The following is a 56,892-nucleotide window of genomic DNA, read 5'->3' on the forward strand; positions in this document are numbered from 1 at the left end:
AGTATGACCGCCGCCAGTGCCAGCATAACGCCGAACAGCGCCAGCCAGAGCCGGGCCTGATTGTCGGCCGCCCAGTCGTCGCTGGCCGAACGCGCCTGGCGAATGTTCTGCCGCGCCTCGCGCCACAGCGGCCAGGCCAGCGCCAGCAGTAAACCGGCCAGCGTAATGCCCCAGGCCAGCAGAATACGCGCCCAGCCCAGTTGAATATCGGCGCCGACCACAGCGCCATAGAGGCTTTGCAGGCTGGCGGCGACCGGCGGCAACAGCAGCGTTGCCAAAGCCCGACCGACCAGCAATCCACCCAGCGTGCCAATCACACTCCAGACCAACGCTTCGAGCAGTACCGCCACACTGAGCAGCCGACTGGAAGCGCCCAATTCGCGCAGTGTATGCAGCGTCGGCCGGCGCAGATGCAGCGCAAAGCGCACGGCGTTAAAGACGATAAACAGACCGACGGCGAAGGCCAGCAGGCTCATGGCTGTTAGATGCGAATGCAGGCTGGCGGTGAGCTGAGTCAGGTCGAGCCGCTGGCGGTTATCGACCAGTTGCAGTTCGTTGGGCAGGGCAGCGCTAAGACGTTCGGCCTCGACACCGCTGAGTTCGCCCACGCCCAGATAGCTGAAGTGGTCGCGCTGCAATACGGTGAGCGCGGCCCCTATGTCCATAAAGATGCGCCGGCCCTGTTGCGGCTGTTGTTGCAGCGCCGCCGGTGGCAGTTGGCGGCCATCGTCGAGTTGCAAACGGTCTGCGCTGCTTAGGTCGAAATCCGCCGCCAAATCGGGCGGGTACCAGGCCTGAAACGGCGGTTGAATCAGGCTCGGCCAGTCGTCACCGCTGGCGCCGAGTGGCGATTCGGAACGCGGCAGCGCCAGCAAATCAGTGGCGATCAGCCACAGTGGTTCGTCGTTCACTGCAAGCCGGGTTTCCAGCACCGGGTAAAGCTGGGTGAACCCGGCGCGGCGCAAGGCTATATAAGCGGCTGGGTCGATACCGGCGCCATCGCGGGCGCGCACCCAGTGGCTGGCCTGAGCGCCGAGCAATTGGTCGGCCTCGCTGTAGCTGGCGCGGGCGTGGTCGTTGATGATCTGCACCGCCGACCAGAGACCGACGCCGGTGACCAGACCGACCGCCAAAAACAGCGTTTGTGCCGGATGGCGGCGGTAATGGCTGAGCAGCGTCAGCAGCACACGCAGCAGTCGGTTCATGCCAGCGTCTCGAGCCGGCCGTTGCGCAAGTGCCAGCGTTCATCCAGATAGTCGGCCATGGTGGGGCTGTGGGTGACCATCAACAGGCTGGCACCGGCATCGCGCACCAGTTCGGTCAGCAAACTCATCACCGCTGCGCTGCTATGTTCATCGAGGTTGCCGGTCGGTTCGTCGGCCAATACCAGCGCCGGTCGATGCAGCAGGGCGCGGCCGATGGCGACGCGCTGTTGTTGGCCGCCGGAAAGCTGATGCGGCAGGCGTTGTTGCAGGCCGGTTAAACCCAGTCGCTCGACCAGTTGGTCGCGAAAGCCGGCATCGAAGCGCCCGGCCAGTCGCGCCTGCAGGGCCAGGTTGTCGGCCACCGTCAGCGTCGGTACCAGATGGTAGTTCTGGAAGATCAGGCTGAGTTTGTCGCGCCGCCAGGCGGCCCAGTCAGCGTCGGTGAAGGCGGAGGTGTCGGTGCCATCGAGCACTATGCGGCCGCTGTCGTAGTGGTCGAGCCCGGCGATTAGATGCAGCAGCGTGCTCTTACCGCTGCCGCTTTCGCCCAGCAGCGCCGCCGAGCGGCCGCGTTGTAGATGGGCGCTTAAGCCATCGAGCACGCGCACCGCGCCGTCGGCCTGTTGGAAATTTTTTTGCAGATCGGTGAGTTCGAGCATAGCGGTGCCGGGCAGAACATCAGCGGCCGATTCTAAAGGCTGGCTGTCGGTCAGGGCCAGTCGTTGTAATAAAGTGGCCGCTGTGGCGACTAACTCAGTCATCGCCGTTGTATTGGGGACCTTGGGTGAGCGAATTTGAACAATTGATCGACGCTAATACGGGTCGCTTGCACCGGCTGTGTCGCGCTTACAGCGACAGTCCGGAGTCGGCCGCCGATCTGCAACAGGAAATTCTGTTGCAGCTGTGGCGTGCCTGGCCGGGCTTCGCCGGTCGCTCCAGCGCGGCCACCTGGCTGTATCGTGTGGCTTTGAATACCGCGATCAGCCAGTTGCGCCGCCGCCCTCCAGCGACAATCGATGACTCCCCGGACGAGCAACCCAGCCAGGAACCCGGCCCTCAAGCTGTGAACGAACAACAGCAGGCATTTGCAGCTTTGGCGCGGGCGTTACAGGCCTTCAATGAAGTCGACCGCGCGCTGATGCTGCTCTATCTGGAGCAGTATTCCTATCAGGAAATCGCCGATGTGCTGGGCCTCAGTGCCAATGCGGTCGGCGTTAAGGTCAACCGTTTGAAGAAACGGCTGGCGCTGGCTTTGCAGGAGGAAACCGCATGAACCAGCACGATTTTGCCCGCCATTGGCAGTTACCCGCCGACGCCGATCTGAGCGCTTCTTTGGCACAGGTGGAGCGCGATGCACAACAGCGCCAGCGCCACCTTTACCGGCGCGATCTGCGGGAAATTGGCAGCAGTGCCTTAGTGGCGCTGGTTTTTGTCTGGGTCTTGATCGACACCAGCATCCCAGCGGTGCGCCTGGGCGCGGCGCTGACGTTGCTTGGCGCGGTCCTGATTGTCGTTAAGCTGCTCATTGCCCGGCGCCAGGGTCGCAGCCGGGTGGACAACAGTGTGCGGACGGTTTTACTGGCCGAACTGGCGGGTTTGGATGAGCAGATTTTGCTGCTGCGCAAGGTGCTTTGGTGGTATCTGCTGTTGCCGCTGACCGGTGCTTTTCTGGTGTTCAGCGGCCACAGCGGGCCGGGTTGGCTGACGGCGATCTATGGCCTGATCGTCCTGGGCTTAGGCGCCTGGATCTGGCGCCTGAACCAGCGTGCCTGGCGTGAATCGCTGTGGCCCGAACGTCAGCGCCTGGCTGAATTGATCGAACGACTCGAAGCGACCGATTAAAGCCAGATCGCCGCCGCACTGGCGGCCAGCGTCATGCACAGCAAGAACCATTTCAACGCCGTCTGGCTGACGTTCAGCGCCAGACGCACGCCAAGCTGGGCTCCGACCATGGTGCCGACACCGAGAATTAAACCCGGCACCCAGGCGACCAGACCGTGGCTGATAAAAATCACCAGCGCGACGGCGGTGAAGGCGGCCGCGCACAGCAGTTTTAAGGCGTTGGCGCGCACCAGGTCATAGCGCAGGCCGCCGGCCAGAGCAGCAATCAGCAGAAAGCCCACGCCAGCCTGAACAAAGCCGCCGTAGACACCCGTGAAGAACAAACCCAGCGCCGCCCAGGGGCGGTCGCGAATGCGTTGTGGTTGTTCATCCGGGCCGGGGAAGATGGTCTTGGGTTTAACGATCATCACCACCGACAGCGTAATCATCGTGCCCAGCAGCAACGGCTTGAGCAGCGTATTGGGCAGGAAGGAGGCGATGCCAGCACCGACCGCGCCGCCGACCAGCGTCGGTATCAGAATGGGCACCATGTCTGAGCGTTCCAGTCGGTCGCTGTTATTAAAACCGCGCAACCCGACCAGGCTTTGCAGCATCACGCCGACGCGGTTAGTGGCGTTGGCCATATCGGCCGGCAGGCCCATCACCATCAGCGCTGGAATGGTCAGGTTGGAACCACCACCGGCCAGTACATTGATGATGCCGGCCGCCAGGCCAGTGGTGAGCAATAAAGCGATAAAGAAAGGTGTCAGTTCGAACATGGCGGACCCTTTTGGTCAAAAAAGGCAGCCAGACTACTGCAAATAACGACGGATGGAAGTGGCGACTTGAATGATGGCGTTCTGGTCAGTCGTTACTGCGCTGGCGCAAGGCGTCGGCCAGCGGTTGCGCCAGGTCGCGATGCTGTTGATTCAGGAACAGATAGTACTGCGCCGTCAACAACGACTGCTCATCGCAGCGCACCAGTTGCACGCCGAAGGCCGGCACCAGACCTTGCGCCTGAACCGGGTTGGCGAAGGTGATGTCGAGCCGTCCCGACTGCAGCATCTGAATCAGGGTGCGGATACTGGGCGCATAAAACAATGACAACTGATACCGCTCAGCGATTTGCTGGAAGAAGGTGACGCCCTGAATGCCGCCCAGTTGCAGCGCTTCGTTGTCGCGGTAGCGTTGGCAGGTGGCTTCATCGATGGCATAGGCGTAGTGCTCTTCGCTGACCAGCGGAACATCCACCTTCACGGCAAAGGGTGCGTCTGCCAGATAGACCGGAAGAATGACAAACAAGCCATCGACGGCGCCGCTTTCCAACAAGCGAATTCGGCGTGCAAAGGGCGCCGATACCCAGTTGATTTGATAGCCCAACTGCGCCGCCGCGGCGATGACGTTTTGCTGTTGATCCGGGTAAATGGCGGTCACTTCAGCGTTAATGGCAATGTTCAGAACGCGCTCTTCAGCCCGGCTGATCAATACTATGCCCAGCAACAGTATCGCCACCCAAAGACGATGCATGGCCGGCCCCTCCGTGGGAAGTTGCCGACAGTATAGTGAGCCTTTTATAGACTGCCGGATGGCAGCGGACAGCATCGACACCGATCAATAAATGACCATCAGTTAAATTTTGCCTGCATGACATTTTCAAGCTGATTAGACTGGCGCGCTGATTTAATGAGGCTGCTATGACTGTTATTGCTAACGCGACCACTGAGACGCCCGGCTTTCATCTGCACAGCGTGGTCTTGGAACGCACCGGACAGCGGGTGCTGAACGAGGTGACGCTGAGCGTCAGCGAAGCCCGGGTTGGCCTGATCGGCAATAACGGCTCGGGTAAGTCGTCGTTGGTGCGCCTGCTCAACGGCCTGCTCAAACCCAGCGCCGGAGAGGTTCGAGTCAACGGCCTGAACCCGGCCGACAATCCGCAACGTATGGCGGCCCAGGTCGGCTTTATTTTTCAGAACCCGGATCACCAGATTATTTTCCCCACGGTGCTTGAAGAAGTTGCTTTTGGTTTGCGCAACCTCGGCCGCAGCCGCAAAGCCGCTCAGCAAGAAGCCTTGGATTTTCTCGATCAACATGGCCGCGCCGACTGGGCGCAGCGGCCGGTGCATTCGCTCTCCGAAGGGCAGAAGCAGCTGGTGTGTATATTTGCGGTCCTGGTAATGCAGCCGAAACTCATCGTGCTCGACGAACCCTTTTCCGCGCTCGACTACCCAACCCGTTTGCACCTGCTCGACTGGTTGCACCAATTGCCACAGCAACTGCTGATGATCAGTCACGAGCTGGACAGCCTCGACGGCTTTGATCGACTGATCTGGCTCGAAGACGGCCGGGTGCGCGACGACGGCGAACCGGCGCGCGTTCTGGATGCCTACCGTCAGGCCAGCCTGGCCGGGGTGGCGTTGTGATCAGCCTCTATATGGCCGGGCGCAGCCCGCTGCATCGGCTGCCGGCGGGGGTGAAGCTGGCCGGCTTGATGGTGATCAGCATGGCGCTCTATCCAGTGGATCAGCCGTTGTGGCTGCTGCCGGTGCTGCTGCTTTGCGTCGCCGGTTACGCCAGTTTGGGGCCGGGCGGCTTGCAGCGGCTGACGCTGGTAAAGCCGGTACTGCCTTTTCTGCTGCTGATTCTGGCGTTTCAGACCTGGACGCAGGGCTGGGCAGATGGCCTGGTGATGCTGCAACGCATTCTGATCATGGTACTGCTGGCCAACCTGGTCACGCTCACGACCCCGATGGACGCCATGATGGCGGCGGTGATGCCGCTGCTGCGGCCGCTGCGCTGGATCGGCGTGGCGCCGCATCGCATCGCCTTTGCCGTGGCGCTGCTGGTGCGCTTTGTGCCGGTATTGATGGCGCTGACCGCCAGCCTGCTCGAAGCCTGGCGCGCCCGTGGCGGCGGCCGTCGCCAATGGCGCTTGGCGGTGCCGCTGCTGATCAACGCTATTCGCCTGTCCGATCACGTCGCCGAAGCGCTGGCCGCGCGCGGCGGTATTCCACCCGATGCCAAACAATAAACGGAGCACAACCATGAAAGAGCACTCTTTAAAGGAACAGGGCCTGGTACAGATTGCCCTCTACGCCGCCTTAATTGCCGCCCTGGGTTTGATCCCGCCGGTGCCGTTTTTGTCCGGCATTCCCATTACCGCCCAGTCGCTTGGTGTGATGCTCGCCGGCGTCATGCTCGGCCCGGTGCGCGGTTTTCTGGCGGTGGTGTTGCTGTTGTTTGTGGTCGCACTCGGTGCGCCTTTATTAGCCGGTGGTCGCGGTGGTTTGGCGGTGTTTGTCGGCCCGACGGCGGGTTTTGCCATTGGCTGGGCCTTTGCGGCGCTGGCAACCGGCTGGGTGACGCAGCAGTTGCAACGTCTGAACCTGGCGGTGGCGGCTGCTATTGGCGCCTTTGTCGGCGGCATTCTGGTGCTCTACGTCTTCGGTATTATGGGCTTTATGCTGATCACCGATAACGGCCTGCTGCGCTCGACGCAGATTATGATGGTTTATATACCGGGTGATCTGGTGAAGGTGGTGATTACTGGCTTGGTGGCACAAGCGGTTTATAAGGGCTTGCCGGGGGCGGTGGCGACTCGGGCAGTCTGAGCGTTGAGGTTAATGGTCCGTACCTGACAGCGGAGCCTTTTTAGGCGACACGCTGTAAATCCTTCCCTGGACGCTCGGCGATGGCCCGATGTGTCGGACCATTCCTGGCCATCGACGGTCGCCTAAAAAGGCTCCACTGTCAGGTACTCTGGCAGTGGCGTTATTGTTTACTGATACGCCTCAATTGGCGGGCAGGAGCACATCAGATTGCGATCGCCATGGACATTGTCGACCCGGTTCACCGCCGGCCAGAACTTGGCGGCTTTGACCGCCTCGCTTGGGAATACACCCAGTTCGCGCGGGTAGGGGCGGGTCCATTCGCCGACCAAATCCGCTTGTGAATGTGGCGCATGACGCAGCGGGCTGTCGTCCGCCGCCCATTCGCCGCTTTCGACCTTGGCGATCTCCGCACGAATGCCGCGCATGGCGTCGATAAAGCGATCCAACTCGGCTTTGGATTCCGATTCGGTTGGCTCAACCATTAGCGTGCCCGGCACCGGGAACGACATGGTCGGGGCGTGGAAGCCGTAGTCCATTAAGCGCTTGGCGACGTCTTCTTCGCTGATGCCGGTTTCGGCTTTCAGCGGCCGCAAATCCAGAATGCACTCGTGGGCGACGCGGCCGTTGCTGCCGCGATAGAGCACATCAAAATCGTCTTTCAGCGCTTCGGCCAGATAGTTGGCACCCAAAATAGCGACTTCGGTGCTGGCCTGCAGGCCGTCGCGGCCGAGCATGCGGTTGTACATCCAGGTGATCGGCAGAATGCCGGCTGAACCAAAGGCCGCCGCTGAGACCGCGCCTTCAGACTCTTCTCCATGACCCGGCAAATAGGGCGCCAGATGCGCTTTAACGCCAATCGGCCCCATGCCCGGGCCACCGCCGCCGTGCGGAATGGCGAAGGTTTTGTGCAGGTTCAGGTGCGACACATCGGCGCCAACCTTGCCCGGTTGCATCAAACCGACCTGGGCGTTGAGGTTGGCACCATCGAGATACACCTGACCGCCGAAGCGGTGAATGGTGTCGCACAGTTGTTTCAGGCCTTCTTCGAACACACCGTGCGTCGACGGGTAGGTGATCATGCAGGCGGCGAGTTTATCGCCGGCTGCTTCTGCTTTAGCCGCCAGATCGTCGAGATCGACGTTGCCGTTGTCGTCGCAGTTGACGATGACCACATCCAATCCCATCAGCGCGGCCGATGCCGGGTTGGTGCCGTGCGCCGAGGCGGGAATCAGACAGAGCGTGCGTTGATCATCGCCATTGGCTTGGTGGTAACGACGAATCGCCAACAGGCCGGCGTACTCGCCCTGGGCACCCGAGTTTGGTTGCATCGACAGCGCATCGTAGCCGGTGATGGCCAGCAATTGAGTTTCCAGATCGCTGACCAGTTTTTGGTAGCCGCGCGCCTGATCGGCCGGGGCGAACGGATGCAGGTTGGCGAACTGCGGCCAACTGACCGGCTGCATTTCGGCAGCGGCGTTCAGCTTCATGGTGCAGGAGCCAAGCGGAATCATGCCGTGCACCAAGGAATAGTCGCGGTTTTCCAGTCGTTTGATATAGCGCAGCAACTCGGTTTCGCTGTGGTAGCGGTTGAACACCGGGTGGCTCAGCACGTCGTCGCTGCGCCGCAGGTCGGCAGGCAGCGCAGGTTTGTCGCTGGCTAATACAGCGGCGTCCAGTTCAGCCAGATCCAGACCGTGGTTGTCGCCCAGCAATACGTTAAACAGACGCTCAACATCGGCCGCTGTGGTGGTTTCGTCGAGGCTGACACCGACGCGGCCATCGCTAAAGCGGCGCAGGTTGCAACCGGCTTTGACGGCGCGCTCGTGCACCTGGGCGTCGAAATTGAACGTCAGCGTATCGAAGAAATGTTCGGCCAGTTCCACGCCGTTGCGGCGCAGACCTTCGGCCAGAATGGCGGTGAAACGATGCACTCGTTCAGCCATGGTGCGCAGGCCATTCGGGCCGTGATAAACCGCATAAAACGACGCCAGATTCGCCAGCAGTGCCTGGGCGGTACAGATGTTCGAGGTCGCCTTTTCGCGGCGGATATGTTGCTCGCGGGTTTGCATCGCCATGCGCAATGCCTGACCGCCTTTGGCATCGACAGAGACACCGATGATGCGACCCGGTACCTGGCGTTTGTGCGCATCGCGCACGGCAAAAAAGGCCGCGTGCGGGCCACCGTAACCAAGCGGCACACCAAAACGCTGGGCACTGCCGAAGGCGATGTCGGCACCCAGTTCGCCGGGTGAGCGCAGCAGCATCAGCGCCAGCAGGTCAGTGGCAACCGCCGTGACGGCGCCGGCGTTTTTCGCCGCTTCGAGTTGGGCTTGCAGATTGCCGATTGCACCGCTGGAACCGGGGTAGCTGAACAGGGCGCCGAAAACATCGTGCTCGCCGATGCTGGCGGCGGGCGCTATGACCAGTTCGATGCCCAGGTATTTGGCTCGGGTTTGCAACACCGCCAGCGTCTGCGGGTGGGTGTCGGCATCGACAAAAAATTGTGTGCTTTTGCTTTTGCGATTGACGCGTTGGCACAGTGTCATGGCTTCTGCCGCCGCCGTGGCTTCATCGAGCAGGGAGGCGTTGGCCAGATCCAGGCCGGTTAAGTCCATCACCACTTGTTGGAAGTTCAGCAGCGCTTCCAAGCGCCCCTGGCTGATTTCCGGCTGGTAGGGCGTGTAGGCGGTGTACCAGGCCGGGTTTTCCAGCACATTGCGGGCGATGGCCGCGGGAATATGAGTGCCGTAATAACCCTGGCCGATGTGGCTGGTGAGCACTTTGTTCTGGCTGGCAATCTGCGCCAGTTCGGCCAGGGCCTCGGTTTCGCTGCGGCCGCTGTCGAGCGCCAGGGCGCCATCCATGCGCAGGCTTGCAGGCACGGTCTGACCGATCAGGTCGGCGCGACTGTTCAGGCCCAGCGTGGCCAGCATGGCGCTCTGATCATCGGCGTTCGGGCCCAGGTGACGCGGGGCGAAACCGGCGTCCGCCAGGGCGGTGAGCGGTTTTTGGTGCAGCGAAGTGGTCATGGCGAGTCTCCGGCGGGAATCAGGTTGAATCAGAGCTGGGCGTTGTATTGGTCGGCGCTGAGCAGGTCGTTGATAACGCTCGGGTCGTCCAGACGCAGTTGGAACAGCCAGCCGGCGTCGTATGGGTCTTCATTCAGCCGCTCTGGCGCGTCGGTCAGGCCTTCGTTGCAGGCGAGCACAGTGCCGGCCAGTGGGCTGTAGATGTCGGATGCGGCTTTAACCGATTCCACCACAGCCACGGCTTCGCCCGCGGCAACCTGACGGCCAAGTTCAGGCAGTTCGATAAACACCACGTCGCCCAGTTGGGTTTGTGCGTGGTCGCTGATGCCGACGGCAACGACGCCATCGCCGAGGTCGCGCACCCATTCGTGGCTGGCGGTATAACGCAAGGATTCGGGTGAAGTAGACATGAATATCTCCACAAAGCAGGGTAGGCAGGAATGGCGCGGAGCCTAGCAATGCTTTTTTCCCAAAACAACAAAAATTTCCTATAGGAAACAAGCGGACCCAATGGTCAACTTTTGCCAATCCGGCGTTTCCCGCTGCCGGTGGCTATGCAATACTCGTCCCGCCTGGCGCAGACAGCCCGGGTGTTGTCGTTGAGTCTCTGATAGGAAACAGGCCGCCATGGACCCGCACTTCCTGCACGATCAAGCCAAGCCATCGCCGGAAATCAGCCGCAAAGACGGCCATGAAGCCACGTTGGAACCTTTAGAACTGGGTCAGCGCGTGCGCGCCATTCGCTTAAGCCAGAACCTGACACTCGAAGAAGCCAGCCAACGCACCGGCCTGGCCCGTTCGACCTTGTCGAAAATCGAGAACGAACAGATATCGCCGACCTTCACCGCCGTGAATAAGCTGGTGCATGGGCTCGGCATCGATATTCCGCAACTTTTTGCTCAGCCGAGCACCGACAGCCGCGCCAGCGGCCGCCGCGATATTACCCGCGCAGGCGAGGGAAGACCCCACCCGACGCCGACTTACGAACACGAATTGCTGGCCACCGAACTGACGCAAAAGAAGATGGTGCCGTTTCGCACCCGGGTGCATTCACGCAGCTTCGATGATTTTCCCGACTGGGTGCGCCACGACGGCGAAGAATTTTTATACGTGCTCAGCGGCTCAATTCTGTTCTACACCGAATTCTACGAACCGGTGGAACTGTTCGAAGGCGACAGCGCTTATTACGACTGCACCATGGGACATGCGCTGGTCAGTACCAGTGAGGATGATGCCGTCTGTTTGTGGGTGACGGCCTAGGTGCGTTTAGCGCGCTGGAAGACGCTGGGGTGCTTCGCACCTGGGAGACGGAAGACGCTTAGTTACAAAAAAGGGAGTCACCTTGCGGTGGCTCCCTTTTTTAGTGCTTCGGGGGTGAGTGTCGGGTTTTCGCTAATCAGCGTCTCCCGTCCGGGCGGCGCTCCGCTCCCGTTCAGCGTCTAGCAATTATTTTGCGAAATTTTCGTTCGCAAATTCCCAGTTCACCAACTTCCAGAACGCCGCCAGATAATCCGGACGAGAGTTGCGGTAGTCGATGTAGTAGGCGTGTTCCCAAACGTCGACGGTCAGCAGCGGAGTCTGGCCGCTGGTGATCGGGGTACCGGCGTCGTCGGTGTTGACGATTTCGACGGAGCCGTCAGCGTTTTTCACCAGCCAGGTCCAGCCTGAACCAAAGTTGCCGGCCGCTTTTTCGTCGAATTCTTTCTGGAAGGCTTCGAACGAACCCCATTTGCCGTTGATGGCGTCAGCAACCGCGCCAGTCGGAGCGCCACCGCCGTTCGGGCTCAGGCAGTGCCAGTAAAAAGTGTGGTTCCAGATTTGTGCGGCGTTGTTGAACATGCCGCCAGAGGCTGACTTGATGATGTCTTCGAGGCTTTTGCCTTCGAATTCGGTGCCCGGCACCATGCCGTTGAGCTTGGTGACGTAGGTGTTGTGGTGTTTGCCGTGGTGGTATTCCAGGGTTTCCTGGGAAATGTGCGGTTCCAGGGCGTTCTTGGCGTACGGCAATGCTGGCAGTTCAAAAGCCATGGTTGCTCTCCCTCTGTCTGTTTACTAATGAATGGTCGGGAGTGCCACGGAGCCTCCCTTGTTTGACTCAGTAAAGCATAATCAGGCCGCTTCGCTGGGGTTTCAAGGGGCAGTGATGTAGATGGCGAGGTGGCAAGGCGACAGGGTTCACAACTGCCGTCACAACTCTTGTTACAGCGCTGGTTGCAGCTCTTGTTACAACAAGGGCGCTCCCTATAATGGCGGAACGCATTCCCATTCGAACAGGTAGTGAAAACAATGGCCGATTCCAAGCCGGGACAGGATTTTCCACCCATGATGCCGGACCGAGATGACATTCGTAATCGTCGTCCTGCCGAGCCGACACCGGCTAAGAAAGCCGCTCCTAAATCGAACCCCAGCCCGAAACCGAAAGCGACACCACCGGGTGAGAACGGCGGTGGCCCCGGCGCTTTAGTGTGGGGCCTGCTGATCGCCTCTCTGGTGCTTGTGCTGGCGTTGCTGCTGTTGGTGCTCAGCCAGCGCCAGACGCTGGCGCAATACGATGAGCGTTTGCAACTGGCCGATGACCGCCTGGTGACCTTGGAACAGGCTCTGACTCAGACTGACGAATCGGTGGCCATGAACGAGACCGCCATCAATGCACGCTTTAACAATCTTTCGGAAGCTGACGAACTGCAGATGTCGGAAATCCGTAAGTTGTGGGCGGTATCGAACGAGCGTAACCGTGAATGGATTGAGGCCAACCAGGCGGCAGTGGCCGATATGGACAGTCGTTTGGGCAATGTTACCTCGCGCCTCGATAACCAGAGCCAAACGCTCAGCACTGTGGATACTCAACTGGACGAACTGGCGGCGCTGGCAGCCGACCTGGACCGGGCGGTGACCGCGGTGGAAGGTCAGTTGAATGGCTTTGATGCCCAGGCCATTGATGAGCGTCTGGTGTCGCTGACGCTGGCGCAGGAAAACCAGATGATGGACATTGGTGAGTTGGCCGATCAGGTCGATAGCCTGGACCGCAGTCTAGATTCCATCGACAACGGCCGACTGGAAACCAACCGCCGTCTGGTGGCGTTAAGTGAACAGCTGAAGGCTCTCGATGCGCGGGTGACCGCCTTGGGTGGCGGCCAATAAAGATGGCCGCCCGGGCGATTGATAAGTCGTTTAACCCGCGTCAGGCGGCGATCGTGCAGCGCATCGAACAGGGTGGTCACGCCACCATCGATGATCTGGTCACCGCCTTTGATGTGACGCCGCAAACCATTCGCCGCGATTTGACTCTGCTCGCCGATGCCGGTTTGATTGCCCGCTTTCATGGCGGCGCCAGCCCGGTGAATTCGACTGAAAACCTGTCCTATCAGGATCGGCAAATTCTCAATCACGGCGCTAAAGAAAGCATTGCGCAGTTGGTTGCCGAGCAGATTCCCGATCACGCCAGTCTGTTTATCAACATTGGCACGACCACCGAAACCATAGCGCGGGCGCTGTTGCAGCATCGCGGTTTGCAGGTGATCACCAACAACCTCCATGTTGCGGCCATTCTCAGCCCGAAAGAAGACTTCAGAGTGATTGTCGCCAGCGGTGAAGTGCGGGCGCGCGATGGCGGCATTGTCGGCGAAGCGACGCTCGATTTTATCCGTCAGTTCAAACTCGACTACGGCATTATCGGCATCAGCGGCATTGAAGAGGACGGCGCGCTGCTCGACTACGATTACCGCGAAGTGCGCGTCGCCCAGACCATTATGGAGCAAAGCCGTCAAGTCTTACTCGCTGCTGACCATTCCAAATTTGGCCGCCGCGCCATGGTGCGGCTTGGGCATATTACCCAGGCCGATGTGTTTGTGACCGATGTGGCGCCGCCGTTGGCAATTGCGGAGCAACTGGAAACCGCTGAAGTGCGGCTTTTGGTTGCGGGAGACGCATAGGCGCGCATAAGCGCGCTGGGAGACGGGAGACGCTAAACGGGAGACGCTTAATAGCGGCGACGGTTTGGTTTTTTGTAACAGGCGTCTCCCGTCTCCCGTTAAGCGTCTTGCAGGCGCGCAACGCGCGCCTAGTTCTTATGCAACTCGCTGTTCAACTCAACCTGCGATTTATTGGTCAAACATTCTACGCGACCGGTTTCAGCGTTGCGCCAGAACAGCAAATCAGACTTGCCGGCCAGTTCGCGTGCTTTAACGGTTTCGACGGCTTGCTTGTTGCTGTCGAGCAGGGTGACCTTGGTGCCGGCGGTGATGTACAGGCCGGCTTCGACGGTGCAGCGGTCGCCCAACGGAATGCCAACACCGGAGTTGGCGCCGAGCAGGGAGTTCTGACCCATGGAGACGACCACTTTGCCGCCGCCGGAGAGCGTACCCATGATGGACGCGCCACCACCAACGTCGGAGCCTTCGCCGACCACCACGCCCGCCGAAATACGACCTTCAACCATAGAAGCACCAACGGTACCGGCGTTGAAGTTAACGAAACCTTCGTGCATGACGGTGGTGCCTTCGCCCAGGTGAGCGCCGAGGCGAACACGAGCGGTGTCGGCGATGCGTACGCCGGACGGCACGACGTAGTCGGCCAGCTTGGGAAACTTATCGACGCAGTTTACTTCCAGCACCCGACCGGCCAGACGCGCTTCCATCTGACGTTCGGTGAGTTCGGGCAGGTCGATTGGGCCTTCGCTGGTCCAGGCGATGTTATGCAGCAGAGCAAACATACCTTCCAGAGAACAGCCATGCGGTTGCACCAGCCGGTGCGAAATCAACTGCAGTTTCAGGAAAACCTCAGCCACCGAACTGGGCGCTGAGTCGCTTTCAAGTGCGACCAGAATCATCGTCTGATGGCTGCTTTCACCGGCTCGGCAGAATTGCGCATTGACGCTTTGGCTGGCGTCGCTGAAGCGGCTGGCCAGTTCGTTCATCTGGGCGCTTTCGAGTACAAAGACTTCGTTGCCGCCGTTCAGTTTCACCACCTCGGTCAGCGCGGAAACCAGAGCGTCGGTCGGGTTTAGGACCGGTTCTGGGTACCAGGCCTCGATGATTTTGCCATCCTTGTTGCGGGTGGCCGTGCCGACGGCCAGAGCGAAATAACTCATCCGGTTTTCCTCAATATGTTCAATCAGTCAGGTTCGGGGGCATCGCTGCATCAGTCCAGCGACAGCAAATCTTTGAAGGCCTGTTCGTTGTATCCCACCGCGGCGAGACCACGTTGTTCCACCACAGGTCTCTTGATGACCGATGGATTTTCGATCATCAGTTCGATGGCTTTTTCCGGCGTCAATTCGGTTTTGCGCGAGGCGTCGATATTACGCCAGGTGGTGCCACGTTTGTTGATCAGATTTTCCCAGCCGACGTGCGGAAACCAGGCGCGCAGCAGCTCTTCCGTTGGCGGTGTTTTCTTGTAGTCGATAAATTCGTAATCCGCGCCCTGGTCGTTAAACCAGGCGAGGGTTTTTTTGATGGTGTCGCAGTTGCGTATTCCGTAGATCCGGATCATGGCGTCCGCCCCATAAGGCTGTTGTCGGGTTGGCAGTCGTCGTTAGTCAATTGAATTCAGAGCAGAGGTCGCAGCCGTTCGGCCGCTTCGATACAGGCATCCAACTCGGCGACCAGCGCAATACGTATATGGCCATAACCGGGGTTGATGCCGTCGACCTGGCGCGACAGATATTGGCCGGGCAACACATGGATGTTGGCTTTTTCCAGCCACAAACGCGCGATCTGCTCGTCGTCGGTTTCCAGGTTGGGCCAAAGGTAAAAGCTGGCGTCGGGGATGTCCACCGGCATTTTGTCACCGAGAATCTGCTGCACGGCCTGATACTTCTGGTTGTACAGCAACCGGTTTTCAACAACGTGGCTTTCATCGTTCCAGGCGGCAATGGAAACGTGCTGAGTCGGTAACGGCATGGCGCAGCCGTGGTAGGTGCGATAACGCAAAAAGGTCGCTAATAAGTCGGCATCACCGGCGACAAAACCCGAACGTAAACCGGGCAGATTGGAGCGTTTGCTCAGGCTGTGAAACACCAGACAGTTTTTGAAACCACCTTCCAGGCTGGCCGCTTGCAACAGCCCCGGCGGCGGATTGTTTTCATCGCGATAGAGTTCCGAATAACACTCATCGCTGACCAGAATAACGTCGTGCGCGCGGGCTTTTTTGACCAGGGCGCGCAGTTGATCGAGTTCGATCAAACGGCCGGACGGGTTGCCCGGGTTGCAGATAAACAGCAGTTGGCAGTTATCCCAGTCGGCATCGCTGAGCGCGTCGAAATCGGGTTGGTAACCCGTGTCTGCCGTGCAGGGTAAATAGCGCGGCTCGCCGCCGGCGAGGAAAGCCGCACCTTCATAGATCTGGTAGAAGGGATTCGGCATCCAGACTTGGTTTTTTGATGAGTCGGCATCGAATAAAGCCTGCACCACCGAGAACAGTGCTTCGCGGGTGCCGGTAACCGGAAGAACATTTTTGTCGGCGCTTAATTCAGTGTCTTGTAATGCATAACGACGCTGACACCAATCGGCAATGGCCTGACGCAGTTGCGGCAAACCGGCGGTGGCCGGATAGACCGAAAATCCAGCCAGGTTGGCGTGCAGTTGTTCGGCTAAAAAGGCGGGCGCGGCGTGCTTGGGTTCGCCAATGCCCCAAAGCACGGCGGGCAGATCGGCCGGTTGAATATCGGCCGTCAGTGTTTTGAGTTTCTCAAAGGGGTAGGGATGCAGACGCGCCATCCGGCTGTTCATTCGCTTTGTCCTTCCACGATGATGGCTTCTAGGGTGCGTTGCAGGTTCTCGACCAAACGCGATTCGTGCAGCGGTTCGTCGTCGCGATCGACGACGAAGAAAACGTCTTCGACGCGCTCACCGAGCGTCGAAATGCGTGCGCTTTGCATGCGCAGATCGAGCCGTTTAAAGGCGCGACCGATATCGGCCAACAAACCCGGGCGGTCGGAGGTGATGATTTCCACCACGGTGCGCTGATTGGCCGGGTCGTTGCTGACGGTGATCTGCGGTGGCATGGCGAAATGCTTAAGCCGGCGCGACAGCCGCCGATTCGGCGTGGCGGTTTCTTCCGGATCCTGAATGGCAAGCAACAGACGGCGTTGAATGTCGCGCAGCCGTTCCGGGTTATTGCCGATGCTGTGGCCGTCTTCATCGAGCACGATAAAAGTATCGAGACTGAAATCGGAGGACGAGGACGTCATGATGCGCGCGTCCTGAATGTCGAGTTCCAATTGATCAAGGCAGGCGGCGATGTCGGCAAAAAGGTGCGGCCGGTCCGGTGCGTAGATAAAAATCTGGGTGGCGCCGGCGTAGCCTTCGGCGTCGGTTTCGCGAATCAATACCAGCGGTACATTGAGGCCGTGGTTGGCAATGGCGCGCGTGTGCCAGGCGATATTTTCGGCCGATTCGCGCAAGAAATAATCGTCGCCCGGATTGTCCCAGAGTTCGAGAATTTCGCGTTCTGAATAGCCATCGTCGCGCAATAAAGCCAGGGCGCCGTTTTTCACTTCCTCGATACGCTCTTCTTTATTGACCGGGTTTTCCAAACCGCGACGCAAAGCGCGCAGCGTTTCGTTGTAGAGTTTTTTCAACAAGGAAGCGCGCCACGAATTCCACAGGTTGGGATTGGTGGCGTAGATGTCGGCGACGGTCAGCACGTAGAGATAATTCAAGCGGTGCAGATCGCTGACCTGCTGGGCGAAGTGGTTGATCACTTCGGGATCAGAAATGTCCTCGCGCTGAGCCGTCATCGACATCAATAAATGGTTGCGCACCAGCCAGACGACCAACTCGGATTCCCAGCCGGTGAGGCGATGACGGCGCGCAAAACGCTGCACTTCGTCGGCACCTTCGATGGAGTGATCGCTGCCGCGGCCTTTGCCGATGTCGTGATAGAGCGCCGCCACATAGGCCAGTTCCACCTTGGGCAACTGGTGAATGATCTTGGTGGCGATGGGAAACTGGACGGTGTTGTTGGCGTGGCGGAAACGGCGCAGGTTGCGGATGGTAAGCAGCGAGTGGGCATCGACGGTGTAGACGTGAAACAGATCGTACTGCATCTGCCCGACGATGCGGCCGAACTCCGGCAAATAGAGACCGAGCACGCCGTACTGGTTCATGCGCATCAGGTTGGTCGATACGCCGGCCGGGCTGCGCATCAGTTCCATAAAGAAGGTGATGTTGCGCAAATCCTGGCGGAACTTGCCGTCGATGCGGTGACGGTTGGCGAAAATCTGCCTAAGCGTCGCCGCCCGAATGCCTTTGATTTCCGGGCGCTGGGCGCACAGTACGAAGACTTCCATCAGCGCTGACGGTGTGCGGATAAACACCGTTTCATCGTGGGTTTCGATATAACCGCCGCGCACCTGAAAACGGCTGTTGATGGGAATGACCTGGTCGTCGTCCTCGGCGCCGAGAATGGTTTCGTCGAAATGCTGCAACAGCATGATGTTCAGTGCGCGCAGCCGGAATACCTGGCGGAAGTAATCCTGCATCAGATGTTCGACCGCCAACTGACCATCGCGGTCGCGGTAACCGAATTGTTCGGCGACCTTTTCTTGCAAGTCGAACAACAGGCGGTCTTCTTCGCGGCCGCTGAAACGGTGTAACGCATAACGGATGCGCCACAGATAATCCTGACCTTCGAGTAAACCCTGGTATTCAGCGTCGGTGAGAAAACCGCGCTCAACCAGTTCGCTTAAATCGGTATCGCCAAAATAGCGTTTGGCGACCCAGGCGACCGTCTGGATATCACGCAGACCTCCGGGGCCGGCTTTTACGTTGGGCTCAAGGTTGTATTCGGTTTCGTGATATTTCTGGTGGCGGTTGGTTTGCTCGTTGATCTTGGCTTTATAGAAAGCTTCGCTCGGCCAGATGTGCGCCGGGCTGATCAGCGCGCTGACCTTTAACCGCAAGCCGGTGTTGCCCGCCAGGGTGCGGGTTTCCATTAAATTGGTGGTGACGGTGACATCGCCTTCGGCTTCGTCGCGGCAGGCGTCGATGGTGCGCACCGAGTGGCCGATGTCGAGTTTGAGATCCCACATCAGGGTGAGGAAGGACTGAATCGATTCGACGTTGGCGTCGATGCAGGCTTCATCACTGAACAACAGCAATAAATCGATGTCAGACTTGGGCAGCAGTTCGCCACGGCCATAGCCACCGACGGCGATCAGTGCCAGATCATCCGGGCGTTGCCAGTCGAACTGTTGCCAGGCGGTGTGCAGAATCTGATCCAGCGCCCAGGCGCGGCCGAACACCAGGCTGCGAATGGGTTCACCATGATCGAAGCGTTTATCGAGGCGTTGTTGCAGGTCGTCCAGCGCCTGGCGCAAAACCGGAATGGGCGGCTGCTCGGCCAGCGCCTGGCGCAAGCCGTCGATATCGACCAGATCGGTGTCAGCGTATTCGCTCAGCGTCATCATTCGTCCCACAGGAAAACCGGCCCTGGCCGGCAGACGTGGCCCGGCCGGACGGCCGGAGCCTGATCTCAGAAGGTTTCTTCAGTGCGCTTGGTGAGTACCTCAACACCGGTGGCGGTGACCAGCAGGGTATGCTCCCACTGCGCCGAGGCTTTGCGGTCTTTGGTGACCACGGTCCATTGATCACCGAGCACCTTGGACTGCGGTTTGCCGGCGTTGATCATCGGTTCGATGGTGAAGGTCATGCCTTCTTTCAGTTCCAGGCCGGTGCCGGGCTTGCCGTAATGCAGTACCTGCGGATCTTCATGGAACACCGCGCCAATGCCATGGCCGCAGTATTCGCGCACCACTGAGTAATAATTGCTTTCGGCGTGCTGCTGGATGACGTGACCGATGTCGCCCAGACGCGTACCGGGCTTGACCAACTCGATACCTTTATACAGGCATTCCTGAGTCACCCGCACCAGACGCTCCAGGTGCGCCGGGGCTTCACCGACGAAATACATTTTGCTGGTATCGCCGTGATAGCCATCTTTAATGACGGTGACGTCGATATTAACAATGTCGCCTTTCTTGAGGATCTTGTCGTCGCTGGGAATACCGTGACAGATAACGTGGTTGACCGAAGTACAGACTGATTTGGGAAAGGGCGGATTACCGTAGTTCAGCGGCGCTGGAATCGCCTTTTGTACATCGACAATATAGTTGTGGCAGAGGCGGTCGAGCTCACCGGTGCTGACACCGGGTTTGACGTGCTCGCCGATCATCTCCAGCACCTCGGCGGCCAGGCGGCCGGCGACGCGCATCTTTTCAATTTCCTCAGCGGTCTTGATGGTTACAGCCATGGGGGTCTCAAGCAGATGGTGATTCGTAGCGCGCTAGTTTACCGATTTTGAGTGCAGGTTGCAGCCTTGTGACATAAAGCCGAACGGTTGCCAGATGCGCCTGGCGCCGCTCAGCGTTGAGTTCACCGGCTCGCTGTGGTATAAAGCGCGCCGCTCTGGGCTGCCTGATGGACAGTCCGGGTTTACTGCCAGTGGACAACCGCTGGTGAATCCTAACTCTCACATGCGCCGGCACATGATTCCGGGTGCCTTTGTCTGAACGGACGGAGGTTGGATCATGGGGCGTGTGGAGGCCTAACCCGAACAGTGAGGACAATATGGCTACTGTTTCTATGCGTGACCTGCTCAAAGCAGGCGTACACTTCGGTCACCAGACCCGTTACTGGAACCCGAAGATGGGCAAATACATCTTTGGTGCCCGCAACAAGATCCACATCATCAACCTGGAGCACACTGTTCCGGCGTTGAACTCCGCTCTGGCCCGTATCGGCCAAATGGCTGGTGGCAAGAACAAGATTCTGTTCGTTGGCACCAAGCGTTCTGCCAGCAACATCGTGCGTGAACAAGCGTCCCGTGCCGGTATGCCTTATGTGGTACACCGTTGGCTCGGCGGTATGCTGACCAACTACAAAACCATCCGTGTTTCCATCAAGCGTTTGCGTGAACTGGAAACTCAGCGTGGTGACGGCACTTTTGAACAGCTGACCAAGAAAGAACGTCTGATGCGTGAGCGTGAGATCGAGAAGCTGGAAAAAACCATCGGCGGTATCAAGGACATGGGCGGCCTGCCGGATGCTCTGTTCGTTATTGACGTCGATCACGAGCGCATCGCTATTCAGGAAGCCAACAAGCTGGGTATTCCGGTTATCGGTGTGGTCGATACCAACTCCAACCCGGACGGTGTCGACATCGTCATCCCGGGTAACGACGACGCCATCCGCGCCATCGAGATCTACGCCAGCTCTGTTGCTGATGCCATTCTCGAAGCGCGTGCTGCCAACGCGACCGAAGCGGATGAGTTTGTTGAAGTTGCTGAAGAAGCCACTGACGAACCCGCTGCCGAGTAAGCAGCACAGGCAGCGGCCGCACGACAAAGGGGCCACGGCCCCTTTTTGTTAGCCCGGTCACCGGGTGGTCATCGGCCGCTGTCACTATCGAATTGAACCGAACCTCGAGGAAATGAACATGGCTACTATTACTGCGGCCCAGGTAAAGGAACTGCGTGAGCGCACTGGCCTGGGCATGATGGAATGTAAGAAGGCCCTGGTTGAAGCCGATGGCAACATCGAAGCGGCGATCGACAACCTGCGCAAGGCCTCTGGTCTGAAAGCGGCCAAAAAAGCCGGCCGTACTGCGGCTGAAGGCGTGATCATCACCCGTCAATCTGCCGACAACAGCCAAGCGCTGCTGCTGGAAGTGAACTGCGAAACTGACTTCGTGGCTCGCGATGACAACTTCCTGAACTTCGCCAACAAGGTCGCTGACCAGGCGATGGCTGACAAGCAGACCGACATCGCTGTGCTGATGGCGTCTGGCCTGGAAGCTGAGCGTGAAGCGCTGGTGCAGAAAATCGGTGAGAAGATCGACGTGCGTCGTGCTTTCCTGATTGGTGGCGCCGGCAAAACCGTTGCCACCTACGTTCACGGCGGCCGTATCGGCGTTGCTGTTGAAATGGAAGGCGGTAACGAAGAACTGGGCCGTGATGTGGCAATGCATATTGCTGCCATCAATCCTCAGTATGTTTCTGCTGACGACGTTCCTCAGGAAGTGCTCGAGCGCGAAAAAGAAGTGGTTGCTGCCCAGGCTGAGAATTCTGGCAAGCCGGCTGAAATCATCGAGAAGATGGTTGGCGGTCGTCTGAAGAAATTCGTTGCTGAAATCTCCTTGCTGGAACAGCCGTTCGTGAAAGACCCGGATACCAAGGTCGGTAACCTGGTTAAGAACGCTGGCGCCACCTTGACCGCTTTCACTCGTCTGGAAGTGGGCGAGGGCATCGAGAAAGAGGAAGTCGACTTCGCCGCTGAAGTCGCCGCCGCTGCCAAGGGCAGCTAAGTAAAAAAGGGCAGCTTGACTGCCCTTTTTTTTGTCCGGTGCAGACATCGACGAGGTCACTGCCTTTACGCAACCCGATCGCTATACTGCACTGGCTGAATTTGGGCTGCTCAATGCGAGCTCATTCATTTTCCCAAAGGACGAGTTGCCATGCCGACCAAAGATTCCCACCCTCGTTATAAACGCATCCTGCTCAAACTCAGTGGTGAAGCCCTGTCCGGTGAGCAGGGTTTTGGTATCGACCCGAAAGTGCTCGACCGCATGGCGCTGGAAATCGGTCAGCTGGTGGGTATCGGCGTCCAGGTGGGTCTGGTGATCGGCGGCGGTAATCTGTTCCGTGGCAAGGCGTTGCATGAAGCCGGCCTGGACCGGGTAACCGGCGATCATATGGGTATGCTGGCCACGGTGATGAACGCCCTGGCGATGCGCGATGCGCTGGAACGCTCCAATATCCGCAGCCGGGTGATGTCGGCCATTCCCATGTCGGGCATTGTCGAGCACTATGACCGGCGCAGCGCTATCCGCTATCTGACGCAGGGTGACGTGGTTATCTTCTCCGCCGGCACCGGCAACCCCTTCTTTACCACCGACTCAGCCGCCTGCTTGCGCGGCATTGAAGTCGAGGCCGATCTGGTGCTGAAAGCCACCAATGTGGATGGTGTATACAGTGCCGATCCCCGAACCGTTCCGGATGCGGTAAAATACGATCGCCTGAGCTACGACGAAGCGCTGGAAAAACAGCTGGGTGTGATGGATTTGACGGCTGTCTGCCTGGTGCGGGATCATAATATGCCGGTTCGGGTATTCAACATGAACAAGCCAGGAGCCTTGGTGTCGCTGATGGTCGGCGGCAATGAGGGTACGCTCATGGCAGAGGACATTACTGCATGATCGAAGACATTAAGAAGGAAACGGAAGCGCATAACAAAAGAGCCCTGGTCGCTTTGGACGAAGGCTTCAACCGCATCCGTACCGGCCGGGCCAACCCGTCCATCTTCGACGCCTTGAGCGTCAGCTATTATGGTGTCGATACACCGCTGCAACAGGTTGCCAATATCACCGTCGAAGACGGTCGTACCCTGGCCATCGTGCCGTGGGAAAAAAACATGGTGCCGGAAATCGAAAAGGCCATCATGAAGGCAGACCTGGGTTTGAACCCGGCCACCTCCGGTGACAAGATTCGTGTCGTTATGCCAGCGCTGACCGAAGAGACGCGCAAAGACATGATCAAGGTGGCGCGTGCAGAGGCCGAAAAAGCCCGGGTGTCTATTCGCAATGGACGCCGCGACGCCAATGCCACCATCAAAGATCTGGTGAAGGAAAAAGAACTGTCGGAAGACGAAGGTCGCAATGCTGAAGACGACGTTCAGAAGTTGACCGACAAAGCCATCGCCATGGTCGAAAAGCATTTAGAAGAAAAAGAGCAAGAGTTGATTACGGTCTAAAACCGTTCTCAAGCAAGAGAGGGGAGGCAGCATGGCAAAGCCATGTTGCCTTTAGTTTTTTCAGTCCCTGAGTGACGCTGGTTGTTTGACCAGTATGCCAAAATCGTCAGGAGTCCGTTGCGTCGGGAAGGCGCCGGACACGAACCGAACTATGGATCGCCTATGACCACTGCCCAAGATCAGGGAGAGCAGAGCATTCCCCGCCACCTGGCCATTATCATGGATGGCAATAATCGTTGGGCAAAAAAGCGACTGCTGGGTGGAATATCGGGTCATAAGGCGGGCGTGAAATCCGTTCGTACCGTGGTGGAAGCCTCGGCGCGGGCGGGCGTGGAAGTACTCACTCTGTACGCTTTCAGTTCGGAAAACTGGCGACGGCCGACGGAAGAAGTCAACGCCCTGATGGATCTGTTCCTGATGGCGCTGAACCGGGAAGTGAAGAAGCTGCACAAGAATAATCTGCGTTTGCGTATTATCGGCGACACCAGCCGATTCAGCGCGGCCATCCAGAAAGCGATTGTTGCTGCTGAGCAACTGACCGCCGACAACACCGGTATGACGCTGGCGGTCGCGGCGAACTATGGCGGCCACTGGGATATTACCCAGGCCGCACGAAGTCTGGCTGAGGATGTCGCTGAAGGTCGGTTAACACCGGCAGACGTGACCGAAGCAAGCCTGCAGGCGCGAGTTGCTCTGGGTGATTTGCCGCCGCCGGATCTGTGCATTCGTACCGCCGGCGAGCAACGCATTTCCAATTTCTTGTTGTGGCAGTTTGCCTATACGGAATTCTATTTCACGCCCGAGTTTTGGCCGGATTTCAACCAAGAATCACTGCAGCGGGCTTTTGCCAGCTATGCCGGTCGGGTACGACGTTACGGTCGCACCGACGAGCAACTGGAGCAGACGCTGAGTTCCTGATTATGTTTATACAACGCCTGATTACCTCTCTGGTACTGGCCCCGCTGATGCTGGCTGGCATTTATTTGCTGCCGGCTGATTACTTTTCCCTGTTCATCGGACTCATCGTCGTCTTGGCTGCCTGGGAGTGGGCTAATCTGGCGGGTTACAGCCGCACCACCACTCGCCTGACCGTGGCCATTGCCGGCGCCGCCATTTTGCTGGCGGTTGACTGGTGGCGGCTGAGCGCTCAGATCAGTTGGCAGGCGCTGATGGTTGCCGCTGTGATCTGGTGGTTGCTGGCGCTGCTGTTGGTGCTGACCTATCCCGGCAGTCAGACCGTCATCCGCCGCCGCTGGGTTCGTCTGTTGATGGGCGTACCGGTGTTGGTGCCGTTTTGGCTGGGCCTTAATGTCTTGAAAGTCCGTCCCGACGATGCGCTGGTATTGACCTGGCTGATGCTCTTGGTTTGGGGTGCGGACGTCGGCGCATATTTTGCCGGCCGTGCTTTTGGTAACCGCAAACTGGCCCCGAACGTCAGTCCCGGTAAAACCTGGGCCGGCGTCTATGGCGGTATGGCGACGTCAATTCTGGTCTCGGTGGTGGTGGCGCTGAACTTTCTACCGCCATTGAATGCCATGCAGTGGGCGGCCTTGGTGCTGGTCAGTGCCTTGCTGGTGGCCATCTCGGTGTTGGGCGATCTGCTGGAAAGTTTGCTCAAGCGTTACCGCGGTATTAAAGATTCTTCGCAATTGCTGCCCGGTCATGGCGGTGTGCTCGATCGCATCGACAGTCTGTGTGCGGCAACCCCGCTGTTCTGTCTCTTGCTGGTGGTGATTTCGGTATGAACCCGACGCGCCCGCAACGTGTTTGTGTGTTAGGCGCCACCGGTTCGGTGGGCGTCAATACGCTGGATGTGATTGGGCGTCATCCGGATCGTTTTGAGCTGGCGGCGATCAGCGGGCATCGCAATATTGACCGCTTGGCGCAGCAGGCCCGAGCGTTTAAGCCACGCTGGGTGGTGGTGCCAGACGAAGCGGCGCGTCGCCAGTTGCTGGACTTACTTGGCTCAGTCACTACTGAGGTTCTGGTCGGCGAAGCAGCCTTGGCTGAAGTAGCTGCTTCACCTGACGTCGATGTGGTGATGGCTGCCATCGTCGGTTCTGCCGGCCTGATGTCCTCGTTGGCGGCGGCTCGTGCCGGTAAACGCTTGCTGCTGGCCAATAAAGAAAGTCTGGTCGTGGCGGGCGATTTGCTGATGCGTGCCGTGGCTGAGTCGGGTGCGCAACTGCTGCCGATCGACAGCGAACACAACGCAATTTTTCAATGCCTGCCATCCGAACATCGCCGCCAGGGCGTGTCCTCTGTCTTGTTGACGGCCTCCGGTGGTCCTTTCCTGAATACCCCTGCGAACCAGCTGGCGCAGATGACGCCAGCGCAGGCGGTGGCGCATCCCAACTGGTCGATGGGCGCCAAGATTTCGGTCGATTCCGCTTCGCTGATGAACAAAGGTCTGGAGTTGATCGAAGCCTGTTGGCTGTTCGGTCTGACGCCTGCCGATGTTGAAGTGGTAATTCATCCGGAAAGCATTATCCATTCGATGGTGCGCTATCTGGACGGTTCGGTCATTGCGCAACTGGGTACACCGGATATGCGCACGCCGATCGCCTTTGGTCTGGGCTATCCCGAGCGCATTGCCAGTGGCAGTGAGCCGTTGGCGTTCGACCCCAGCTTGAAGCTGACCTTTGATCAGCCCGATCGCGAACGCTTTCCCTGTCTGCGTCTGGCCGAAGAGGCCATAGCGGCTGGTGGCACCTTGCCAGCCGTATTGAATGCGGCCAACGAAATCAGTGTGGCGGCGTTTCTCGATGAGCGTTTGCGCTTTACTGACCTCGCCCGCATTAATGAGCAAACCATGGATCGGCTGGGCAGCACAGCGGTGAGCTCGGTCGAGCAATTGCTGGATGTTGATCGCCAGGCACGACAAGTTGCCGCCACGGTGATCAAGGAGATGGGCGTATGACCTTGTTGAACTCTGTGCTGGGCATTCTGCTGGCGCTGGGCATTCTGGTGACGGTGCATGAATACGGCCACTTCTGGGTGGCGCGTCGCAACGGCATCAAAGTGCTGCGTTTTTCCATCGGTTTTGGTCGGCCGTTGCTGCGTTGGTACGATCGCCACGGCACTGAATTTGCCATCGCCTGGATACCCCTGGGCGGCTACGTGAAAATGCTCGATGAGCGTGAGGCACCGGTCGATCCGGCGCAACGTGATCAGGCGTTTAACACCAAAACGCCGCTGCAACGTATTGCCGTGGCGTCAGCTGGACCGGCGGCGAATTTCTTGTTCGCCATCATCGCCTTCGCGCTGTTGTACAGCCTGGGTGTGCGCGAATTGGCTTCTTATGTCGAAGCGCCGGCGCCGAATTCGCCTGCGGCTGCGGCCGGTTTCGTTGAGGGTGATCGCATTACCGCCATCGATACTCAGAGTGTCGATTCCTGGCGGGGTATCAGCCTGGCGTTGGCGCGTCGGGTTGGCGATAGCGGTGCTCTGAACTTTCAGGTTGAGCAGGCCGATGGCTCCAGTGCTTCGCGTTCCATTCCGGTGGAGCGTTGGCTGGCGTCGGAATCCGAACCCAACCCGTTGGGGAATTTGGGACTCTATCCGGATCGACCTGAAACACCGGCGATTATCGGTGAGGTCTTCGCCGATGGAGCCGGTGCTGCTGCCGGTCTGCAAAGCGGCGATCGCATCGTCGCGGTGGATGGTCAAGTCATCGAAAATTGGCTGGACTGGGTGGCAGTGATCCAGCCCAATGGCGGGCTCGATCTGAGCGTGGAACTGATCCGCGACGGTCAGCCGCTGCACTTGACGCTGACGCCAAACGAGCGTGAGGTCAACGGCCAGACTCAGGGTTTTATCGGTACCGCTGCGGCGCCGGTGGAGTGGCCCGAAGATCGTCTGCTGACGTTTCGGGTGGCGCCTTGGACCGGTGTCTGGCTCGGCTTGCAGGACACCTGGGAAATGGTGCACCTGAGCTTTGCAATGTTGGGTAAAATGCTCAGCGGTCTGGTTTCGGTGCAGCAGATTGGTGGACCGATTTCCATGGCGCAAATGGCGGGCGATTCGGTTCAGGGTGGCCTGGAAAGTTTCGTGCGTTTTCTGGCCTTTATCAGCATCAGTTTGGGCGTGGTGAATCTGTTGCCGATCCCGGTGCTTGATGGCGGCCATATTCTTTTTTACAGCATTGAATGGTTACGCGGTCGGCCTTTGTCCGAACGCGTGCAAATGATTGGTTCGCAGCTGGGTTTGTTGCTGGTATTGGGACTGATGATGCTGGCATTTGTTAATGATCTCGGCCGTTTGGGCTGAATGTGATGGCACTAGGGGTAATCGTTTGAGAGTTGTTATGAGATCAGCCGGGGTAGCACTGACCACCATGCTGTTGAGTGTCGGCGCTGTTGCCGCCCCTTTTGAGTTATCTGCCATCACCATCAATGGTTTGCAACGGGTCTCCCTGGGTTCGGTACTGCAGGCCTTACCCATACAGGAAGGCGACCGGGTCGACACCGATAACGCCGCCGATTGGCTGCGAGCCATCAACGATACCGGTTATTTCAACGATGCCCGGGTGTCGCGTGAAGGCGATGAACTGATCTTCGATCTGACCGAACGCCCCGCCATTCACAGTGTTGAGTTTTCCGGCAACAAAACCATTCCGACCGACGCGCTCGAACGAGTCATGGAGAATGTCGGGCTGGATGAAGGCGAAATTTACAGCCAGTCGTTGCTCGAGGGCATCGAACTGGAACTGGAGCGCCAGTACAGCTTGCAAGGCCGCTACAACGCCAGTGTCGATCTGGTGGTAACGCCGCTGTCGCTGAACCGCGTCGATATTGAGCTGGATATCAGCGAAGGGCCGGTGGCCAAGGTCGATCATATTGAAATCACCGGTAACAGCGTCTTCACCGATGCAGAATTGCTCGACGCCTTACAGATGCGCGAAACCAGTTCAACGCGCTATCCATTCCAGTTTATTGCCCGCCGCAATCGCTTTGGTCAGGCACAGCTGACCGGCGATGAATCGCGTCTGGAAAACTATTACCTCGATCGCGGTTATCTCGACTTCCGGCTGGAATCCACTCAGGTTTCCATCGCCGATAATAAATCCGCCATCACCCTGGTGTATAACGTCCACGAAGGCGAACGCTATACCTTGTCGAGCATGGAGCTGACCGGTGATCTGGTTGGCCTGGACGATGAACTGCAAGCCTTGGTGACGGCCGAGCCGGGTGATACCTATTCACGCCTGGCTGTGGCGAATATCAATAGCGCCATTACCGATACGCTGGGTGAGCGCGGCTATGCTTTTGCCGAGGTGCGACCGCAATTGGAACCGGACCGCGATGCGTTGACCGTCGCGGTTAATCTGCAGGTGAATCCGGGGCAGCCGGTGTACGTGAACCGCATCGAAATTCGCGGCAATACGGCGACTAATGATGAAGTGATTCGCCGTGAATTACGTCAGTTGGAACGCGGTCTGGTGATCAATCGTAATATCCGGCAGTCACGCTCACGGCTGGAGCGGCTGGGTTACTTCAGCTCGGTCAATATCAATACCCGGCGGGTCAGTGGCCGCGATGATCTGGTGGATTTAATCGTCGAAGTGGAAGAGACCACCAATTCGCAAATTACCGGTTCGATCGGTTTTTCCGATGCCAGTGGTATTTTTGCCGAAGCACGCATTGACCAGAAAAATTTCCAGGGCAAAGGCTACGATTTTTCAGCGTCGGTGACGGTAAACGAAAGTCAGCAGCTGTATAACCTGTCATTTGAAGATCCGTACTTCACGGTTAATGGCGTCAGCCGTGGTATCAATTTGTTCTATCGCCGTACCGACTTCAGCAACGCCACCTTCGATACCTATGCAACCAATAGCTTCGGTGGCCGTTTGACGCTGGGTTATCCGATCGCTGAAAACCAGCGCGTTAATTACGCTCTGGGCTACAGTCAGGATGAGCTCTTTGTCAGTGATACCGCGCCGCGGGAACTGACCGACTTTAAAGACAATAATCCGGGCACTTACGACATCGTCGATGCTCGACTGTCCTGGGTATACAACAGCCTGAACGGTACTTTCAAAGCGACCCGGGGTCGACAAATGACGCTGGCCAGTGAAGTGGCCACACCCTTGGGTGATTTGACCTACTATCGTTTGACGGCGGCTGCGGAGCAGTACTTCCCGATCAACGACCAGTACAGCTTTCGCCTGCATACCGACCTGGGTTACGGCGGTGGTTACGGTGAGTCCAGCCAGCTGCCGTTCTACAAGAATTTCTACTCAGGTGGCGTACGGTCCATTCGCGGTTATCAACCCAATTCACTGGGGCCTTTGGGAACTCCGCAAACCCTGGGTGATGATGCCGATCCGATTGGCGGTAACATCCAGGTCGAGTACGGCGCTGAGCTGTTGGTGCCCATGCCTCTGGTGGAAGATCAGTCGACCTTCCGGGCGTCATTATTTATCGATGGCGGCAACGTCTTCACCGATCACTGCCGCTTTGACAATACCAGTTGTACGGAAGGCGTTGATCTGAGCGAGATGCGTTACGCGGCCGGTTTCGATTTGACCTGGATTACGCCGCTGGCGCCGTTGAGCTTTAGTTATGCCTGGCCGTTGAACGCTCAGGATGGCGATCAGGAACGGAACTTTGCCTTTACCATTGGTCTGGCATACTGAGCGGACTTTAGAGCGAAAAACATTCACCGGAAAAACGGGAGTCGATGTGAAATTGAATCGAATCAAGGCGCTGTATCCGAGTACCCGCCGGCTCGTCCTGGCTGCATTCTGTGCGCTGTCGCTGGTTGGAGCACCGGCGCTGGCTGCTGAAATTGCCCTGCTGGATCAGGAATACGTGCTGTTCAACAGCCAGGTGGCGCAACAGGCCAGTGCTGCGTTGAAGCAGGAATTTGCCGAAGAAGAACAGCAGGTGCAGACACTGGAACAGTCGATCCGACAGTTGCAGAGTCAGGCCCGCACCGATGCCGAAGTGATGACGGATGATGAGCGTTCGCGTTTGCAGTCAGACCTGCAAAACCGGCTGCGTGAACGTGAGCAACTGGTGCGCCAGCTGCAACAGGTTCAGAACGAACGTCGCAGTGCTTTTATTCGTCAGTATCAGCCAGTGCTGGCTCAGGCGGTCGAAAGCGTGGTTGGCGATCAATACGACCTGATCCTGGATAAAGGTGCGGTGATTTACCATCGTAATTCGCTGGACATCACCGAAGCGGTGCTGGACGAGTTTAACAGTCTGGTGGCTGAACAAGGTGGCGCAAACTGATGCACAGTGCGCGGTCACTGGCGCAACTGCTGGGTGCCCAGCTGGGCGGCGATGAGGCGCTTTGGGATCAGCCGCTGTCGGGCCCGGCGCCACTCGATAAAGCCGGCGAGGGGCACTTGACCTTCTTGTCCTCGGCCAAATATCGGCGTCAGTTGTCGACTTGTGGTGCCACGGCGATTCTGCTGTCAGCATCGGTACAGGCTGATGCGCCGGCCAGCGCTGCGGTATTGATCGTTGACGATCCTTATCGTGCTTATGCCCGGGCGTCGCGCGAATTTTCCCAGGAACCGGCGGCGTTTGACGGCGTTCATCCCAGCGCGGTTGTGGCGGACGATGTGCAGCTGGGCGCGGGCGTCAGTATTGGCGCTCAGGCTGTCGTTGAGGCCGGTTGTCGGATCGCGGACGGCGCGGTGATTGGCGCCGGCTGTTATCTCGGCGCGGGTGTGGTCATTGGTCAACGGACGCGTTTAATGCCCAGGGTGACTGTGCATTATGGCGTGACCCTGGGGGCCGATTGCCGCATTCATTCCGGCACGGTGCTCGGTGGCGATGGCTTTGGTTTTGCCCCGGCTGCACCAGGCTGGGAGCGTATTGCTCAGCTTGGCAGCGTGGTCATTGGTGATCGTGTCGACATCGGTTCCAACTGCACCGTAGACCGCGGCGCTATTGATGACACCCGCATTGATGACGATGTGATCATCGATAATCTGGTGCAGATTGGTCATAACGTCCATCTGGGTCAGGGCGTGGCCATGGTCAGTCAATCGGGTGTGGCTGGCAGCACCGAAGTCGGCGCGGGTTGCACCATTGGTGGTCAGACAGGCGTCAATGGTCACATTAAAGTACTGCCGGGAACGCATTTCACCGGTCAGTCGATGGTGACCAAAGCGCCCACCGAACCGGGCGTCTATTCTTCTGGTTGGCCGCTGCAGCCCAATACCGAATGGCGGCGGACAGTGGTGCGTTTGCAGAAGCTCGATAAACTTGAACAACGCTTGAAAAAATTGGAACAACAGGCGGCATCGGCCGCCGATGAAGAGGACTCCGAATGACGCTGTCGTTACCCCTGGATCATGAGGCCATTAAAACCTACCTGCCGCATCGCTATCCTTTCCTGCTGGTTGACCGGGTGACGGACCTGGTCGCGGGCGAGAGCGCCCAGGGCTATAAGAACGTTTCGGGTAATGAAGAAGTATTTAACGGTCACTTTCCCGGTCAGGCTATTTTCCCAGGGGTGATGATTTGCGAGGCACTGGCGCAGTTGTCGGCGATATTGGGCTTTGCGACCAGTGGTAATCGTCCGGCAGATGGCTATTTGTATTTGTTTGCCGGGCTGGATAATGTCAAGTTCAAACGTCAGGTGGTACCGGGCGATCGGCTTGAGCTGCATTCCACACTGGTCTCCCAGCGACGCGGCATCTTCCGCTTTGAGTGTCGCGCTGAAGTCGATGGTCAGTTGGCCGCCACCGCCGACATTGTCTGTGCAGAACGGAAGCAAAGCTCGTGATTCATCCTACTGCCATCGTTGACCCGTCGGCGCGCCTGGGTGAGGGCGTCGAGGTCGGCCCTTATTCGGTTATTGGCGCCGATGTTGAAATCGGTGCGGACACCTGGATTGGCCCGCATGTGGTGGTCCAGGGACCGACGGTAATCGGCCGTGGTAACCGCATTTTTCAGTTCGCCAGTGTCGGTGAAGCCTGTCAGGACCTGAAATACCAGGGGGAGCCGACTAAGCTGATCGTCGGTGACAACAACACCATTCGTGAAGGCGTAACGCTGCATCGCGGCACCGTTCAGGATCAGGGTGAAACCCGGGTCGGCAGCAACTGTTTGTTAATGGCCTACAGCCATGTGGCGCACGACGTCATTATGGGTGATCACGTCATCGTCGCTAACGGCACTCAATTGGCCGGTCATGTGCATGTGGGTGATCACGCCATCTTGGGTGGTAACTGTGGCATTCATCAGTTTTGTCATATTGGCGCGCACGCCTTCCTGGGCGCCGGCACCACTCTGGTCAAAGACGTTCCCGCCTATTTGATGGTACAGGGTAATCCCGCTGCGCCTCACGGTATGAATCTGGAGGGCCTGCGCCGCCGTGGTTTCAGCGCGTCGGCGATCAGTGCCTTGCGCCGGGCTTATAAGACGGTGTATCGCGAAGGCCGGACGGTCAAAGATGCCTTGGTGGTGCTTGAACCCCAGGCGGCAGAGCATCCGGAAATCCAACCTTTTATCGACAGCATAGCGACGGCGACCCGAGGCATTTTGCGTTGATGGCCACTGCGAACAAACCGACCAAGCTGCGTGTTGCGTTGCTGGCCGGTGAAGCCAGCGGTGATATTCTCGGCGCCGGCCTGATGAAAGCGCTGCGCAAACAGCATCCCAATATTGAATTTGCCGGTATCGGCGGTCCGCGTATGATCGCCGAAGGGCTGGACAGCCGAGTGCCGATGGAACGTTTGTCGGTTATGGGTCTGACCGAAGTGCTGGGCCGGTTGCGCGAACTGTTTCGCATCCGCGCCCGCTATCGGGACTGGTGTCTGCACTGGAAGCCGGATGTCTTCGTCGGTATCGACGCGCCCGATTTTAACCTGGGTCTGGAGCGACAACTGCGTGAAGCCGGCATTCGCGCTGTTCATTATGTGTCGCCCTCAGTCTGGGCCTGGCGCCAGGGTCGGGTGAAGAAGATCCGGGCCTCAGTCGATCACATGCTGACGCTGTTTCCCTTCGAAGCCGATTTCTACCGCGAGCATGACGTTCCAGTGACCTTTGTTGGTCATACGCTGGCGGACAGTTTGCCGCTGGAGCCTGACCAAAAAGCGGCTCGTCAGACCCTGGGTATTCCCGAAGGCGAACGTTGTCTGGCGGTGTTGCCGGGCAGTCGCGGTTCCGAAGTCAGTCGTCTGGCGCCACTGTTTTTACAGGCGGCGACCGAATTACAGCATCGCACCGGACCAGTGCGGGTGCTGATTCCCGCCGCCAACGAGCATCGCCGGGAACAGATTGAAAAGGCGGTGTTGAGTCATGGCAATGGCCTGCATATCGATTTGATCGACGGCCAGTCCGATACCGTGATGGCGGCCGCTGATGGTGTGCTGTTGGCCTCCGGTACCGCGGCGTTGGAAGCCATGCTGCTGAAACGGCCGATGGTGGTAGCGTACCGGCTGAATGTAATCACCCACCGTATCGTCAAAGCCCTGGCGACCAGTCGCTGGGCGTCCTTGCCCAACGTGCTGGCGCAGGCCGACTGGGTGCCGGAGCGATTGCAATACGACGCTACTGTTGAGCGGCTCTGTGAGGATCTGATCGAGATTCTCGATAACGCCGATTACCGTGCCCAATTCGAACAGCGCGCCACCTTTTTGCATCGTCAATTGGCGCGCAATGCCGATGAACGGGCAGCCGAAGCCGTGTTGGCGGTGGCTGGTGCGGCGGCTGCGCAATGACGCAGGGCGGCTTTGTTTTCGAAGCCGGCATGCAGCGCGTCGCCGGTGTCGATGAGGTCGGCCGGGGTCCCCTGGCAGGCGATGTTGTTGCCGCCGCCGTTATTCTCGACCCTGAGCAGCCCATCATCGGCCTGGCCGATTCGAAAAAATTAACCGCCAGGCGACGCGAAGCCCTGGCCGAACAGATTAAGGCTCAAGCCTTGGCCTGGTGTGTTGCTCGCGCCAGTGTGGCGGAAATCGACCGGTTGAATATTCTGCAAGCCAGCCTGTTGGCAATGCGCCGCGCGGTGGCGGGTCTGGCCGTGGTGCCGGAATTTTGTCAGATCGATGGCAACCGTCTGCCCACCGGTTTGCCCTGTCCGGCGGAAGCCATTGTCGGCGGCGATGGCAAGGTTGAAGCCATCGGTGCGGCCTCGATTCTGGCCAAAGTTCAGCGCGATCAGGAACTGGTTGAACTGGACCGACGCTTTCCCCAGTATGGCTTTGCTCGCCATAAAGGCTATCCGACCGCCGAGCATCTGGCGGCACTGGCCGAACATGGCGCAATCGATCAACACCGCCGCAGCTACGCGCCGGTACAGCGGGTCCTGGCACGCAACAGCAATACGTAACACCGCTCATCATTGACACCATCTAACCATTGGAGAGCAACGTGGCTCCGCAATTTGTCCACCTTCGAGTACACACCGACTATTCGCTGATCGATGGGCTGATCCGCCCCAAAGAACTGGTCAAGGCGACCGCAAGCGCCGGTATGGGCGCGGTGGCCATGACCGACATCAGCAATTTTTTCGGCCTGGTGAAGTTCTACGGCGCGGCCCTGGGTTCCGGTGTCAAACCCATCCTGGGTGCCGATCTGTGGGTGGAAAACCCGGCCGATGAGCAGGCTCCGTTTTTGATGACCGTGCTGTCGGTCAATCCCGAAGGCTACCGCAACCTGACCGAGCTGATTTCGGCGGGTTATCAACAAAACCAGTTACACGATATGGCTCAGGTCAAGATCGACTGGTTGCTGGAAAAGAACGCCGGTCTGGTGCTGCTCAGTGGCGCCCGCCATGGCGATGTGGGCGACGCCCTCAGCCGAGGCAAAGCCGATTATGCGCGTGAGTTGGCCGGTCGCTGGCTGCAGGCCTTTGGCGATCGCTACTACATGGAATTGCAGCGTACCGGCCGCGATCAGGATGAAACCCTGGTCCAGGGCAGCCTGCTGGTGGCGCGTGAGCTGGGCATTCCGGTGGTGGCGACCAACGATGTGATGTTCCTGACCGAGGACGATTTCGACGCCCACGAAGCGCGCGTCAGCATTAACGATGGCGTGGTTCTGGACGATCCGAAACGGCAGCGCCGTTATTCCGATCAGCAGTATCTGAAAAGCGCCGCCGAGATGGCCGAGTTGTTTAAGGACATCCCGGAAGCCATCGACAACTCAGTGCGCATCGCTGAGCGTTGCTCGACCACGGTCAAACTGGGTGAATACTTCCTGCCGGAATATCCGATTCCCGATGGCATGACGATGGATGAGTACTTCCGTCAGCTCAGCTTCGACGGCCTGGAAAACCGCCTGAAAACCATCCTGCCCGACGGCACCGCCGACCGCGATGCGCGTAAGAAGGAATACACCGATCGGCTGGAATTCGAACTCGACATCATCATTCAGATGGGCTTCCCCGGCTACTTCCTGATCGTTATGGACTTTATCCGCTGGGCCAAAGAACACGATATTCCCGTGGGCCCGGGTCGGGGTTCGGGCGCGGGTTCATTAGTGGCCTATTCGCTCGATATTACCGATCTGGACCCGATTGAATACGACCTGCTGTTCGAACGTTTCCTCAACCCGGAACGGGTGTCCATGCCCGACTTCGACGTCGACTTCTGCATGGAAAAACGCGACCGGGTGATTCAGTACGTGGCCGATCGTTACGGCCGTCAGGCGGTATCGCAAATCGTCACCTTCGGCACCATGGCCGCCAAAGCTGTGGTGCGCGACGTCGCCCGGGTGCAAGGCAAGGCTTATGGCCTGGCCGACCGTATTTCCAAGATGATTCCCGCCGACCCGGGCATGACGCTGCAAAAAGCACTCGATGAAGTGGCCGAACTGAAAGAATTTATCGCCGATGACGAAGAAGCCGGCGAAATCTGGGAGATGGCGCTCAAGCTCGAAGGTATTACCCGCCAGACCGGTAAGCACGCTGGTGGTGTGGTGATCGCCCCAACCAAGCTGACCGATTTTTCACCGCTGCTGTGTGAACCGGACGGCACTGGTCTGGTGACCCAGTACGACAAAAATGACGTTGAAGAAGCCGGTCTGGTCAAGTTCGACTTTCTGGGTTTGCGTACGCTCACCATCATCGATTGGGCGCTGAAGATCATCAATCCGCGCCTTGAAGCCGAAGGCAAAGCACCGATCGACATCAACAGCATTCCGCTGGCCGATGAAGAATCCTTCGATCTGCTCAAGCAGGCCAAGACGACCGCCGTCTTCCAGCTTGAATCGCGCGGTATGAAAGACCTGATCCGTCGGCTGCAGCCGGACTGCCTGGACGACATGATCGCCCTGGTGGCCCTGTTCCGCCCCGGCCCGCTCCAGTCGGGCATGGTGGACAACTTCATCAACCGCAAGCACGGCCGCGAGGAAGTTTCCTACCCGGATCCGCAGTACCAGCATCAGTGGCTGAAAGAAATCCTGGCGCCGACCTACGGCATCATTCTGTATCAGGAACAGGTGATGCAGATCGCCCAGGTGTTGGCCGGCTATACCCTCGGCGGCGCTGACCTGCTGCGCCGTGCCATGGGTAAGAAAAAACCCGAAGAGATGGCCAAGCAGCGCGAGATTTTCGCCAAGGGCGCGGCTGACAAGGGTGTCGATGCCGACCTGGCGACGAAGATTTTTGATCTGGTGGAAAAATTTGCCGGCTACGGTTTTAACAAATCGCACTCCGCTGCTTACGCCCTGGTTTCCTACCAGACACTGTGGCTGAAGGCGCATTACCCGGCGGCCTTTATGGCGGCGACGATGTCATCGGAATTGGACAATACCGACAAGGTGGTGATCTTTATCGAAGATTGCCGCCAGCTGGGCATCGATGTACTGCCGCCAGACGTTAACGCTGGCGCCTATATGTTTACCGTCAATGACGACGACCAGATTATCTACGGCCTGGGCGCCATCAAGGGCGTTGGCGAAGGCCCGGTTGAAGCCATTGTCGCCGCACGCGCCGACGGACCATTTACTGATCTGTTCGATTTCTGCCAGCGCGTTGACAGCCGCAAGGTCAATAAACGCTGCATTGAAGCGCTGATCAAAGCCGGTGCTCTGGACAAGCTGGCGCCGCATCGCGCCATCATGCTCGAAGCCATGGAAGACGCCGTGCGCACCGCTGAGCAAGCAGCCAGCAATGAAGCGGCGGGTATGGTCGATATGTTCGGCGAAATCCAGGCGGAAGTGCAGGGTGATCCGTACGAGCCCTACAGCGGCGTGTTGCAGCATTCCATCAAGCAGCGTCTGGCGGGCGAGAAAGATACCTTGGGTCTGTATTTGACCGGCCACCCCATTGATGAGTACGAAGCCGAGGTGGATCGTATCGCTTCCATGCGTCTGGGTGAGCTGAACGTCTCACCCGATGAATTACGCCGTATGCGCAAAAGCACCAAAACCCTGGCCGGGCTGGTGCTCGGAGTGCGCACCCGTCAGACTCAGCGCGGCGATACCATGGCGATTGTGACACTGGATGATCGCACCGGCCGGGTCGAGATGACGCTCTTTGGCGAGGATTACCAGCGTTATCGCGATCTGTTGCAGGCAGATGAAGTCATTATCGTGGAGGCGGAAGTCGGCTGGGACGACTACGCTGAACGGGCGAGAGTTAGGGCGCAGAAACTGTATAGCCTGTCCCAGGCGCGCCAGGAACTGATCCGCGGCATCGAATTTACCGTCACCGAGGCGGAGACGGCCGACTTCCTGGCACGACTGAAAAATCTGGTGCGCGCCGACCTGGACGAAGGTCAGGGCACTCCGGTGTGGGTCAATTACCAGTCGGGTGCTGCCTCAGGCCAGGTGCGACTGGGCGAGACGCATCGCATCCCGCTGGAGGATGAAACGCTGCATCAGCTGCGCCAGACCTTTCGCAACGATGCTTATCAGTTCAGGTATCAGGATTGAGTACGGGAGACGCTTTAGGCGCTACGCGCCGGGAGACGCTGAAAAACCTAACACGGCGTCAGGCGTCTCCCGTTAAGCGTCCAGCGGGCACGCAATGCGCGCCCCATTATTTCCATTTGCTCAAAGCTCAATAAGTATTGATGCTATTGCTCAATGAAAGGCGGCCTTTTAGGCTGTGCCGCCATGATTAATTCGACATCGGCTCATAAGGAACCGGTATGAATCCAGATTATTTGGAATTTGAGCAACCCATAGCGGATCTCATCGCTAAAATCGAAGAGCTGCGTTTAGTGGGTAACCGCAACGATCTCAACATTTCAGCGGAAATCGACAAGCTCAATGCCCAATCGGTCAAGCTGACCGAACAGATTTTTTCCAACCTGAGTTCCTGGCAGGTCTCGCAGCTGGCGCGTCATCCCAAGCGTCCCTACACCCTCGATTATCTGAATGCGGTCTTTACCGACTTCGAAGAGCTGCACGGTGATCGGCACTACGCCGACGACGCAGCCATCGTTGGCGGTGTGGCGCGCTTGGAGAATCGTCCGGTGATGGTGATTGGCCATCAGAAAGGCCGTGACGTCAAAGAGAAGGTGCGCCGCAACTTCGGTATGCCCAAGCCGGAAGGTTATCGTAAGGCGCTGCGTCTGATGCAGATGGCTGAACGTTTCGGCATGCCGGTGCTGACCTTTATCGATACGCCAGGGGCTTATCCGGGCATCGGCGCTGAAGAGCGCGGTCAGAGTGAGGCCATCGCCTACAACCTGTTGAAGATGTCATCGCTGCGTACACCGATTATCGCCACCGTTATCGGCGAAGGTGGTTCCGGTGGTGCTCTGGCGATTGGCGTTTGCGATCACCTGAACATGCTGCAATACAGCACTTATTCGGTGATCTCACCGGAAGGTTGCGCCTCTATTCTGTGGAAGACCGCAGAGCGTGCTTCCGATGCCGCCGAAGCCATGGGTATCACCGCGCCGCGCTTGAACGAGCTGGGTTTAGTTGACACCGTGGTTAAGGAACCGCTCGGTGGTGCCCATCGCAATCCAGCGACAATGGCCGAATCGCTGAAAAATCAGTTGCTGACTCAGTTGGATGATCTGACCGGCCGCTCCCTGGATCAGTTGCTCGAGTCGCGCTATGAACGCCTGATGAGTTTTGGCGCCATCGAGCAGTAAAGCGCTCGAATTCAGCGGTCTTTTGACGCTATGCTAATGCCCTGTGTCCGGCTTACTCCGGCACAGGGCATTTTTATTTCGGGAGTCCCATGACCGCTGCCCATGCCTTTCCATTTCGCCACTATGATCCCATCGTGGGTGATGAGCTGGCGCTGTTGCTGAACCGACACCTCGAAGGTGATCGGGCGCTGGAAGGTGTGCCTGCCTATTTGTTCGATATCGTTTTGCTGGATGGCACCTTAGTGGGTCAGATTGATCTGCGCATTGGCCAGAGCCCGGCCCTGGTCACCTATGCCGGCCATGTTGGTTATGGCATCGATGCGCCCTTTCGTGGTCATGGCTATGCCTTTGAGGCCTGCCGTCTGTTGGCGCCGGTGGCGCTGGATCACGATATGACCGCTCTGTGGATCACCTGCAACCCCGATAACCAGGCGTCCATCCGCACCTGTGAACGACTGGGTGCGCGACTTGTCGAACGCGTTAAGGTTCCCCGCTGGTCCGAACTCTGGCGCCGGGGTGACCGCGAAAAACTGCGTTATTACTGGCCTTTGGGCCTCGCCCGCTGAACCATGCCCGAGTCCGAACTCTATGCCGATCTCGATGCCTGCATCGTTACCGCCGCCGCTCCGCACTGGGTGGCTTACAGCGGTGGACTTGACTCGACCACGTTGCTGCATGCGCTCTGTGCGCGTTTGGGCGCTGAGCAGGTGCAGGCGATACACATTCATCACGGTTTAAGCGCCCAGGCGGATCAGTGGGTTGAGCATTGCACCGCTCAGTGCCAACAGTTGGGTGTCGCCCTGACCATCGCCCGGGCCGAGGTCGCCAATACCGGCCAGGGTCTGGAAGCGGCGGCGCGCAGCGAACGCTATCGTCATTTTGATCGGGCGCTGGCCGGTGGTGGCACGCTGTGGCTGGCGCATCATCTGGATGATCAACTGGAAACCTTCTTGTTACGCCTGTTGCGCGGCAGTGGTCTGGCCGGCTTGAGTGCCATGGCGGTGCAGCGCGATCAGGCCGACTATCAATTAGTGCGACCCTGGCTGGCTCGGCCGCGTTCGCAGCTAGAAGCGTACGCTGCACAACACCAACTGCGTTGGATTGACGATCCCAGCAATGTCGAAGTCAATTTCGATCGCAATTATCTGCGGCAGCGGGTGATGCCGCTGCTGTCCGAGCGCTGGCCTGGATATCGTCAGACCATGAATCGGTCCATCACTCATCTGCAACAGGCCGCCAGCCAGTTACAGCGCGATCTGGATGCCGAGTTGGAACATCGCCTGGCGGCGGATGGCGCCTTCAAAGCGGTGGCGCTCGATGATTGGTCCGATGCCGATATTCTGGCTTTGCTGCGTCACTGGCTGGTCCGGCAGTCGGCGCCGCTGCCATCGACTGGCGTCTTGCAGCGCTTGCTCGATGAGGTGGTGCGCGCCCGCGTCGATGCACAGCCGCAGGTCGATTTTGGTGGTGGCTCGGTGCGTCGCTTTAAGACAGCACTCTACTGGGTGCCCGATCCGATCGAACCACAACCAGCGCCCGAGTTTTCCGAAGGTGTACAGCATTGGCCGGGTGTTGGCCGCCTGATTGTTAAAATGACTGATCAGGGTCCGAACCGCTTGCGTCTGACTGACCAGCCGTTGCACTGGACGCTGCGTGAGGGCGGCGAACTGTTCTGGCCAGCTGGTCGTCATCAACGCCGCGATCTAAAGCGCCTGTTGCAGGAATACCGACTGGCGCCCTGGCTGCGTGATCGCTTGCCGCTGCTCTATGCCGGCGACCAACTGGTGGCGCTGGCCGGTTTGGCGGTCGAACAGGGGTTTCTCGCCGCAGAGGGTGAGCCGGGGTGGCAAATAAACTGGCAGCCGTCACTTTCTAATTGAGCGCCGAGGGGCTTTTTGTTAGTCTGGCCTCCCATCTTGAGTTGCCCATTCAAACCTTCGTTGTCGCGCCTAATTGACCCGCGTTTTGGTCGTCTGGCGTTTGTTTGCGTTGGGGTACGTTTGGGCCTGGCATTGGGCTGTTTTCAGATGGGATCTCTTCTATGACGCGTTATATCTTTGTCACCGGCGGTGTGGTGTCCTCCTTAGGTAAGGGCATTGCATCGGCTTCTCTGGCCGCCATCCTGGAGGCCCGAGGGCTGAAGGTGACGCTGCTCAAGCTCGATCCCTACATCAACGTCGATCCCGGCACCATGAGCCCCTTCCAGCATGGCGAAGTCTTCGTCACTGAAGACGGCGCTGAAACCGATTTGGACCTGGGCCATTACGAGCGCTTCGTGCGCACCACCATGACCCGCCGTAATAATTTCACCACTGGCCGTATCTATCAGGACGTGCTGCGCAAGGAGCGTCGCGGTGACTATCTGGGTGGCACCGTCCAGGTGATTCCGCACATTACTGATGAGATCAAACGCCGCGTCATTGAAGGGGCTGGCGACGCCGATGTCGCTTTGGTCGAAGTCGGTGGTACCGTCGGTGATATTGAATCTTTGCCGTTCCTGGAAGCCGTGCGTCAGCTCAAAGTGGAGCTGGGCAGTCGTCGCGCGCTGTCGATGCATCTGACGCTGGTGCCTTACATTGCCACCGCCGGCGAAGTGAAAACCAAACCAACGCAACACTCTGTGAAAGAACTGCGCACCATCGGCCTGCAACCGGACATTCTGGTGTGTCGTTCCGAGCAACCGGTCGGCAAGGCTGAGCTGCGCAAAATCGCCTTGTTCACCAACGTTGAAGAACGCGCCGTCATTTCCTTGCCCGATGCCGATTCGATCTACCGCATTCCCGGCATGCTGCATAAATCCGGTCTCGACAACATCGTCGTGGAAAAATTCGCGCTCGAATGCAATGAGCCGGATTTGAGCGATTGGGAAGATGTGTCCGATCGCAAACTGAACCCGGACGGCGAAGTCACCATCGCCATGGTCGGCAAATATATGGAGCTGCTTGATGCCTATAAATCGCTGATCGAAGCCATCGATCACGCCGGCATCCGTTCGCGCACCAAAGTCAAAATCCGCTATATCGATTCCGAAGACATCGAGAAAGACGGTACCGATGTGCTGGCCGATGTGCAGGGCATTCTGGTGCCCGGTGGTTTCGGTTATCGCGGGGTTGAGGGAAAAATTGCTGCGGCGCGTTATGCCCGAGAGAACAAAATTCCCTACCTGGGCATTTGTCTGGGAATGCAGGTGGCGGTGATTGAGTACGCCCGTCATGTCGCCGGTTTTGAAGGCGCGCATTCGACCGAGTTCGATCGTCAGTCGCGTCATCCGGTGGTCGGTCTGGTCACCGAATGGATTGAAGCCGACGGCAAGAAGGTCGAGCGGGGCGAAACTTCAGACCTGGGTGGCACCATGCGCCTGGGCGGTCAGGAATGCCAGTTGATGGAAGACTCCATTTCCCGCCAGTGCTATGGCAAAGACCGCATCATCGAGCGTCACCGCCATCGCTATGAAGTGAATAACCATTATGTAGAAGACTTACAAAAAGCCGGCTTACGCATTGCCGGTCGGTCGGTCGATGGCGCCCTGGTCGAGATCGTCGAAATTCCCGATCACCCTTGGTTCGTGGCCTGCCAATTCCACCCGGAATTCACCTCGACACCGCGTGATGGCCATGGTTTGTTCAGTGGTTTCATTGGCGCGGTCCGGGCCCATCGTGGCTGATCAGGGGTAGCATTCGACGGCCAACCGCCTATAATCCGGCCGTCGCATTTTGTAACAAAATTACATTTCAGGGCGCAATGCGCCCCTTCTTGGAACCGAGCCGCATCACGGCTCTGTTACGCTCAGGAGAGTCACAGATGGCTAAGATCGTTGATATCAAAGGACGGGAAGTGCTCGATTCCCGTGGCAACCCCACCGTCGAAGCCGACGTTATTCTGGAATCCGGCCTGATCGGTCGCGCCTGTGCGCCGTCCGGCGCTTCCACCGGTTCGCGCGAAGCCTTGGAACTGCGCGATGGCGATAAAAGCCGCTATCTGGGCAAAGGTGTATTAAAAGCCGTTGCGGCCGTCAATGGTCCGATCCGCGATGCCCTGCTGGGTTTCGATGCGCTGGATCAGACGGGTCTGGATAAAACCATGATCGATCTGGACGGCACCGAGAACAAATCCAATTTCGGCGCCAACGCCATTCTGGCGGTATCACTGGCGGCCGCCAAAGCTGCAGCGATGGACAAAGGCGTTGCGCTTTACGAACACATTGCCGACCTGAATGGCACCTCGGGCCAATACAGCCTGCCGGTACCGATGATGAACATCCTCAACGGTGGCGAGCATGCCGACAATAACGTCGACATCCAGGAATTTATGATTCAGCCCGTTGGCGCCAAGTCTTTTAAAGAAGCGCTGCGCATCGGTGCGGAAATCTTCCATGCTCTGAAAAAAGTACTCAATGCCAAAGGCCTGAACACGGCGGTCGGTGACGAAGGTGGTTTTGCACCCAACTTGGAAAGCAACGCGGCGGCTTTGGCCGTTATCGAAGAAGCGGTGGCGGCGGCCGGTTACAAGCTGGGTACCGACATCACTCTGGCGATGGACTGCGCCGCGTCTGAATTCCACGATAATGGTCAGTACAACCTCAAAGGCGAAGGCAAGGTCTTCGACTCCAACGGTTTCACCGATTACCTGGCCGAGTTGACCGAACAGTACCCGATCGTTTCCATCGAAGACGGTCTGGACGAAAGCGACTGGGACGGCTTTGCCTACATGACTCAGAAGCTGGGCAACAAAATCCAGCTGGTGGGCGACGACCTGTTCGTGACCAACACCAAGATCCTCAAAGAAGGCATCGACAAAGGCATCGCCAACTCCATTCTGATCAAGTTCAACCAGATCGGTTCGCTGACTGAAACGCTGGCGGCGATCAAGATGGCGAAAGATGCTGGCTACACGGCGGTGATTTCACACCGCTCCGGTGAAACCGAAGACGCCACCATCGCCGACCTGGCCGTTGGTACCGCTGCCGGCCAGATCAAAACCGGCTCGCTGTGCCGTTCCGACCGCGTTGCCAAGTACAACCAATTGCTGCGCATTGAAGAAGCGCTGGGTGACAAGGCGGTTTATAACGGTCTGAAGGAAATTAAAGGTCAGGGCTGAATCCTCTGACTGATAAACCTTAAGCGGGGGCCTGGTGCCCCCGCTATTGTTTCGGCCCAAGGTGGTCAGCGCTGGAGCGTGGCACCCTGGGGCGTTTTCGGTCAGAATGGCCGCAGTTTTGGATAGTGGATTGATCGCCATGCGTTGGCTGCAACTGGGATTGTTGTTCTTGTTGGTGGTGTTGCAATACCGCCTTTGGCTGGGGGAAAACTCCTGGCCGGAAGTGAGTCGGCTCGATACCGAGATTGCCACGCGCCAGGCGGAAATTGATCGCCAGCAAAGCCGCAACGAAGTGCTCGAAGCCCGTGTTGACGATCTGAAGTCGGGTCTCGATGCGGTGGAAGAGTTAGCGCGCAATAATCTGGGTTTGCTCAAGCCCGGTGAAACCTTCTATGTTATTCCCGCCGCAGAGGCCGATCGGTGACGCCTCGCCTATGACGCTCCATTTGTTGTTGCCAGCCGCTGGTATCGGTCAGCGTTTCGGCCAGCCAACTCCCAAACAGTACTGTCAGATCGCCGGAAAGACCCTGGCCGAATGGACCCTGGATCTATGGCAGAGCATCACCATTGATGGTCGGCGCCTGCTTGTGCTGCGTGAGGATGATGTCATCGGTCAGCAGTTGGCTGACCGCTATGCCTCGCTGGAGCACGTCGTGGGTGGCGCCGAACGCGCCGATTCTGTTTTAGCAGGGCTGGATGCGCTCGATGCCGGTCCGGATGACTGGGTAATGGTGCACGATATTGCCCGACCCTGCGTCAGCGCTACGGATATCAAGCGGCTCTGGCAGCATTGCCAGCGTACTGGCCATGGCGCTCTGTTGGCCAAGCCGCTGACTGACACCATTAAGCGCCAGCAAGGCGATCAGGTGACCAGTCTGGATCGTCGCCAACTCTGGGCGGCGATGACGCCCCAGTGTTTTCCGGTCATTGCGCTGCGCGATGCCTTAAAAGCCGCTCTTGCTGCGGGCGATAGAATTACCGATGAAGCCTCGGCGCTGGAACGATTGGGCGCACCGGTCGAACTGGTCGAAGGTTCGGCGGATAACATCAAACTGACCCGCGCCGAAGATCTGGCGCTGGTCGAATTTTATTTACGACAACAAGGGCGCTTGTCATGAGAGTCGGACAGGGCGTGGACGTTCATCGCTTTGATGAGCAATCCGCAGCCACCCATATTCGCCTCGGTGGAATTGATGTGCCAGCGCCGCATGCGTTGCTGGCTCATTCTGATGGCGATGTTCTGTTGCATGCCATCTGCGATGCCTTACTCGGTGCCGCCGGCCTGGGCGATATCGGTGAGCATTTTCCCGATACCGATCCAACCTGGGCCGGCGCCGACAGCCGTGCGCTGCTGAAGGAAGTCGATAACACTGTCAGGCAACGCGGCTGGCAACTGGTCAACCTCGATGTCACCTTAATCGCCCAGACGCCACGTGTGGGCGACTACAAGAGCGCCATTCGCGCCAGCATTGCGCAGGTGCTGAATGTTGATCTGGAGCGAATAAACGTCAAAGCGACCACCACCGAAAAACTTGGTTTTGTCGGCCGTAAAGAAGGCGTCGCTGCCGAGGCCATCTGTCTATTGGAGCCCGCTTCATGAGTTTGCCGTTGTGGCCACGCGCCTGGGGTGAGCCTTTGGGGCAGGGCCGGCTGAAAGCGGAACCTGCGGATTTTCAGGTGACCGAAGTCTTACCAGAAACGCCGTCCGGTGACGGCGAGCATCTGTGGCTGACCATCGAAAAGACCGGTCAGAATACCGCCTGGCTGGCGCGGCAACTGGCGCGCTGGGCTGATTTACCGCCGCGTGCGGTCAGTTACGCCGGCCTTAAAGATCGCCATGCGGTCACCACTCAAACCTTTTCTTTGCACCTGCCCGGTCAGGCCGATCCTAATCAGCCGCTGCTGATCGATGGCGTCCGCATCATTGAGAAGCAGCGTCATCATCGGAAATTGAAGACGGGTCAATTGGTTGGCAACGAGTTCCGTATTCGCCTGCGCGATTTCAGCGGCGATGCCGAGGCTGTTGTCGAGCGCTGGCAGCTGCTGGTCGAGCAGGGCTTCCCCAATTATTTCGGCCCGCAACGTTTTGGCGAGGGTGGTGCCAACCTGGAGCGCGCTCGTGACTGGTTTGCCGGTGGCAAGCCGCCCAGGCGTGAACTGCGCGGTATCCATTTATCGGCGGTGCGATCTTATTTATTCAATGAATTACTGGCGCGCCGCGTCGCTGATGACAATTGGAACCAGTGGCTGCCCGGCGACTATCTGCAGTTTCGCGAAGGTCAGGGCGGTTTTGTTTGTCTGCAGGCCGAAGAACACGATCTTGAACGGGTGAAGCAGGGCCAGCTATCACCGACGGCCAGTATGCCCGGCCGGGTGAAAGAATCGCTTGGGCCACTGGATGAGCGTGAAGCCCAGATGCTGGCTGATGAATCCTTTTGGCTCGACGGGCTGATTAAACGCGATATAGAACGCGGTTTGCGCAAGCTGCGTGTTTACGTCGAGCGCGGCGTCCTGAACTGGCAGGGCGGCGATCCCATCTTTACTTTTTTCCTGCCAGCGGGCAGTTACGCCACCACAGCATTACGCGAAGTGGCGACTTGGAACGCAGACGATGAACGCGACTAATAACACCGCCAGTGCAGGAGTGCGCTGACCATGAACCTCAGAGGCATTGGCATGACGTCGGAACGGACCCGACGGCGGCTGATCGAACGGCTGTTCGAGAAAGGCATTCGTGACCCCAAGGTGCTGGAATGTTTTAACCAGGTGCCGCGCCATATCTTTGTCGATGAAGCGCTTGGCCATAAGGCCTACGAAGATACCGCCGTGCCAATTGGTTACGCTCAAACCCTGTCGCAACCCTATATAGTGGCGCGCATGACCGAACTGGTGTTGTCGGCGCGTCATCATGAGCGAGTGTTGGAAATTGGTACCGGTTCGGGCTTTCAGACGGCCGTGCTGTGTCAGGTGGTCGAGGAAGTCTTCTCGGTCGAGCGCATTGCGCCGCTGCAGCAAAAAGCCCGTCAGCGACTGCGCCAACTGAAAATCTATAACGCCCGGCTGAAATTAGATGATGGCTTTCTGGGTTGGCCGGATCAGGGCCCCTTCGATGTCATCATCGGCACCGCCGCTCCGGAAGTACCACCTCAGGAGTTAATCAACCAACTGGTTCCCGATGGCGGGCGGCTGATTCTGCCACTGGGCAGCGATGTTCAATACCTGACAGTGATCGAACGCGAAGGCGACGACATTCACACCCATCAGATTGAGCCGGTACGTTTTGTGCCGATGTTAAACGGCGTACAGAGAGACCTATGAAACAGCAATTGCAGTGGTTCGCCAAAGGCGCCGTGATGGGCATTGCCGATGCGGTACCGGGGGTGTCTGGCGGCACCATGGCATTGATCACGGGTATCTATGAACGGCTGATCGCTGCGCTGGCAGCCTTGCGAATCGATACCGCTCGTCAAGCGTTGAGCGGCGACTGGGCCGGCGCCTGGCAGCGTCTGGATGGTAACTTTTTGCTCAGTTTGGGGCTGGGAATTCTGCTCAGTCTCTTTACCACGCTCAGCCTAATGCACACCTTACTGGAACAGGCGCCGCAGTTGGTCTGGGCGTTTTTCGCGGGGTTGATACTGGCATCACTGCTGGTGTTGATGCGCCGTCATCGTTGGCAGCCCATCGATGCTTTGTTGATGGCGGTCGGGACTTTTATTGCCGCGGCTATTGCACTGTCGACCTCATTACATTTAACGCCAACACCATTTTGGCTGGTGGTAGGCGGCGCTTTGGCCATATCGGCCATGCTGCTGCCGGGCGTATCGGGCAGTTTTATTCTGTTGTTGCTGGGTATTTATCCGGCGGTTGTTCAGGCGGTCAGTGAAGCTGATTTGGTTACGATCGCTTGGGTGGCGCTGGGTTGCCTGATCGGATTGCTGGCATTCAGTCGTCTGTTGAACGCCTTGCTGGCGCGATGGCATGACCGGGTGCTGGGTTTTATGCTCGGCTTCGTGCTCGGTGCCCTGATCAAAGTCTGGCCCTGGCAGGCCGGTGGCGACTGGTTAACTCCCCAGGCTTATCAGTTATTGACGGGCCAATCGGCTTGGCTGGGTGGCTGCCTGGCGATGGCGTTGCTTGGTGCGCTTGGGGTTGTTTTGCTGACCTTTAAGAGTCGCAGCTGAATTTGTCAATTTTCAAAGCGGATTGACTGCACAAATTTCGATTGGCCCCTAAAGATTCTTAGATTAAATTTTCCTAATAAACGTTTTGTATGCTGGCTTTGAGAATAATACGGTGTTATGAACGGTGTTGGGTAGGCCTCGACCGGAGATAGAAGCGGAGATTAACGACTTGAGTGGAAACTGTCGAAAGGCGTCAAAATTTATGACAGTTGCCTGTTTTGGACTGCTGCTAAACGCCTGTGTGAACAACTCGGCCTATCGTTCTCTTGACGGCGATTCTTTGCCGTTCACAAGCCGTAACAATACCAATTCTGCCAGCGCCAGCATCAATCGTCCCGATCGCTACCGGGTGCGCTCAGGCGATACCCTTTTTTCCATCGCATTCCGCTATGGGCTTGATTATCGCAAGCTTGCCCGGGCCAATGACATTGATTCCAGCTATACCATCTTTGCCGGTCAAATGCTGGAATTGCGGGAGTCTGAGGGCCCTGGTAGCGCCAGTGCTAATACCAATTCGAGCCGTATACCGCGTAGCAATAGCGGCTCATCCTCTTCGGTTACAAACGATAACAGTCAAAATTCCGGCGTCAACGCATCCACGTCCGCATCCGCTGCAGCGCCCAATATTCAATGGGTCTGGCCACATGACGGCACTATAGTGCGAACATTTAATGCTAATGTATCCGATCGAAAAGGCGTTGATATCAGGGGGCAGTTTGGAGATTCTGTCAAAGCCGCCGCCGAGGGGTCAGTTGTCTACGCAGGCAATGGACTACCCGGCTATGGCAACCTGATCATTCTCGAACACAGCAACGCCTTGTTGAGTGCTTACGCCTTCAACCAGGAACTGCTGGTCTCTGAACAAGATCAGGTGCGCAAAGGGCAGGAGATTGCCCGGATGGGCAGGCAGGGAGATCAACCTGGCCTGCACTTCGAGATAAGGCGGGAAGGCAAACCGGTGAACCCCGAGCAGTATTTACCACGGAGGTAGCTGGTTTAAGTCTGGCCTAGGTCGGTCGATAGAACCGACATACGACGCACAGGTGAATGACTATGGCAGCACTCAGGGAACACGATTCCGCTGTGGCGGATGACCAGTTCAAGCAGTACCAGGACCTGCTCGATTCTTCGAGCTTTGATGAAAACCTGGCTTCTCTAAAAGAAGACCCTGATGCCCGGCAACTCGACGAGGACGTCGACAGCGATGCTGAGGAATCGGAATTCCGTGATGCGCTAAGCAGTAATGCTGGATTGCAGCGCTCGCTGGACGCTACCCAGATGTACCTGAATGAGATCGGCTTCTCTCCGCTGTTAAGTCCGGAAGAGGAAGTCTATTTCGCACGCCTGGCTCGTAAAGGTGAGCCGGCCGGCCGCAAACGCATGATTGAAAGTAATCTGCGTCTGGTGGTCAAGATTGCGCGCCGCTATCTGAACCGCGGTCTGACGCTGCTGGATTTGATCGAAGAGGGCAACCTGGGCTTGATCCGGGCGGTTGAGAAGTTCGATCCAGAGCGTGGCTTCCGTTTTTCCACCTATGCTACCTGGTGGATTCGGCAGACTATTGAGCGCGCCATCATGAACCAGACGCGGACCATCCGCCTGCCGATTCATGTCGTTAAAGAATTGAATGTTTATCTGCGTGCCGCCCGTGAACTGACTCAGAAGCTGGATCACGAGCCGACCGCAGAAGATATCGCCGAACTGCTCGAGCGTCCGGTGGAAGATGTAAAACGCATGCTGGCGCTGAATGAACGAGTGACCTCGGTGGATACGCCGATCGGTCCGAGTTCGGAGAAGAGCCTGCTCGACACCATCGCCGACGAAAAATCGGCCGATCCGTCGGAGACGCTGCAGGAAGACAATATGCGGTCCAGCATCGATGGCTGGTTGGATGAGTTGTCCGAGAAACAGCGTGAAGTCGTGGCCCGGCGCTTTGGTCTGCGTGGTTATGAAACCAGCACGCTGGAAGAAGTCGGTCGTGAGATTGGTCTGACGCGCGAACGGGTGCGCCAGATTCAGGTTGAAGCGCTGCGTCGCCTGCGCGATATCATGGAAAAGCAAGGGCTGTCGGCTACCGCTTTGTTTGGTGCCTGATCCAACCATTCGCCAATAAAAAAGAGCGCCAGGGGCGCTCTTTTTTTGTCTGCAAATTCTGTGCTGGAAAAAGCTCTCAGCGTTCCAGTGCCGCCAGTTTGCCCGGCTGGCCGTCAGCTTCAGCCGCACCCGGCAGTGGATCTTTGCGTTCGTTAATATTGGGCCAGACTTCCGACAGCTCGGCGTTGAGCTCGATAAACTCAATCTGATTGGCAGGCACTTCGTCTTCAGAAACGATGGCTTCAGCCGGGCATTCGGGTTCACACAGCGCGCAATCGATGCACTCGTCCGGATGAATGACCAGGAAGTTCGGGCCTTCGTAAAAGCAATCCACCGGGCAGACTTCAACACAATCGGTGTACTTGCACTTAATGCAGTTCTCGATGACAACAAAGGCCATGCAACGACTCTCCCCAATCGAATTCGTAAGGTGTGCGTATTCTAGTGATCCCCCCGGGCCCTCTCAAGCCGCCGCTAAGACGAAAAGACCAGTTTTTTATCGCCTGGAGGAATAAAAACTCAAATTTCTCTAAGTATTGAGTATCGTTCTTATTTGGAGCCTGTATCGTTGCCCTTGAGTTTGGTCTGTTGCTCATGCAACCAGTTCAAGGCTTGCAGCGGCGTCATACCATTCAGGTCGAGTTTTTCCAGCCTTTCCAGCAAAGGGTGCGGTGCGCTGGCAAACAAATCGTTTTGCAAGGGCGCGTCCCGAACCGCTGCCTGGGTGGACACTGTTTTGCTGGTGTGACCGGGCGTCGAAGTGACGATCGGCCCGCCTTCAAGCTCGGATAATTTGCTGCGCGCAGCATCGATAACAGCGCCCGGCACTCCCGCCAGACGAGCCACCTGAATACCGAAACTTTGGCTGGCGGGTCCCGGTTGGACACGGTGTAAAAACACCAGGCGATCGTCGTGTTCGGTCGCATCCAGATGCAGGTTGCGGGCGTTTTCGTAGTGATCGGGCAGGGCGGTCATCTCGAAATAGTGGGTCGCAAACAGGGTTAACGCCCGCTTGGTTTCGGCCAGTGCCGAGGCCGCAGCCCAGGCCAGTGACAGACCATCGAAAGTTGAGGTACCGCGGCCAACCTCATCCATGATGACCAAACTGTTGGGCGTGGCGTTGTGCAGAATATTGGCCGTTTCGGTCATCTCGACCATAAAGGTGGAGCGGCCGCCGGCGATGTCATCCGACGAGCCCATACGGGTGAAGATACGATCGATATTGCCGATTTTTGCAGCCGTTGCAGGCACAAAGCTGCCAATATGACCGAGCAGCGCTATAACCGCGGCCTGACGCATAAAGGTGCTCTTACCGCCCATGTTCGGGCCAGTAATGACCAGGGTACTGATGTCGCTGTTCAGCGTCAGATCATTGGGCACAAAGGGGGTGTCGGTTACTGCCTCAACCACGGGATGACGGCCTTCGCTGATATGCAGCTCGGCGGCATCGGTCAGTTCCGGCGCGTTCCAGTTAAAACGGTCGGCGCAATTGGCCAGACAAACCAGGGTGTCGAGCTCGGCGAGTGCATTGGCCATGCTCTGGAGGTTGGCCAGATCGTCGGCCAATTCCTGAACCAGGGCTTCATAGAGAAATTTCTCCCGCGCCAACGCCCGGCTTTTAGCACTCAGGGCCTTGTCTTCGTATTGCTTCAGTTCCGGAGTGATAAAGCGTTCGGCGTTTTTCAACGTTTGGCGGCGGATGTAATCCGTCGGGGCTTCGCGGGCTTGGGCCTTGCTGATCTCAATGTAATAGCCGTGCACGCGGTTGTAGCCGACTTTGAGTGTCGGCAGGCCGGTGCGCTCGCGTTCCTGTTTTTCCAGTTGCAGCAGGAAGTCGCTGGCATTGCTGTCGATACCGCGCAGTTCGTCCAGTTCTTCATCGAAGCCTGATGCAATGACGCCGCCTTCGCGAATCACCACCGGCGGGTTGTCGATCAGTGCGCGACCGAGCACATCCTGCCAGTGAGGTTGTTCGTGCAGTGCTTCGGCCAGCTGTTTTAAGCGCGGAGAATCGAGTGGTGTCAGGTCGCTTTGCAGCAGCGGCAATTGCGTCATGGCTTCGCGCAGCCGGACCAGATCGCGCGGTCGGGCTGAGCCGAGGGCAACGCGTGACAGCACGCGCTCGATGTCGCCGATGGGTTTGAGCAGTGCAGCGATGCCTTCGAAACGGAAATCGTCGAGCAAGGTGCTGATGGCGTGCTGGCGCTGGCGCAGTTCGTCGCGGTTGCGCAGCGGCCGACCCAGCCAGCGACGCAATTGACGGCTGCCCATGGCGGTGGCGCAGTGGTCCATCAGTTGAAACAGGGTGTTGTCTTCTTCGCCGCGCACGTTGAGGTCGATTTCCAGGTTGCGGCGCGAAGCAGCATCGAGAATCACCGAATCGTCGTGGCGTTCGGGCAGGATGGCACGAATGTGCGGCAGCGTGCTTTTTTGCATATCGCTGGCGTAGGTCAGCAGACAACCGGCGGCGCGCAACGCCAGCGGCATGTCCTGCACCCCGAAACCGCTGAGATCGCGGGTACCTAACTGGGTCGTCAAACGTTCACGGGCGGAGTCGAGATCGAACAGCCAGACCGGCTGATGGCGCATGGCAGTGCGCGTCGACAACTCCGGCGCCGGGTCGTCTTCGGGCAACAGCAACTCACTTGGGCGCAGGCGTTCCAGCTCGGCAATCAACGCTTCCTGACTGCTCAGCAGTTGCACGGTGAAACGGCCGGAGGCCATATCCAGAGCGGCCAGACCGAAGCCATTGTCACGTTCGATTAACGCCACCAGCAGGCTTTCCTGGCGGTCGTTTAGAAAGGCTTCATCGCTTAGGGTGCCGGGTGTCAGTACCCTTACCACCTTGCGCTCGACCGGGCCTTTGGCTGCGGCGGGATCACCAATCTGCTCGGCGATGGCAACCGTATGCCCTTGACGCACCAGTCGGCCGATATAGCCTTCGGCGGAATGGTAGGGAATACCCGCCATCGGAATAGGCTCGCCAGCGCTTTGACCGCGTTGCGTCAGGGTGATGTCGAGCAGGCGGGCGGCTTCTTTAGCGTCGCCGTAGAACAGTTCGTAGAAGTCACCCATGCGGTAAAACACCAGATCATCTGGATGCTGACCTTTGATCTTCAGGTACTGTTGCATCATGGGGGTGTGTTGATTTTTACTGGTGGTTTGCGACATGCGGTGAGGGTCTTGGTTGATCCGTGAAGAGCCGCTCATGGTATTCGAATCAGGGGCAGGATGAAACGTATGGTCAGCGACGATCAGAACATCGTTCGATTAGCTCAAAGACTGCTGGCGTCTGGTTCACGTCTGGTTACCGTGGAAAGTTGTACCGGCGGAATGATCGCCGCCGCCTTAACCGATAAAGCCGGGAGTTCGGACTGGTACGAAGGTGGTTGGGTTACCTATTCCAATGAACTCAAGCAAGCGCTGGGCGTGCCCGCTCAAGCCATTGAGCGCCATGGTGCGGTCAGTGAACAGGTGGCGCGCGCTATGGCTGAAGCTGGCCGGCGTCAGGCCGGGGTTGATTATTGCGTCGCTGTGACCGGCGTTGCCGGGCCCGGTGGTGGCAGTGCGGAAAAACCCGTTGGCACGGTCTGGATCGGCTGGGCACTGAGTGATCAGACTCAGGCAGAACGTTTTCAATTTGGCGGCGATCGAGCCGCCGTACGCGAGCAAACTGTTCAAGCAGCCCTGTCGGGTTTGCTGGAACGCTTAGCCAATACAATTTGAACTTGTCGGTGCAGGCTGACCTGTGCCAGAATACTGTTCATTCATACAGTAAAAGGTGTTGGCGAGTCTGACACCCGTCGACAGCCTCAGGGGGAACACCATGGACACCAATAAAGAGAAAGCCTTATCCGCAGCCTTAAGCCAGATCGAACGTCAGTTCGGCAAGGGTTCGGTAATGCGCATGGGCGACCAAAAGCACGTATCCGTGCCGGCGATTTCCACTGGCTCCCTGGGGTTGGATATCGCCCTGGGCATTGGCGGTTTGCCAAAAGGCCGGGTCGTGGAGATCTACGGACCAGAAGCCTCGGGTAAAACCACCTTGACGCTGCAGGTCGTTGCTGAAGCTCAGAAAGCCGGTGGCACCTGCGCCTTCGTTGATGCCGAGCATGCGTTGGACCCTTCCTACGCCAACAAGCTGGGCGTTAATGTTGACGACCTTTTGGTGTCCCAGCCCGATACCGGCGAGCAGGCACTGGAAATCGCCGACATGCTGGTGCGCTCCAACGCCGTCGACGTTATCGTCATCGACTCCGTTGCCGCCCTGGTTCCCAAAGCTGAAATCGAAGGCGAAATGGGCGATATGCACGTTGGTCTGCAAGCGCGTTTGATGTCTCAGGCACTGCGTAAGATCACCGGCAACATCAAGACCGCCAACTGCCTGGTGATCTTTATTAACCAGATTCGTATGAAGATCGGTGTCATGTTCGGCAGCCCGGAAACCACCACCGGTGGTAATGCGCTGAAGTTCTATTCCTCGGTCCGCCTCGACATTCGCCGCACCGGTACCATCAAAGAAGGCGACGAAGTGGTCGGTTCTGAAACCCGGGTCAAGGTGGTTAAGAACAAGGTGGCACCGCCGTTCAAACAGGCCGAGTTCCAGATCCATTATGGTAAGGGTATCTATCATATGGGTGAGGTGATCGATCTGGGTGTGAAGCTGGGGCTGGTGGAAAAATCCGGCGCCTGGTACAGCTATCAGGGCGATAAGATCGGCCAGGGCAAGGCAAATGCCGCCAAGTATCTGGAAGATAATCCGGAAGTGGCGCAGGCCATTGAAGCTAAAATCCGTGAAGCCTATCTGGTGACCAGCAAGGCTCCGGAAGAGGCTGAAGCGGCCGATAAAACCGAAGACGCAGACAAACCCCAAATCGAAGCTTGATCTGATCGTAGCGGCGGGCGGTTGATCAAACCGCCCGCCGCTATTACCGCTATGGCCGATACTCCCTGGAATACCGCTTTAAATATTCTGGCGCGTCGCGAACACAGCCGGGCAGAGCTCGCGCGCAAGCTGGAACAGCGTTTTCCTGATCAGCCCGACAATGTGACTGAAGCGCTGGATCGTCTCGCAGAGCAGGGTCTGCAAGATGACCAGCGCTTTGCCGAAGCTTTCTTCCGCAGTCAGTTGGAGCGCCATCGTGGTCCTATTCGCATGCGTCACGAAGCCCGCCAGAAAGGCATTGCCGAGGCGATGGAAGCGCAACTGGCCGAGTCTGATGTTGATTGGTATGAAATGGCGTTGGATGCAGCTGCCCGTAAGCTGGGCCGTGATGATCCGTCCGAGCCTAAGGTCCAGGCCCGCCTGGCGCGTTTCCTGGCTTATCGCGGGTTTGACGGCGAATGCGTCCGTGCCGTCCTGTCTCAACTGCGTGCAACGCGCTCCGATGACGATTTCGAGTTCATCGATTAACCCCTTTTATCGCCTCAAAACCCCTTGTCTACTGGTGTCCGCAGAACCTTCTGTGTAACATTAGCGCCCTTTGAAACGACTGTATTTTCGCCACACAGCCAGTTGTTTTGTCACTCTTTTCCAAGGTGCGGTCCAACATTCAGGGCGCGCGACCGGTGCGGTAAAGGACGCAAGCTAGATAATGAAGACTTCTGAAATACGCCGACGTTTCCTCGATTATTTCGTCAGTCAGGGCCATACCGAAGTTGAAAGCGGCTCTCTGGTGCCGGGCAATGATCCGACCCTGTTGTTTACCAACGCCGGTATGGTGCCCTTCAAAGATGTCTTTCTGGGCCAGGACAAACGTTCCTATAACCGTGCGGTCACCTCTCAACGCTGCGTACGTGCCGGCGGTAAGCACAACGACCTGGAAAATGTCGGCTATACGGCCCGCCATCACACCTTCTTTGAAATGCTGGGCAACTTCAGTTTTGGCGATTACTTTAAGCGTGATGCCATCCGTTTCGCCTGGACCTTTTTGACCCAGGAATTGGGCCTGCCTAAAGAACGTCTGTGGGTCACTGTCTATCATGATGATGACGAAGCCGCGGACATCTGGATTAACGAAATCGGTGTGCCGGCGGATCGCCTGTCCCGACTGGGCGAGAAAGACAATTTCTGGTCCATGGGCGATACCGG

55 protein-coding genes (2 of these 55 cut by a window edge) are annotated in these 56,892 nt (G+C 58.0%); 41 read left to right on the forward strand and 14 right to left on the reverse strand.

Annotated elements, in window-relative coordinates; translation table 11 throughout:
* Together ACXAE6_RS11260 and ACXAE6_RS11265 are read right to left on the reverse strand one after the other, a co-directional pair.
* A protein-coding gene (locus ACXAE6_RS11260) for an FtsX-like permease family protein (protein ID WP_475147691.1) crosses the window boundary here: on the reverse strand, positions 1–1,205 show its 5' portion. Its footprint begins 1,267 nt before the window's first position; 1,205 of the gene's 2,472 nt are visible here — the first part of the coding sequence; the start codon lies at positions 1,203–1,205; the stop codon falls past the left edge of the window.
* Complete coding sequence (locus ACXAE6_RS11265; protein ID WP_475147693.1) at positions 1,202–1,966, reverse strand: ABC transporter ATP-binding protein; 765 nt, start codon at positions 1,964–1,966, stop codon at positions 1,202–1,204. The genes ACXAE6_RS11260 and ACXAE6_RS11265 overlap by 4 nt, the downstream gene beginning before the upstream one ends.
* A gap of 23 nt (positions 1,967–1,989) precedes the next feature.
* On the opposite strand from ACXAE6_RS11265, the gene ACXAE6_RS11270 reads away from it, so the two are divergent.
* Both ACXAE6_RS11270 and ACXAE6_RS11275 read left to right on the forward strand, forming a co-directional pair.
* Complete coding sequence (locus ACXAE6_RS11270; RefSeq protein ID WP_475147695.1) at positions 1,990–2,478, forward strand: RNA polymerase sigma factor; 489 nt, start codon at positions 1,990–1,992, stop codon at positions 2,476–2,478.
* Entirely contained in the window at positions 2,475–3,047 is a 573-nt protein-coding gene (locus tag ACXAE6_RS11275; RefSeq protein ID WP_475147697.1) for a hypothetical protein, read from the forward strand. The genes ACXAE6_RS11270 and ACXAE6_RS11275 overlap by 4 nt, the downstream gene beginning before the upstream one ends.
* Here the strand turns inward: ACXAE6_RS11275 and ACXAE6_RS11280 are convergent.
* Both ACXAE6_RS11280 and ACXAE6_RS11285 read right to left on the reverse strand, forming a co-directional pair.
* A complete protein-coding gene (locus ACXAE6_RS11280; protein ID WP_475147700.1) occupies positions 3,044–3,805 on the reverse strand; it encodes a sulfite exporter TauE/SafE family protein in 762 nt (253 codons plus the stop codon). The genes ACXAE6_RS11275 and ACXAE6_RS11280 overlap by 4 nt on opposite strands.
* An 85-nt stretch (positions 3,806–3,890) precedes the next feature.
* Entirely contained in the window at positions 3,891–4,553 is a 663-nt protein-coding gene (locus tag ACXAE6_RS11285; RefSeq protein WP_475147702.1) for a substrate-binding periplasmic protein, read from the reverse strand.
* Positions 4,554–4,720: 167 nt separating this feature from the next.
* Here ACXAE6_RS11285 and ACXAE6_RS11290 point away from each other — a divergent pair, with 167 nt between their 5' ends.
* Genes ACXAE6_RS11290 through ACXAE6_RS11300 form a run of 3 tightly spaced genes read left to right on the forward strand, consistent with a single transcriptional unit; the run spans position 4,721 to position 6,634 of the window.
* Positions 4,721–5,446 (forward strand): energy-coupling factor ABC transporter ATP-binding protein, encoded by a 726-nt coding sequence (locus ACXAE6_RS11290; RefSeq protein ID WP_475147705.1) that lies wholly within the window; start codon positions 4,721–4,723, stop codon positions 5,444–5,446.
* A complete protein-coding gene (locus ACXAE6_RS11295) occupies positions 5,443–6,054 on the forward strand; it encodes an energy-coupling factor transporter transmembrane component T family protein (protein WP_475147708.1) in 612 nt (203 codons plus the stop codon). Before ACXAE6_RS11290 ends, ACXAE6_RS11295 begins: the two co-directional genes overlap by 4 nt.
* A gap of 13 nt (positions 6,055–6,067) precedes the next feature.
* Entirely contained in the window at positions 6,068–6,634 is a 567-nt protein-coding gene (locus ACXAE6_RS11300; protein WP_475147711.1) for a biotin transporter BioY, read from the forward strand.
* Between the two features lie 167 nt (positions 6,635–6,801).
* Here the strand turns inward: ACXAE6_RS11300 and gcvP are convergent, their stop codons facing one another.
* Positions 6,802–9,663 carry an aminomethyl-transferring glycine dehydrogenase gene (gene gcvP / locus ACXAE6_RS11305; protein WP_475147713.1) on the reverse strand — a complete coding sequence of 954 codons (2,862 nt, stop codon included), beginning with the start codon at positions 9,661–9,663 and terminating at the stop codon, positions 6,802–6,804.
* 29 nt (positions 9,664–9,692) lie between these two features.
* Entirely contained in the window at positions 9,693–10,073 is a 381-nt protein-coding gene (gene gcvH, locus ACXAE6_RS11310) for a glycine cleavage system protein GcvH (RefSeq protein ID WP_475147715.1), read from the reverse strand.
* Between the two features lie 217 nt (positions 10,074–10,290).
* On the opposite strand from gcvH, the gene ACXAE6_RS11315 reads away from it, so the two are divergent.
* The gene (locus tag ACXAE6_RS11315; protein ID WP_475147718.1) at positions 10,291–10,923 is read left to right on the forward strand and encodes a helix-turn-helix domain-containing protein; all 633 of its coding nucleotides are present in this window, start codon (positions 10,291–10,293) and stop codon (positions 10,921–10,923) included.
* A gap of 186 nt (positions 10,924–11,109) precedes the next feature.
* Here ACXAE6_RS11315 and ACXAE6_RS11320 read toward each other — a convergent pair whose 3' ends face one another.
* Positions 11,110–11,691 carry a superoxide dismutase gene (locus tag ACXAE6_RS11320; RefSeq protein WP_475147720.1) on the reverse strand — a complete coding sequence of 194 codons (582 nt, stop codon included), beginning with the start codon at positions 11,689–11,691 and terminating at the stop codon, positions 11,110–11,112.
* 294 nt (positions 11,692–11,985) lie between these two features.
* On the opposite strand from ACXAE6_RS11320, the gene ACXAE6_RS11325 reads away from it, so the two are divergent.
* Both ACXAE6_RS11325 and ACXAE6_RS11330 read left to right on the forward strand, forming a co-directional pair.
* Positions 11,986–12,804, forward strand: coding sequence for a hypothetical protein (locus ACXAE6_RS11325; RefSeq protein ID WP_475147722.1), 819 nt, complete (start codon positions 11,986–11,988; stop codon positions 12,802–12,804).
* Between the two features lie 2 nt (positions 12,805–12,806).
* Positions 12,807–13,595, forward strand: a complete 789-nt coding sequence (locus ACXAE6_RS11330) for a DeoR family transcriptional regulator (RefSeq protein ID WP_475147725.1) — start codon at positions 12,807–12,809, stop codon at positions 13,593–13,595.
* Between the two features lie 128 nt (positions 13,596–13,723).
* Here the strand turns inward: ACXAE6_RS11330 and dapD are convergent, their stop codons facing one another.
* The 5 genes from dapD to map all read right to left on the reverse strand — a co-directional run bounded on the left by dapD (position 13,724) and on the right by map (position 19,914).
* Positions 13,724–14,752 carry a 2,3,4,5-tetrahydropyridine-2,6-dicarboxylate N-succinyltransferase gene (gene dapD, locus ACXAE6_RS11335; protein WP_475147732.1) on the reverse strand — a complete coding sequence of 343 codons (1,029 nt, stop codon included), beginning with the start codon at positions 14,750–14,752 and terminating at the stop codon, positions 13,724–13,726.
* A 50-nt stretch (positions 14,753–14,802) separates the two neighbouring features.
* Complete coding sequence (locus tag ACXAE6_RS11340) at positions 14,803–15,153, reverse strand: Spx/MgsR family RNA polymerase-binding regulatory protein (RefSeq protein ID WP_475147735.1); 351 nt, start codon at positions 15,151–15,153, stop codon at positions 14,803–14,805.
* Between the two features lie 56 nt (positions 15,154–15,209).
* Entirely contained in the window at positions 15,210–16,391 is a 1,182-nt protein-coding gene (dapC, locus tag ACXAE6_RS11345) for a succinyldiaminopimelate transaminase (protein ID WP_475147738.1), read from the reverse strand.
* A complete protein-coding gene (gene glnD / locus ACXAE6_RS11350) occupies positions 16,388–19,069 on the reverse strand; it encodes a [protein-PII] uridylyltransferase (RefSeq protein ID WP_475147743.1) in 2,682 nt (893 codons plus the stop codon). The genes dapC and glnD overlap by 4 nt, the downstream gene beginning before the upstream one ends.
* 68 nt (positions 19,070–19,137) lie before the next feature.
* Positions 19,138–19,914: a type I methionyl aminopeptidase gene (map, locus tag ACXAE6_RS11355; RefSeq protein WP_392803089.1), complete on the reverse strand. Its 777-nt coding sequence runs from the start codon at positions 19,912–19,914 to the stop codon at positions 19,138–19,140.
* 317 nt (positions 19,915–20,231) lie between these two features.
* Between map and rpsB the strand changes: the two genes are divergently transcribed.
* The 29 genes from rpsB to rpoS all read left to right on the forward strand — a co-directional run bounded on the left by rpsB (position 20,232) and on the right by rpoS (position 50,801).
* A complete protein-coding gene (rpsB, locus tag ACXAE6_RS11360; RefSeq protein WP_392803087.1) occupies positions 20,232–20,981 on the forward strand; it encodes a 30S ribosomal protein S2 in 750 nt (249 codons plus the stop codon).
* A 118-nt stretch (positions 20,982–21,099) separates the two neighbouring features.
* Positions 21,100–21,966, forward strand: a complete 867-nt coding sequence (gene tsf, locus ACXAE6_RS11365; RefSeq protein WP_475147752.1) for a translation elongation factor Ts — start codon at positions 21,100–21,102, stop codon at positions 21,964–21,966.
* Between the two features lie 150 nt (positions 21,967–22,116).
* Positions 22,117–22,857, forward strand: coding sequence for a UMP kinase (gene pyrH / locus ACXAE6_RS11370; RefSeq protein WP_392803082.1), 741 nt, complete (start codon positions 22,117–22,119; stop codon positions 22,855–22,857).
* Positions 22,854–23,411 carry a ribosome recycling factor gene (frr, locus tag ACXAE6_RS11375; RefSeq protein WP_475147761.1) on the forward strand — a complete coding sequence of 186 codons (558 nt, stop codon included), beginning with the start codon at positions 22,854–22,856 and terminating at the stop codon, positions 23,409–23,411. The genes pyrH and frr overlap by 4 nt, the downstream gene beginning before the upstream one ends.
* A gap of 162 nt (positions 23,412–23,573) precedes the next feature.
* Positions 23,574–24,329, forward strand: coding sequence for a polyprenyl diphosphate synthase (gene uppS, locus ACXAE6_RS11380; RefSeq protein WP_475147766.1), 756 nt, complete (start codon positions 23,574–23,576; stop codon positions 24,327–24,329).
* Positions 24,330–24,331: 2 nt separating this feature from the next.
* The gene (locus ACXAE6_RS11385) at positions 24,332–25,156 is read left to right on the forward strand and encodes a phosphatidate cytidylyltransferase (RefSeq protein ID WP_475147769.1); all 825 of its coding nucleotides are present in this window, start codon (positions 24,332–24,334) and stop codon (positions 25,154–25,156) included.
* Complete coding sequence (gene ispC / locus ACXAE6_RS11390) at positions 25,153–26,331, forward strand: 1-deoxy-D-xylulose-5-phosphate reductoisomerase (protein ID WP_475147772.1); 1,179 nt, start codon at positions 25,153–25,155, stop codon at positions 26,329–26,331. The genes ACXAE6_RS11385 and ispC overlap by 4 nt, the downstream gene beginning before the upstream one ends.
* On the forward strand, positions 26,328–27,680 hold the full coding sequence (gene rseP / locus ACXAE6_RS11395; protein WP_475147775.1) for an RIP metalloprotease RseP: 1,353 nt from the start codon (positions 26,328–26,330) through the stop codon (positions 27,678–27,680). The genes ispC and rseP overlap by 4 nt, the downstream gene beginning before the upstream one ends.
* Before the next feature lie 37 nt (positions 27,681–27,717).
* A complete protein-coding gene (gene bamA, locus ACXAE6_RS11400) occupies positions 27,718–30,048 on the forward strand; it encodes an outer membrane protein assembly factor BamA (RefSeq protein ID WP_475147781.1) in 2,331 nt (776 codons plus the stop codon).
* A gap of 46 nt (positions 30,049–30,094) precedes the next feature.
* Complete coding sequence (locus tag ACXAE6_RS11405) at positions 30,095–30,649, forward strand: OmpH/Skp family outer membrane protein (RefSeq protein ID WP_475147786.1); 555 nt, start codon at positions 30,095–30,097, stop codon at positions 30,647–30,649.
* A complete protein-coding gene (lpxD, locus tag ACXAE6_RS11410) occupies positions 30,649–31,701 on the forward strand; it encodes a UDP-3-O-(3-hydroxymyristoyl)glucosamine N-acyltransferase (RefSeq protein WP_475147791.1) in 1,053 nt (350 codons plus the stop codon). The genes ACXAE6_RS11405 and lpxD overlap by 1 nt, the downstream gene beginning before the upstream one ends.
* Positions 31,698–32,156 carry a 3-hydroxyacyl-ACP dehydratase FabZ gene (gene fabZ / locus ACXAE6_RS11415; protein WP_475147795.1) on the forward strand — a complete coding sequence of 153 codons (459 nt, stop codon included), beginning with the start codon at positions 31,698–31,700 and terminating at the stop codon, positions 32,154–32,156. Before lpxD ends, fabZ begins: the two co-directional genes overlap by 4 nt.
* Positions 32,153–32,923, forward strand: a complete 771-nt coding sequence (gene lpxA / locus ACXAE6_RS11420) for an acyl-ACP--UDP-N-acetylglucosamine O-acyltransferase (protein ID WP_475147798.1) — start codon at positions 32,153–32,155, stop codon at positions 32,921–32,923. The genes fabZ and lpxA overlap by 4 nt, the downstream gene beginning before the upstream one ends.
* Complete coding sequence (gene lpxB / locus ACXAE6_RS11425) at positions 32,923–34,095, forward strand: lipid-A-disaccharide synthase (protein WP_475147800.1); 1,173 nt, start codon at positions 32,923–32,925, stop codon at positions 34,093–34,095. Before lpxA ends, lpxB begins: the two co-directional genes overlap by 1 nt.
* The gene (gene rnhB / locus ACXAE6_RS11430) at positions 34,092–34,706 is read left to right on the forward strand and encodes a ribonuclease HII (protein WP_475147803.1); all 615 of its coding nucleotides are present in this window, start codon (positions 34,092–34,094) and stop codon (positions 34,704–34,706) included. The genes lpxB and rnhB overlap by 4 nt, the downstream gene beginning before the upstream one ends.
* 41 nt (positions 34,707–34,747) lie before the next feature.
* Complete coding sequence (dnaE, locus tag ACXAE6_RS11435) at positions 34,748–38,254, forward strand: DNA polymerase III subunit alpha (protein ID WP_475147806.1); 3,507 nt, start codon at positions 34,748–34,750, stop codon at positions 38,252–38,254.
* A 218-nt stretch (positions 38,255–38,472) separates the two neighbouring features.
* A complete protein-coding gene (accA, locus tag ACXAE6_RS11440) occupies positions 38,473–39,429 on the forward strand; it encodes an acetyl-CoA carboxylase carboxyl transferase subunit alpha (protein ID WP_475147808.1) in 957 nt (318 codons plus the stop codon).
* Positions 39,430–39,518: 89 nt separating this feature from the next.
* Positions 39,519–39,995 carry a GNAT family N-acetyltransferase gene (locus ACXAE6_RS11445; protein ID WP_392803040.1) on the forward strand — a complete coding sequence of 159 codons (477 nt, stop codon included), beginning with the start codon at positions 39,519–39,521 and terminating at the stop codon, positions 39,993–39,995.
* Between the two features lie 3 nt (positions 39,996–39,998).
* Positions 39,999–41,309, forward strand: coding sequence for a tRNA lysidine(34) synthetase TilS (gene tilS, locus ACXAE6_RS11450; protein WP_475147812.1), 1,311 nt, complete (start codon positions 39,999–40,001; stop codon positions 41,307–41,309).
* Between the two features lie 161 nt (positions 41,310–41,470).
* A complete protein-coding gene (locus ACXAE6_RS11455; RefSeq protein WP_475147815.1) occupies positions 41,471–43,093 on the forward strand; it encodes a CTP synthase in 1,623 nt (540 codons plus the stop codon).
* 137 nt (positions 43,094–43,230) lie between these two features.
* A complete protein-coding gene (gene eno / locus ACXAE6_RS11460) occupies positions 43,231–44,526 on the forward strand; it encodes a phosphopyruvate hydratase (RefSeq protein ID WP_475147818.1) in 1,296 nt (431 codons plus the stop codon).
* 139 nt (positions 44,527–44,665) lie between these two features.
* Positions 44,666–44,950: a cell division protein FtsB gene (gene ftsB, locus ACXAE6_RS11465; protein WP_475147821.1), complete on the forward strand. Its 285-nt coding sequence runs from the start codon at positions 44,666–44,668 to the stop codon at positions 44,948–44,950.
* A gap of 10 nt (positions 44,951–44,960) precedes the next feature.
* Entirely contained in the window at positions 44,961–45,644 is a 684-nt protein-coding gene (ispD, locus tag ACXAE6_RS11470; protein ID WP_475147824.1) for a 2-C-methyl-D-erythritol 4-phosphate cytidylyltransferase, read from the forward strand.
* Positions 45,641–46,126, forward strand: a complete 486-nt coding sequence (ispF, locus tag ACXAE6_RS11475) for a 2-C-methyl-D-erythritol 2,4-cyclodiphosphate synthase (RefSeq protein WP_475147827.1) — start codon at positions 45,641–45,643, stop codon at positions 46,124–46,126. Before ispD ends, ispF begins: the two co-directional genes overlap by 4 nt.
* Positions 46,123–47,151, forward strand: coding sequence for a tRNA pseudouridine(13) synthase TruD (truD, locus tag ACXAE6_RS11480; protein WP_475147830.1), 1,029 nt, complete (start codon positions 46,123–46,125; stop codon positions 47,149–47,151). Before ispF ends, truD begins: the two co-directional genes overlap by 4 nt.
* 30 nt (positions 47,152–47,181) lie before the next feature.
* Complete coding sequence (locus ACXAE6_RS11485; RefSeq protein ID WP_475147833.1) at positions 47,182–47,844, forward strand: protein-L-isoaspartate(D-aspartate) O-methyltransferase; 663 nt, start codon at positions 47,182–47,184, stop codon at positions 47,842–47,844.
* Entirely contained in the window at positions 47,841–48,707 is an 867-nt protein-coding gene (locus ACXAE6_RS11490; RefSeq protein ID WP_475147840.1) for a DUF368 domain-containing protein, read from the forward strand. The genes ACXAE6_RS11485 and ACXAE6_RS11490 overlap by 4 nt, the downstream gene beginning before the upstream one ends.
* Positions 48,708–48,909: 202 nt before the next feature.
* A complete protein-coding gene (locus tag ACXAE6_RS11495) occupies positions 48,910–49,698 on the forward strand; it encodes a peptidoglycan DD-metalloendopeptidase family protein (protein WP_475147843.1) in 789 nt (262 codons plus the stop codon).
* 62 nt (positions 49,699–49,760) lie between these two features.
* On the forward strand, positions 49,761–50,801 hold the full coding sequence (rpoS, locus tag ACXAE6_RS11500; protein ID WP_392803009.1) for an RNA polymerase sigma factor RpoS: 1,041 nt from the start codon (positions 49,761–49,763) through the stop codon (positions 50,799–50,801).
* 76 nt (positions 50,802–50,877) lie between these two features.
* Here rpoS and fdxA read toward each other — a convergent pair whose 3' ends face one another.
* Entirely contained in the window at positions 50,878–51,201 is a 324-nt protein-coding gene (gene fdxA / locus ACXAE6_RS11505) for a ferredoxin FdxA (protein WP_392803007.1), read from the reverse strand.
* A gap of 149 nt (positions 51,202–51,350) precedes the next feature.
* The gene (mutS, locus tag ACXAE6_RS11510) at positions 51,351–53,972 is read right to left on the reverse strand and encodes a DNA mismatch repair protein MutS (RefSeq protein WP_475147856.1); all 2,622 of its coding nucleotides are present in this window, start codon (positions 53,970–53,972) and stop codon (positions 51,351–51,353) included.
* 60 nt (positions 53,973–54,032) lie between these two features.
* On the opposite strand from mutS, the gene ACXAE6_RS11515 reads away from it, so the two are divergent.
* From ACXAE6_RS11515 to alaS, 4 genes are all read left to right on the forward strand, one after another.
* Positions 54,033–54,527, forward strand: a complete 495-nt coding sequence (locus ACXAE6_RS11515) for a CinA family protein (RefSeq protein WP_475147861.1) — start codon at positions 54,033–54,035, stop codon at positions 54,525–54,527.
* Between the two features lie 100 nt (positions 54,528–54,627).
* Positions 54,628–55,686, forward strand: coding sequence for a recombinase RecA (recA, locus tag ACXAE6_RS11520; protein WP_475147868.1), 1,059 nt, complete (start codon positions 54,628–54,630; stop codon positions 55,684–55,686).
* A gap of 21 nt (positions 55,687–55,707) precedes the next feature.
* Positions 55,708–56,214, forward strand: a complete 507-nt coding sequence (locus ACXAE6_RS11525; protein WP_475147873.1) for a regulatory protein RecX — start codon at positions 55,708–55,710, stop codon at positions 56,212–56,214.
* 181 nt (positions 56,215–56,395) lie between these two features.
* On the forward strand, positions 56,396–56,892 hold the 5' end (the start) of the coding sequence (alaS, locus tag ACXAE6_RS11530; protein ID WP_475147879.1) for an alanine--tRNA ligase. It continues 2,107 nt past the right edge of the window; only the first 497 of its 2,604 coding nucleotides appear in the window; its start codon is at positions 56,396–56,398; its stop codon lies off the right edge, out of view.

The sequence above is a fragment of the Saccharospirillum sp. ABV4_185 genome (assembly GCF_056159245.1).

What these genes read in the sequence shown, in the direction of transcription:
- rpoS (WP_392803009.1), top strand. Translation starts at nt 49,761, where the DNA reads ATGGCAGCACTCAGGGAACACGATTCCGCTGTGGCGGATGACCAGTTC.
- glnD (WP_475147743.1), bottom strand. Translation starts at nt 19,069, where the DNA reads ATGACGCTGAGCGAATACGCTGACACCGATCTGGTCGATATCGACGGC.
- ACXAE6_RS11515 (WP_475147861.1), top strand. Translation starts at nt 54,033, where the DNA reads ATGAAACGTATGGTCAGCGACGATCAGAACATCGTTCGATTAGCTCAA.
- ACXAE6_RS11315 (WP_475147718.1), top strand. Translation starts at nt 10,291, where the DNA reads ATGGACCCGCACTTCCTGCACGATCAAGCCAAGCCATCGCCGGAAATC.
- truD (WP_475147830.1), top strand. Translation starts at nt 46,123, where the DNA reads ATGAGTTTGCCGTTGTGGCCACGCGCCTGGGGTGAGCCTTTGGGGCAG.
- tsf (WP_475147752.1), top strand. Translation starts at nt 21,100, where the DNA reads ATGGCTACTATTACTGCGGCCCAGGTAAAGGAACTGCGTGAGCGCACT.
- gcvP (WP_475147713.1), bottom strand. Translation starts at nt 9,663, where the DNA reads ATGACCACTTCGCTGCACCAAAAACCGCTCACCGCCCTGGCGGACGCC.
- pyrH (WP_392803082.1), top strand. Translation starts at nt 22,117, where the DNA reads ATGCCGACCAAAGATTCCCACCCTCGTTATAAACGCATCCTGCTCAAA.
- gcvH (WP_475147715.1), bottom strand. Translation starts at nt 10,073, where the DNA reads ATGTCTACTTCACCCGAATCCTTGCGTTATACCGCCAGCCACGAATGG.
- ACXAE6_RS11275 (WP_475147697.1), top strand. Translation starts at nt 2,475, where the DNA reads ATGAACCAGCACGATTTTGCCCGCCATTGGCAGTTACCCGCCGACGCC.
- dapC (WP_475147738.1), bottom strand. Translation starts at nt 16,391, where the DNA reads ATGAACAGCCGGATGGCGCGTCTGCATCCCTACCCCTTTGAGAAACTC.
- map (WP_392803089.1), bottom strand. Translation starts at nt 19,914, where the DNA reads ATGGCTGTAACCATCAAGACCGCTGAGGAAATTGAAAAGATGCGCGTC.
- mutS (WP_475147856.1), bottom strand. Translation starts at nt 53,972, where the DNA reads ATGTCGCAAACCACCAGTAAAAATCAACACACCCCCATGATGCAACAG.
- ACXAE6_RS11325 (WP_475147722.1), top strand. Translation starts at nt 11,986, where the DNA reads ATGATGCCGGACCGAGATGACATTCGTAATCGTCGTCCTGCCGAGCCG.
- fdxA (WP_392803007.1), bottom strand. Translation starts at nt 51,201, where the DNA reads ATGGCCTTTGTTGTCATCGAGAACTGCATTAAGTGCAAGTACACCGAT.
- ispD (WP_475147824.1), top strand. Translation starts at nt 44,961, where the DNA reads ATGACGCTCCATTTGTTGTTGCCAGCCGCTGGTATCGGTCAGCGTTTC.
- ftsB (WP_475147821.1), top strand. Translation starts at nt 44,666, where the DNA reads ATGCGTTGGCTGCAACTGGGATTGTTGTTCTTGTTGGTGGTGTTGCAA.
- uppS (WP_475147766.1), top strand. Translation starts at nt 23,574, where the DNA reads ATGACCACTGCCCAAGATCAGGGAGAGCAGAGCATTCCCCGCCACCTG.
- eno (WP_475147818.1), top strand. Translation starts at nt 43,231, where the DNA reads ATGGCTAAGATCGTTGATATCAAAGGACGGGAAGTGCTCGATTCCCGT.
- fabZ (WP_475147795.1), top strand. Translation starts at nt 31,698, where the DNA reads ATGACGCTGTCGTTACCCCTGGATCATGAGGCCATTAAAACCTACCTG.
- ACXAE6_RS11330 (WP_475147725.1), top strand. Translation starts at nt 12,807, where the DNA reads ATGGCCGCCCGGGCGATTGATAAGTCGTTTAACCCGCGTCAGGCGGCG.
- ACXAE6_RS11485 (WP_475147833.1), top strand. Translation starts at nt 47,182, where the DNA reads ATGAACCTCAGAGGCATTGGCATGACGTCGGAACGGACCCGACGGCGG.
- ispF (WP_475147827.1), top strand. Translation starts at nt 45,641, where the DNA reads ATGAGAGTCGGACAGGGCGTGGACGTTCATCGCTTTGATGAGCAATCC.
- rnhB (WP_475147803.1), top strand. Translation starts at nt 34,092, where the DNA reads ATGACGCAGGGCGGCTTTGTTTTCGAAGCCGGCATGCAGCGCGTCGCC.
- ACXAE6_RS11290 (WP_475147705.1), top strand. Translation starts at nt 4,721, where the DNA reads ATGACTGTTATTGCTAACGCGACCACTGAGACGCCCGGCTTTCATCTG.
- ACXAE6_RS11445 (WP_392803040.1), top strand. Translation starts at nt 39,519, where the DNA reads ATGACCGCTGCCCATGCCTTTCCATTTCGCCACTATGATCCCATCGTG.
- lpxD (WP_475147791.1), top strand. Translation starts at nt 30,649, where the DNA reads ATGCACAGTGCGCGGTCACTGGCGCAACTGCTGGGTGCCCAGCTGGGC.
- recA (WP_475147868.1), top strand. Translation starts at nt 54,628, where the DNA reads ATGGACACCAATAAAGAGAAAGCCTTATCCGCAGCCTTAAGCCAGATC.
- frr (WP_475147761.1), top strand. Translation starts at nt 22,854, where the DNA reads ATGATCGAAGACATTAAGAAGGAAACGGAAGCGCATAACAAAAGAGCC.
- lpxB (WP_475147800.1), top strand. Translation starts at nt 32,923, where the DNA reads ATGGCCACTGCGAACAAACCGACCAAGCTGCGTGTTGCGTTGCTGGCC.
- rpsB (WP_392803087.1), top strand. Translation starts at nt 20,232, where the DNA reads ATGGCTACTGTTTCTATGCGTGACCTGCTCAAAGCAGGCGTACACTTC.
- ispC (WP_475147772.1), top strand. Translation starts at nt 25,153, where the DNA reads ATGAACCCGACGCGCCCGCAACGTGTTTGTGTGTTAGGCGCCACCGGT.
- ACXAE6_RS11490 (WP_475147840.1), top strand. Translation starts at nt 47,841, where the DNA reads ATGAAACAGCAATTGCAGTGGTTCGCCAAAGGCGCCGTGATGGGCATT.
- ACXAE6_RS11300 (WP_475147711.1), top strand. Translation starts at nt 6,068, where the DNA reads ATGAAAGAGCACTCTTTAAAGGAACAGGGCCTGGTACAGATTGCCCTC.
- accA (WP_475147808.1), top strand. Translation starts at nt 38,473, where the DNA reads ATGAATCCAGATTATTTGGAATTTGAGCAACCCATAGCGGATCTCATC.
- ACXAE6_RS11280 (WP_475147700.1), bottom strand. Translation starts at nt 3,805, where the DNA reads ATGTTCGAACTGACACCTTTCTTTATCGCTTTATTGCTCACCACTGGC.
- ACXAE6_RS11455 (WP_475147815.1), top strand. Translation starts at nt 41,471, where the DNA reads ATGACGCGTTATATCTTTGTCACCGGCGGTGTGGTGTCCTCCTTAGGT.
- tilS (WP_475147812.1), top strand. Translation starts at nt 39,999, where the DNA reads ATGCCCGAGTCCGAACTCTATGCCGATCTCGATGCCTGCATCGTTACC.
- ACXAE6_RS11265 (WP_475147693.1), bottom strand. Translation starts at nt 1,966, where the DNA reads ATGACTGAGTTAGTCGCCACAGCGGCCACTTTATTACAACGACTGGCC.
- ACXAE6_RS11495 (WP_475147843.1), top strand. Translation starts at nt 48,910, where the DNA reads ATGACAGTTGCCTGTTTTGGACTGCTGCTAAACGCCTGTGTGAACAAC.
- ACXAE6_RS11340 (WP_475147735.1), bottom strand. Translation starts at nt 15,153, where the DNA reads ATGATCCGGATCTACGGAATACGCAACTGCGACACCATCAAAAAAACC.
- rseP (WP_475147775.1), top strand. Translation starts at nt 26,328, where the DNA reads ATGACCTTGTTGAACTCTGTGCTGGGCATTCTGCTGGCGCTGGGCATT.
- bamA (WP_475147781.1), top strand. Translation starts at nt 27,718, where the DNA reads ATGAGATCAGCCGGGGTAGCACTGACCACCATGCTGTTGAGTGTCGGC.
- dapD (WP_475147732.1), bottom strand. Translation starts at nt 14,752, where the DNA reads ATGAGTTATTTCGCTCTGGCCGTCGGCACGGCCACCCGCAACAAGGAT.
- ACXAE6_RS11285 (WP_475147702.1), bottom strand. Translation starts at nt 4,553, where the DNA reads ATGCATCGTCTTTGGGTGGCGATACTGTTGCTGGGCATAGTATTGATC.
- ACXAE6_RS11320 (WP_475147720.1), bottom strand. Translation starts at nt 11,691, where the DNA reads ATGGCTTTTGAACTGCCAGCATTGCCGTACGCCAAGAACGCCCTGGAA.
- ACXAE6_RS11385 (WP_475147769.1), top strand. Translation starts at nt 24,332, where the DNA reads ATGTTTATACAACGCCTGATTACCTCTCTGGTACTGGCCCCGCTGATG.